This window comes from Pseudomonas sp. EL_65y_Pfl2_R96 (assembly GCF_963970905.1).
Lineage (GTDB): Bacteria > Pseudomonadota > Gammaproteobacteria > Pseudomonadales > Pseudomonadaceae > Aquipseudomonas.
In genome coordinates, this window is sequence record NZ_CAXAQH010000010.1 from 1 (window position 1) to 55528 (window position 55528).

Annotated in this window: 55 protein-coding genes and 3 pseudogenes (1 of these 58 cut by a window edge); 23 read left to right on the forward strand and 35 right to left on the reverse strand. The window is 59.7% G+C overall.

Features of this window, described 5'->3' with window-relative positions:
* Positions 1–231: 231 nt before the first annotated feature.
* Positions 232–582, forward strand: a complete 351-nt coding sequence (locus AACY49_RS12610) for a BON domain-containing protein (RefSeq protein ID WP_258696182.1) — start codon at positions 232–234, stop codon at positions 580–582.
* A gap of 4 nt (positions 583–586) precedes the next feature.
* On the opposite strand, the gene AACY49_RS12615 is transcribed toward AACY49_RS12610, so the two are convergent.
* Both AACY49_RS12615 and cynS read right to left on the reverse strand, forming a co-directional pair.
* Positions 587–1246 carry a carbonic anhydrase gene (locus AACY49_RS12615; protein WP_258696181.1) on the reverse strand — a complete coding sequence of 220 codons (660 nt, stop codon included), beginning with the start codon at positions 1244–1246 and terminating at the stop codon, positions 587–589.
* A gap of 173 nt (positions 1247–1419) precedes the next feature.
* On the reverse strand, positions 1420–1887 hold the full coding sequence (gene cynS, locus AACY49_RS12620) for a cyanase (protein WP_339524076.1): 468 nt from the start codon (positions 1885–1887) through the stop codon (positions 1420–1422).
* Between the two features lie 117 nt (positions 1888–2004).
* Between cynS and cynR the strand changes: the two genes are divergently transcribed.
* A complete protein-coding gene (cynR, locus tag AACY49_RS12625; protein WP_339524078.1) occupies positions 2005–2889 on the forward strand; it encodes a transcriptional regulator CynR in 885 nt (294 codons plus the stop codon).
* A gap of 1 nt (position 2890) precedes the next feature.
* On the opposite strand, the gene AACY49_RS12630 is transcribed toward cynR, so the two are convergent.
* The 4 genes from AACY49_RS12630 to AACY49_RS12645 form a co-directional block, all read right to left on the reverse strand.
* Complete coding sequence (locus AACY49_RS12630; protein ID WP_258696178.1) at positions 2891–3193, reverse strand: hypothetical protein; 303 nt, start codon at positions 3191–3193, stop codon at positions 2891–2893.
* A 152-nt stretch (positions 3194–3345) separates the two neighbouring features.
* On the reverse strand, positions 3346–3675 hold the full coding sequence (locus AACY49_RS12635; protein ID WP_258696177.1) for a hypothetical protein: 330 nt from the start codon (positions 3673–3675) through the stop codon (positions 3346–3348).
* Positions 3676–4246: 571 nt separating this feature from the next.
* Positions 4247–4786, reverse strand: coding sequence for a GNAT family N-acetyltransferase (locus tag AACY49_RS12640; protein ID WP_339524080.1), 540 nt, complete (start codon positions 4784–4786; stop codon positions 4247–4249).
* 233 nt (positions 4787–5019) lie between these two features.
* Positions 5020–6969, reverse strand: coding sequence for a DNA topoisomerase III (locus AACY49_RS12645; RefSeq protein ID WP_258696175.1), 1950 nt, complete (start codon positions 6967–6969; stop codon positions 5020–5022).
* 38 nt (positions 6970–7007) lie between these two features.
* On the opposite strand from AACY49_RS12645, the gene AACY49_RS12650 reads away from it, so the two are divergent.
* The 4 genes from AACY49_RS12650 (at position 7008) to AACY49_RS12665 (ending at position 9941) form a co-directional block, all read left to right on the forward strand.
* Complete coding sequence (locus AACY49_RS12650) at positions 7008–7193, forward strand: hypothetical protein (protein WP_258696174.1); 186 nt, start codon at positions 7008–7010, stop codon at positions 7191–7193.
* Positions 7193–8659, forward strand: coding sequence for an alkaline phosphatase D family protein (locus tag AACY49_RS12655; protein ID WP_339524083.1), 1467 nt, complete (start codon positions 7193–7195; stop codon positions 8657–8659). The genes AACY49_RS12650 and AACY49_RS12655 overlap by 1 nt, the downstream gene beginning before the upstream one ends.
* Before the next feature lie 24 nt (positions 8660–8683).
* The gene (locus tag AACY49_RS12660) at positions 8684–9445 is read left to right on the forward strand and encodes a hypothetical protein (protein ID WP_258696172.1); all 762 of its coding nucleotides are present in this window, start codon (positions 8684–8686) and stop codon (positions 9443–9445) included.
* Positions 9446–9578: 133 nt separating this feature from the next.
* Complete coding sequence (locus tag AACY49_RS12665; RefSeq protein ID WP_258696171.1) at positions 9579–9941, forward strand: DUF427 domain-containing protein; 363 nt, start codon at positions 9579–9581, stop codon at positions 9939–9941.
* Between the two features lie 131 nt (positions 9942–10072).
* Here AACY49_RS12665 and AACY49_RS12670 read toward each other — a convergent pair whose 3' ends face one another.
* Positions 10073–11695, reverse strand: a complete 1623-nt coding sequence (locus AACY49_RS12670; protein WP_339524086.1) for an MFS transporter — start codon at positions 11693–11695, stop codon at positions 10073–10075.
* A gap of 153 nt (positions 11696–11848) precedes the next feature.
* Positions 11849–13498 carry a GMC family oxidoreductase gene (locus tag AACY49_RS12675; protein ID WP_339524088.1) on the reverse strand — a complete coding sequence of 550 codons (1650 nt, stop codon included), beginning with the start codon at positions 13496–13498 and terminating at the stop codon, positions 11849–11851.
* Positions 13499–13631: 133 nt separating this feature from the next.
* On the opposite strand from AACY49_RS12675, the gene AACY49_RS12680 reads away from it, so the two are divergent.
* The 3 genes from AACY49_RS12680 to AACY49_RS12690 all read left to right on the forward strand — a co-directional run bounded on the left by AACY49_RS12680 (position 13632) and on the right by AACY49_RS12690 (position 15680).
* On the forward strand, positions 13632–14516 hold the full coding sequence (locus AACY49_RS12680; protein WP_339524090.1) for a LysR family transcriptional regulator: 885 nt from the start codon (positions 13632–13634) through the stop codon (positions 14514–14516).
* Positions 14517–14731: 215 nt separating this feature from the next.
* On the forward strand, positions 14732–14947 hold the full coding sequence (locus AACY49_RS12685; RefSeq protein WP_258696167.1) for a DUF4287 domain-containing protein: 216 nt from the start codon (positions 14732–14734) through the stop codon (positions 14945–14947).
* Positions 14948–15320: 373 nt separating this feature from the next.
* Positions 15321–15680, forward strand: a complete 360-nt coding sequence (locus AACY49_RS12690; protein ID WP_258696166.1) for a DUF6124 family protein — start codon at positions 15321–15323, stop codon at positions 15678–15680.
* A 144-nt stretch (positions 15681–15824) separates the two neighbouring features.
* Here AACY49_RS12690 and AACY49_RS12695 read toward each other — a convergent pair whose 3' ends face one another.
* The 7 genes from AACY49_RS12695 to AACY49_RS12725 are packed head-to-tail and all read right to left on the reverse strand — an operon-like array spanning position 15825 to position 22170.
* The gene (locus AACY49_RS12695) at positions 15825–17243 is read right to left on the reverse strand and encodes an ATP-binding protein (RefSeq protein ID WP_258696165.1); all 1419 of its coding nucleotides are present in this window, start codon (positions 17241–17243) and stop codon (positions 15825–15827) included.
* Positions 17240–17902 (reverse strand): response regulator, encoded by a 663-nt coding sequence (locus AACY49_RS12700; protein ID WP_258696164.1) that lies wholly within the window; start codon positions 17900–17902, stop codon positions 17240–17242. Before AACY49_RS12700 ends, AACY49_RS12695 begins: the two co-directional genes overlap by 4 nt.
* A gap of 11 nt (positions 17903–17913) precedes the next feature.
* Positions 17914–18558 carry a tetratricopeptide repeat protein gene (locus AACY49_RS12705; protein ID WP_339524093.1) on the reverse strand — a complete coding sequence of 215 codons (645 nt, stop codon included), beginning with the start codon at positions 18556–18558 and terminating at the stop codon, positions 17914–17916.
* On the reverse strand, positions 18555–19364 hold the full coding sequence (locus tag AACY49_RS12710) for an SDR family oxidoreductase (RefSeq protein WP_258696162.1): 810 nt from the start codon (positions 19362–19364) through the stop codon (positions 18555–18557). The genes AACY49_RS12705 and AACY49_RS12710 overlap by 4 nt, the downstream gene beginning before the upstream one ends.
* Complete coding sequence (locus tag AACY49_RS12715; protein ID WP_339524095.1) at positions 19351–20025, reverse strand: TenA family transcriptional regulator; 675 nt, start codon at positions 20023–20025, stop codon at positions 19351–19353. The genes AACY49_RS12710 and AACY49_RS12715 overlap by 14 nt, the downstream gene beginning before the upstream one ends.
* Positions 20022–21503, reverse strand: a complete 1482-nt coding sequence (locus tag AACY49_RS12720; RefSeq protein WP_339524097.1) for an AMP-binding protein — start codon at positions 21501–21503, stop codon at positions 20022–20024. The genes AACY49_RS12715 and AACY49_RS12720 overlap by 4 nt, the downstream gene beginning before the upstream one ends.
* Positions 21493–22170 (reverse strand): thermostable hemolysin, encoded by a 678-nt coding sequence (locus AACY49_RS12725; protein ID WP_339524349.1) that lies wholly within the window; start codon positions 22168–22170, stop codon positions 21493–21495. The genes AACY49_RS12720 and AACY49_RS12725 overlap by 11 nt, the downstream gene beginning before the upstream one ends.
* A 186-nt stretch (positions 22171–22356) precedes the next feature.
* On the opposite strand from AACY49_RS12725, the gene AACY49_RS12730 reads away from it, so the two are divergent.
* On the forward strand, positions 22357–22929 hold the full coding sequence (locus tag AACY49_RS12730) for a cytochrome b (RefSeq protein ID WP_339524098.1): 573 nt from the start codon (positions 22357–22359) through the stop codon (positions 22927–22929).
* On the opposite strand, the gene AACY49_RS12735 is transcribed toward AACY49_RS12730, so the two are convergent.
* From AACY49_RS12735 to AACY49_RS12745, 3 genes are all read right to left on the reverse strand, one after another.
* Positions 22910–24016, reverse strand: a complete 1107-nt coding sequence (locus AACY49_RS12735) for a DNA alkylation repair protein (protein ID WP_339524100.1) — start codon at positions 24014–24016, stop codon at positions 22910–22912. The two genes, AACY49_RS12730 and AACY49_RS12735, sit on opposite strands and share 20 nt — an antisense overlap.
* Before the next feature lie 135 nt (positions 24017–24151).
* Positions 24152–25960 (reverse strand): monovalent cation:proton antiporter-2 (CPA2) family protein, encoded by a 1809-nt coding sequence (locus tag AACY49_RS12740; RefSeq protein WP_339524102.1) that lies wholly within the window; start codon positions 25958–25960, stop codon positions 24152–24154.
* A gap of 117 nt (positions 25961–26077) precedes the next feature.
* Positions 26078–26968 carry a LysR family transcriptional regulator gene (locus AACY49_RS12745; protein WP_007895093.1) on the reverse strand — a complete coding sequence of 297 codons (891 nt, stop codon included), beginning with the start codon at positions 26966–26968 and terminating at the stop codon, positions 26078–26080.
* 167 nt (positions 26969–27135) lie between these two features.
* Here AACY49_RS12745 and AACY49_RS12750 point away from each other — a divergent pair, with 167 nt between their 5' ends.
* From AACY49_RS12750 to AACY49_RS31815, 6 genes and pseudogenes are all read left to right on the forward strand, one after another.
* Complete coding sequence (locus tag AACY49_RS12750) at positions 27136–28218, forward strand: 4-oxalomesaconate tautomerase (RefSeq protein WP_258696155.1); 1083 nt, start codon at positions 27136–27138, stop codon at positions 28216–28218.
* A gap of 48 nt (positions 28219–28266) precedes the next feature.
* Positions 28267–29586: a dicarboxylate/amino acid:cation symporter gene (locus AACY49_RS12755; protein WP_339524104.1), complete on the forward strand. Its 1320-nt coding sequence runs from the start codon at positions 28267–28269 to the stop codon at positions 29584–29586.
* Positions 29587–29723: 137 nt separating this feature from the next.
* Positions 29724–31028: a CitMHS family transporter gene (locus tag AACY49_RS12760; protein ID WP_258696153.1), complete on the forward strand. Its 1305-nt coding sequence runs from the start codon at positions 29724–29726 to the stop codon at positions 31026–31028.
* 94 nt (positions 31029–31122) lie between these two features.
* A complete protein-coding gene (locus AACY49_RS12765) occupies positions 31123–32376 on the forward strand; it encodes an OprD family porin (protein ID WP_339524107.1) in 1254 nt (417 codons plus the stop codon).
* A 78-nt stretch (positions 32377–32454) separates the two neighbouring features.
* Positions 32455–33270, forward strand: a pseudogene (locus AACY49_RS31810) (cache domain-containing protein); the annotation flags it as partial.
* A gap of 261 nt (positions 33271–33531) precedes the next feature.
* Positions 33532–34128: pseudogene (locus tag AACY49_RS31815) on the forward strand (methyl-accepting chemotaxis protein); the annotation flags it as partial.
* A 10-nt stretch (positions 34129–34138) separates the two neighbouring features.
* On the opposite strand, the gene AACY49_RS12775 reads toward AACY49_RS31815, so the two are convergent.
* Entirely contained in the window at positions 34139–35203 is a 1065-nt protein-coding gene (locus AACY49_RS12775) for a sensor domain-containing diguanylate cyclase (RefSeq protein ID WP_258696150.1), read from the reverse strand.
* 215 nt (positions 35204–35418) lie between these two features.
* Positions 35419–35880, reverse strand: coding sequence for a hypothetical protein (locus AACY49_RS12780; protein WP_258700740.1), 462 nt, complete (start codon positions 35878–35880; stop codon positions 35419–35421).
* Between the two features lie 273 nt (positions 35881–36153).
* On the opposite strand from AACY49_RS12780, the gene AACY49_RS12785 reads away from it, so the two are divergent.
* Complete coding sequence (locus tag AACY49_RS12785) at positions 36154–36492, forward strand: FKBP-type peptidyl-prolyl cis-trans isomerase (protein ID WP_339524112.1); 339 nt, start codon at positions 36154–36156, stop codon at positions 36490–36492.
* Positions 36493–36637: 145 nt separating this feature from the next.
* On the opposite strand, the gene AACY49_RS12790 is transcribed toward AACY49_RS12785, so the two are convergent.
* From AACY49_RS12790 to AACY49_RS12805, 4 genes are all read right to left on the reverse strand, one after another.
* Entirely contained in the window at positions 36638–36973 is a 336-nt protein-coding gene (locus tag AACY49_RS12790; RefSeq protein WP_320390896.1) for a hypothetical protein, read from the reverse strand.
* Between the two features lie 25 nt (positions 36974–36998).
* Positions 36999–37238 (reverse strand): pyocin S6 family toxin immunity protein, encoded by a 240-nt coding sequence (locus AACY49_RS12795; protein WP_320390895.1) that lies wholly within the window; start codon positions 37236–37238, stop codon positions 36999–37001.
* 15 nt (positions 37239–37253) lie between these two features.
* Entirely contained in the window at positions 37254–38474 is a 1221-nt protein-coding gene (locus tag AACY49_RS12800; protein WP_339524116.1) for an S-type pyocin domain-containing protein, read from the reverse strand.
* A 373-nt stretch (positions 38475–38847) separates the two neighbouring features.
* Positions 38848–39969: a cytochrome P450 gene (locus tag AACY49_RS12805; protein ID WP_339524118.1), complete on the reverse strand. Its 1122-nt coding sequence runs from the start codon at positions 39967–39969 to the stop codon at positions 38848–38850.
* An 81-nt stretch (positions 39970–40050) separates the two neighbouring features.
* Here AACY49_RS12805 and AACY49_RS12810 point away from each other — a divergent pair, with 81 nt between their 5' ends.
* Positions 40051–40815: an ArsR/SmtB family transcription factor gene (locus tag AACY49_RS12810; protein ID WP_339524120.1), complete on the forward strand. Its 765-nt coding sequence runs from the start codon at positions 40051–40053 to the stop codon at positions 40813–40815.
* Here the strand turns inward: AACY49_RS12810 and AACY49_RS12815 are convergent.
* Positions 40812–41420 carry a LysE family translocator gene (locus AACY49_RS12815; RefSeq protein ID WP_258696134.1) on the reverse strand — a complete coding sequence of 203 codons (609 nt, stop codon included), beginning with the start codon at positions 41418–41420 and terminating at the stop codon, positions 40812–40814. The genes AACY49_RS12810 and AACY49_RS12815 overlap by 4 nt on opposite strands.
* Before the next feature lie 105 nt (positions 41421–41525).
* On the opposite strand from AACY49_RS12815, the gene AACY49_RS12820 reads away from it, so the two are divergent.
* Complete coding sequence (locus tag AACY49_RS12820; protein ID WP_339524123.1) at positions 41526–42452, forward strand: LysR substrate-binding domain-containing protein; 927 nt, start codon at positions 41526–41528, stop codon at positions 42450–42452.
* Here the strand turns inward: AACY49_RS12820 and AACY49_RS12825 are convergent.
* The 6 genes from AACY49_RS12825 to AACY49_RS12850 all read right to left on the reverse strand — a co-directional run bounded on the left by AACY49_RS12825 (position 42442) and on the right by AACY49_RS12850 (position 49073).
* Positions 42442–42783: a hypothetical protein gene (locus AACY49_RS12825; RefSeq protein ID WP_258696132.1), complete on the reverse strand. Its 342-nt coding sequence runs from the start codon at positions 42781–42783 to the stop codon at positions 42442–42444. The two genes, AACY49_RS12820 and AACY49_RS12825, sit on opposite strands and share 11 nt — an antisense overlap.
* 135 nt (positions 42784–42918) lie before the next feature.
* Entirely contained in the window at positions 42919–43938 is a 1020-nt protein-coding gene (locus AACY49_RS12830; RefSeq protein WP_339524125.1) for a branched-chain amino acid aminotransferase, read from the reverse strand.
* Positions 43939–44105: 167 nt separating this feature from the next.
* A complete protein-coding gene (gene lpdA / locus AACY49_RS12835; protein WP_339524127.1) occupies positions 44106–45488 on the reverse strand; it encodes a dihydrolipoyl dehydrogenase in 1383 nt (460 codons plus the stop codon).
* Positions 45489–45505: 17 nt separating this feature from the next.
* Entirely contained in the window at positions 45506–46777 is a 1272-nt protein-coding gene (locus tag AACY49_RS12840; protein WP_339524129.1) for a dihydrolipoamide acetyltransferase family protein, read from the reverse strand.
* Entirely contained in the window at positions 46778–47836 is a 1059-nt protein-coding gene (locus tag AACY49_RS12845) for an alpha-ketoacid dehydrogenase subunit beta (RefSeq protein WP_258696128.1), read from the reverse strand.
* A 1-nt stretch (position 47837) separates the two neighbouring features.
* A complete protein-coding gene (locus AACY49_RS12850) occupies positions 47838–49073 on the reverse strand; it encodes a 3-methyl-2-oxobutanoate dehydrogenase (2-methylpropanoyl-transferring) subunit alpha (RefSeq protein ID WP_339524132.1) in 1236 nt (411 codons plus the stop codon).
* 185 nt (positions 49074–49258) lie between these two features.
* On the opposite strand from AACY49_RS12850, the gene bkdR reads away from it, so the two are divergent.
* Complete coding sequence (gene bkdR / locus AACY49_RS12855) at positions 49259–49747, forward strand: Bkd operon transcriptional regulator BkdR (RefSeq protein WP_017339472.1); 489 nt, start codon at positions 49259–49261, stop codon at positions 49745–49747.
* Between the two features lie 119 nt (positions 49748–49866).
* On the opposite strand, the gene AACY49_RS12860 is transcribed toward bkdR, so the two are convergent.
* Complete coding sequence (locus AACY49_RS12860) at positions 49867–50730, reverse strand: MBL fold metallo-hydrolase (protein WP_339524134.1); 864 nt, start codon at positions 50728–50730, stop codon at positions 49867–49869.
* 159 nt (positions 50731–50889) lie between these two features.
* Between AACY49_RS12860 and AACY49_RS12865 the strand changes: the two genes are divergently transcribed.
* Together AACY49_RS12865 and AACY49_RS12870 are read left to right on the forward strand one after the other, a co-directional pair.
* Positions 50890–51696 (forward strand): sulfite exporter TauE/SafE family protein, encoded by an 807-nt coding sequence (locus AACY49_RS12865; RefSeq protein WP_339524136.1) that lies wholly within the window; start codon positions 50890–50892, stop codon positions 51694–51696.
* 209 nt (positions 51697–51905) lie between these two features.
* A pseudogene (locus tag AACY49_RS12870) lies at positions 51906–52536 on the forward strand (porin); the annotation flags it as partial.
* 91 nt (positions 52537–52627) lie between these two features.
* Here the strand turns inward: AACY49_RS12870 and copD are convergent.
* Positions 52628–53488 carry a copper homeostasis membrane protein CopD gene (gene copD / locus AACY49_RS12875; RefSeq protein ID WP_339524138.1) on the reverse strand — a complete coding sequence of 287 codons (861 nt, stop codon included), beginning with the start codon at positions 53486–53488 and terminating at the stop codon, positions 52628–52630.
* Between the two features lie 3 nt (positions 53489–53491).
* On the reverse strand, positions 53492–53857 hold the full coding sequence (gene copC / locus AACY49_RS12880; protein WP_258696124.1) for a copper homeostasis periplasmic binding protein CopC: 366 nt from the start codon (positions 53855–53857) through the stop codon (positions 53492–53494).
* 139 nt (positions 53858–53996) lie between these two features.
* Here copC and AACY49_RS12885 point away from each other — a divergent pair, with 139 nt between their 5' ends.
* The gene (locus tag AACY49_RS12885) at positions 53997–54617 is read left to right on the forward strand and encodes a TetR/AcrR family transcriptional regulator (protein ID WP_258696123.1); all 621 of its coding nucleotides are present in this window, start codon (positions 53997–53999) and stop codon (positions 54615–54617) included.
* A gap of 140 nt (positions 54618–54757) precedes the next feature.
* Here the strand turns inward: AACY49_RS12885 and preA are convergent, their stop codons facing one another.
* Positions 54758–55528, reverse strand: partial view of an NAD-dependent dihydropyrimidine dehydrogenase subunit PreA gene (preA, locus tag AACY49_RS12890; RefSeq protein WP_258696122.1) — the 3' portion only. Its footprint extends 504 nt past the window's final position; only the last 771 of its 1275 coding nucleotides appear in the window; the start codon falls outside the window, past its right edge — the gene reads right to left on this strand; it ends in the stop codon at positions 54758–54760.

Genomic DNA, 55528 nt, shown 5'->3' on the forward strand with positions numbered 1-55528 from the left:
AAACCTGTGGGAGCGTGGCTTGCCCGCGAAGAACGATGACGCGTAATACCTGAAAAACCGCGGTGCATTCTTCGCGGGCAAGCCACGCTCCCACAGGATTTCCGTCGCTCTTATTAACTTACCGGCATTAGGGGCTGCCCCCTCGACTGCAACGTCCGCCTATACTTAATGTATGTCCGTGTCTGCGTGGGGACGGGCAGTGCCTCTGATTACGTGAGGGAGGGTTGCGCCATGAAACTTCATTCCTTTCAACATTACTCTCATGACCTGGAAACGGTCGTTCACGACACGTGGATTACCGCCAGGGTGAAGTCGGCCCTGGCATTGGCTGAATCCACCCTTGGCCTGAATGTCCATGTCAAAACCCATGCGGGCAGGGTGGCATTGAACGGTCGCGTCAACACCCATCGGCAGTGTGAGCAGGCTGTTGCTCTGGCTCGCTCGGTGCCAGGTGTCGTCGACATCGATGCCAGCGAATTGCTTACTCATGTGTTCACACCAGGACATTTTCCAGAAGCGCCCAATGCCGAAGACACTCCTGAGCGTCGGCCACAATCGTCAGCCAAGACGGACGACAAATGACCCTTCAGGCGGCTTCGACCGCTTTGCCATAAACGGCGCAGGTGCCCGGGTGCTCGGCCAGCGACACGAACGTGCGGCTGTCGGCATCCAGGGCATCGACCGAACCGGTCTCGATGTCATAGACCCAGCCATGCAGGTTCAGCAGGCCTTTTTCCTGGGCCAGGCGCACGCTCGGGTGGGTCTGGATGTTCGCCAGTTGGGCGATCACGTTTTCCCGCACCATCGAACTCACTTTGGCCGCGTCGCTGGCATGAGGGCGGGATTCGTTGATCACCTTGGCCGACTCGGCGTGCTGCAGCCAACCGCTGACGGCGGGCAGGTGATCCATGCATTTGCACTGGGCAATGGCGGTCATGGCGCCACAGTCCGAATGCCCGCAAATCACGATGTCCGTCACGCCCAATACCGCGACTGCATATTCGACCGTGGCCGACACACCGCCGGGATGCGGGCTGTAGGAGGGCACGATATTGCCGGCATTGCGCACCACGAACAGTTCGCCGGGCTCTTGCTGGGTCAGCAGTTCCGGCACCACGCGGCTGTCGGAACAGGTGATGAACAGGGTGCCGGGATGCTGGGTGGTGGCCAAGTGTCTGAACAGGTCGGTACGTTGTGGGAAGGCTTCGTTCTGGAACTTCAATAAACCTTCGATGAGCGCTTTCATGGCGGACTTCCTTGCAATGAGTGAGGGGGGCTGATGCCTAATCGCTGATCAGTCAAGTGCAATCCATGTGGGCTCGCTCGCGAAAACGGTGTGTCAGGCGACATCAGTGTTGACTGACACTCCCTCTTCGCGAGCAAGCCCGCAGGTTCCGCACCTGAATTGACTGGGTTGTTTCAGAAGGGACGCAGCGGCAGGAACTTGCCGTCCAGAGTAATCACCGCGCGGGAACCGCCTTCCGGATCTTCGACCTTTTTCAGGTCCAGCTTGAAGTTGATCGCACTGATAATGCCGTCGCCGAATTGCTCGTGAACCAGCGCTTTGAGGGTGGTGCCGTAGATCTGGATCATCTCGTGGAAGCGGTAGATGGTCGGGTCGGTCGGAACACCGGAGAGGCTGCCGCGCAGCGGGATGATCTGCAAACGGGCCACGGTGTCGGCGTCCAGCTCGAGTTTCTCGCCGACCACTTTGGCGGCGGCTTCCGGCAGCGGATGCTGGCCGAGCAGGGCGGCGGTGACGTAGGCCAGGCCCAGGCCGGTGCCGTCGGTCAGATCCTGCCAGGACAGATGTTTGCGCGCCTTGGCATCGAGGATCGACGTGGTCAGGGCCAGACTTGGGTCCTGGTAAGCGTGGGACTGTTGCATGGTGTGACTCCTATCGGTTGTGGCTGGAAAGTGGAGCCATCTTCGGTCGATTTATTCATAGCGTCCAAGATCGATATACAATGCTTTGCATAAGTTCTGCCTATAGATGGTGTGCCCATGCTGCTCCGACATTTGCGCTACTTGCTGGCGGTCGCCGACCACGGCGGTTTCACCCGTGCCGCTGAGGCGTTACACGTCTCTCAACCGACGCTGTCCCAGCAGATCCGGCAACTGGAGGACACCCTGGGCGTCAGCCTGTTCGACCGCACCTCGCGCACGGTCAAGCCGACCGATGCGGGGCAGGCCTACATCGAATGCGCTCGTCGGGTGTTGGTGGAGCTTGAAGCGGGGAAACGCGCGCTGCATGACGTGAAGGACTTGTCTCGCGGCACCTTGCGACTGGCCATGACGCCAACCTTCATGGCGTATCTGGTGGGGCCGCTGGTGCGCGACTACGTGGCGAAGTTTGCGAACATCCATCTGCAGATTTTCGAGCTATCGATGGACGACATCGAGGCCGGGCTGCTCGACGACTCGCTGGACATCGCCATTGCCTTTACCCCGGTGAGGAGCCCCGACATCGAGTGCCTGCCGGCGTTTGTCGAGACCCTGGGCGTAATGGTCGGGAACGGTCATCCGTTGTACGAGCGCCAGAGCCCGCTGCTGCCAAAGGAGATGGCGCAGCTGGAGTTCGCGTTGCTGACACCGGACTTCATCACCCGATCTTCCATCGACGAATATTTTCGGCAACAGAACATCACGCCCAAGGTGGCGATCGAGGTGAACTCGGTGAGTACGTTGCTGGAGGTCATTCGTCACACGCCGATGGCCACCATCCTTCCAGAGCCCATCGCTACCGCGGAACGGGCATTGCGCCGGATTGAATTACAGGGCGAAGCCCCCCGGCGCGACGCGGCATTGCTGCGCAGGAAGAACAACTATCACAGTGCCGCGTCAGTGGCGTTCGCGAACCTGGTGATGTCTGGCAGCGCCACTGAGTAGATCAATCATCCACTGACTGGCAGATGCCATTGCCGCCTTTCTTGCTGGTGTAGGTCACGGCGACCGAGTCGTCATCGGCGATGCTGATCGAGATCGTCACGTCCGGCCCCTTGGCCTCGAAAAGGCGATCGTTGATCATTTTGGTCTGGGCTTCTTTGCTGTTGATCATCACCGGGCCATCCTGGTCGGCGTGGACCATGATTTTCCCGGGGCAGTCCACATCGAAGGCGGGAACGCCGGGGACGCTGTTCGCATGGGCCGCACTCGCCAATGCCAGTAGCATGAATGTCAGGGTTCTTTTCATCGCAGACCTCCAGCGGATAAACCGATGTCCAGCGCTGTGTTAACCATAGCTGTGTTCTTTTGACTCAGCGTGAGGTTAGAGGTGCATGCGCCACAAACAAAAAAAGGCCCCGCTCGATAAAACGAGCGGGGCCTTCTTGTGTTTGGGAGAGATCAGTACAACCGATCAATCACCCGTACTTCGTTCTGGTTCTGCATCGAAGCCCACGCCTGTTTCAGCGTTTGCAGCACATTGCCGATGAAGTCCTTGTCGGCCGCGGCTTTCTTGCCGACATAACCTTGGCCGCGACGGTACATCTTCAGTCGGGCGAGCAGGTTCTGGTTGTTCTGGTCGAACGCTTCTTCGTGGGCATGGGGCGACAGGCAGTCGATATGAACCTGGCCCGATTTGCTGATCCACAGAATATGGCTGTCTTGGCTGTCTTTTTGCGCAGCGAACAAGCGGGCCAGTTCTTCGACAGTAGGTTGATTGTTCAGATTCATTGTAAGCCCCTTGACCATTTGGTGATCTTTCAAAGTTGATTCGCTAATACAGGTAGCCCATCGGTTAGTTGATCCCTGGCACCGAAACCAGGACGTCAGCGGTCGACCGTCAATACGACGGGGTCGCGCGTCTGTTGCATGTAGTCGTGTTGAATAACTGCTACGCAATAGCGTCACAACGAAGAGAAGCAGCGAAAACCTGGAGGCCACTGCCGACGTTTTCAGGGTCGGCCACAAGCTTCATGAGGATTGATCGCCAGCGCTTCTCGTCCTTGTACTGGACGTTCAGGCCAGGTCAGCTTCTTCAATCTGCCTTGTGGGCAGCGTGTATCCGGGAAAAACAGCTCGGCGGTCAGACGAGCTTGCTCAAACGTGTTGCCTGTACTCCCGATCGGGGAGACGTCTGCATCATGCAAGGGCAAATCGGAGGCGTCAACGGTTTTGTAGTGATTATTTTTGTTCACTACATATTGTCGGACAAAGTGGTTTTGGCATTAGAAAATCGGCATGGCTAGCGCTTGGAGGGCTGTGGCGTCGCTGGAATCGTCAAGATCGCAGCCTTCGGCAGCTCCTACGGGGCCGGGGTAGGCGTAGCCGAAGGCTGCGATCTTTCAAAGCGGTAAACGGTGCAGGGATAACCGTCCACCAGCAGCTGATGCAGGGTGAACTCGGCACTCGTGAGGTCGGGTATCACCCTGGCCCAGAACAGCCGCGCAGGTTGGTTGGCATCGATGTGGAAAATTTGCCATTGACCGGGGAACCGGCTCAAGAGGGCAGAGACGACAAACTTCGCGACGCCTTGGCCACGAAAGCGGCGACTGAGAAAAAAGTAGCCGATGTTGTGCTCGGCGCCGACGATATGGGTCTCGTTATCCACGGTCACGAACCCTGCCAACTCGCCGTCGACCCTGATCAGAAACGGCCTGGTTGCCGGGTTGCGCCAGTAGTCCGGTTTGGGCTGGATGTTGAAGAAACCATGCTCCCCGAGTTTCAGCGGCAGCCATTCGCTGAAGTCGTACATGTAGAACTGCATCAGGTTTTCAATGGTTTCCAGTTCGTCGCGCTGGGCGGCATGCAGTTCTATCGAGGGCTGGCTCCTGATTGTCGTCATGGTTGTACCTTTGCAGAAAGCAGGGCTGTTGCCTGATGCCTGTCAGTTAGGGTGCGGAACCTGTGGGAGCGAGCCTGCTCGCGATAGCGGTGTGTCAGTCGACATCAATATTGACTGTGCCGCCGCCTTCGCGAGCAGGCTCGCTCCCACATGGATTGGGCTTGACTGACTGCCATGGGGGCTATTGCCGGACATGAAGAACACTAGACCATTCAGGTTCGCTCGAACTGTCCTCAAGCCTTGCTTGCCGGTTTTGCCGCGCGTTTGGTGCCGGTCGAGGGCTTGCGCTTGGCGGGCTTGCGCTTGTTTTTCCAGGGGGTGGCGCCACGCCCGGCCGGGCTTGCCGGCCCGCTGATGGTCAGGTTCAGACCGGCGCAACGTGCCACCTGCTTGCTCATCCACGCAGCCTGTTTGGTGACGAACTCTTCCAGGCTCATTTCACCGCTCTGCACCATGTCCAGCGCCTGTTCCCAGATCGCCGTGGTTCCGGGGTCGGCAATCGCTCGCGGCACGGCATCGATCAGGCTGAACGCCGCCGGCGTCGCGGCCAGCGCCTTGCCATTCTTCACCAGATAACCGCGGTCGAGCAGGCCCTGAATGATCGACGCGCGGGTGGCTTCGGTGCCGATGCCGGTGGTGTCCTTGAGCTTTTGCTTGAGCAGCGGATCTTCCACCAGTTTGGCGACGTTTTTCATCGCCTTGATCAGATCGCCCTCGGTGAACGGCTTGGGCGGCTGGGTCCAGAGGTCCTTGAGCTTCACGTCGGCCACCGCGCAGTCACACCCTTCGGCCAGTGCCGGGAGTGTCTGCGGCGCGGGTACTTCGCGGCCCTTGGCAGGCGCGAGGGCTTCGGGCAGGGCGCGTTTCCAGCCGGGTTCGACAATCTGCTTGCCCACGGCGCGCAAGGCTTCACCGGCACAGTCGAAGTCGGCCTGGGTCCGGTCATATTCATGGTTGGGCAGAAACTGCGCCAGGTAACGCGCACGAATCAGGGTGTAGACCGCCCGTTGCTTGCCCACCAGACGGTCGAGGTTTTTCGCCGCGGCCGTTGGAATGATGCCGTGGTGAGCACTGACCTTGGCGTCGTTCCAGGCCCGTGAGCGGCGTTGGGGCTCCAGGTGGTCGTGCAGGGCGTTCAGGGTTGGGTCCGCTTGCCGGAGCGCCGCCAGAATGCCCGGGGCTTCGCTGTGCTGACTCAGGGGCAGGTAGCCGCAGTCGCTACGTGGGTAGGTGATGACTTTGTGGGTTTCGTACAGCGCCTGGGCGATATCGAGGGTTTCCTGAGCGCCGAGCCCAAGCTTCTTCGAGCAGACTTCCTGCAAGGTGCCCAGGTCGAACGGCAAAGGCGCGACTTCGCGCATGCGTTCGGTGCGCAGTTTGATCACCCGAGCGCTCGCCGCGCTGCCAATGGCCGCAGCCGCTGTCTGGGCCAGCGCCTGATTCAGGCAGCGGTCCTGATCGTCGCAAGCATCGGAGGCCGCCCGCCATTGAGCCGTGAACGTGGTGCCGTCGTGCAGCAGTTGCACCTCGATGGCCCAGTAGGGCACCGGGACGAAATCGGCAATGCTGCGGTCGCGATCCACCACCAGACGCAAGGTCGGTGTCTGTACTCGACCGACCGGCAACACACCCTGATAGCCGGACTGACGCCCCAGCAGGGTGAACAACCGACTCATGTTCATCCCGATCAACCAGTCGGCCCGGGATCGCCCCAGCGCCGAATGATAAAGGCTGAACGTCTCGGCCCCGGGCTTGAGCGCCGCCAGCGCCTTGCGGATCGACGCATCGTCCAGCGCCGATAGCCACAGCCGCCGGATCGGCCCGCGATACCGGCAATGCTCCACCAGTTCCCGGGCGATCATCTCGCCTTCGCGGTCGGCGTCGGTGGCAATCACCAGTTCACTCGCCTCGCCGAGCAAGCGTTTGACCGCCTTGTACTGGCTGGCCGTGCGCGGTTTGACGGTCATCTTCCATTTCTCGGGAATGATCGGCAGATCCGCCAGCACCCAACGCTTGTAACGCGCGTCATAGGCATCCGGCGGCGCGGTTTCCAGCAGATGGCCAATGCACCAGGTCACCGTGACGTCCGTTCCCAGCCAGCAGCCGTCGCCCCGGCGTCTGGCGCCGAGCACGGCCGCGATGTCTTTGGCCTGGGAAGGTTTTTCACAGAGGTACAGCCGCATAACCACCATCGTCGTTCAAGGACCGAGAGGTGCACAGAATGGCGGTTGATGAGCGTTGGAGCAATCTTTATCTGTATGGATGTACAGCTTATGCGTTGCGATTGATTGCGCGCTCATTCTGGAAGGCTGGCCGCGTTGTGTTCCTGCCGGTCTTTGCTTTAATCAACGGCAAGCAGCGAGATCGGACTTCTCTGCATTCGAGCCTCTGGCCCAAGGAGCGGTAATGGCATATCTGATGGCTCGCCCAGTGCTTGGCGCCCTCGACGAGATCAAATTGTGGGTCGGGGTGTTTGGCGTGGCCCAACCGCCAGCCGTCGAATTTACCGTGGATGGCGCGTCGTGTTTGCCGGTCACGATGGATGGACTTCACCCCATCCGAGACCGAACGCCGGACAAGGGGTATCTCAACTATCAGGGGCTCTTTACCTTCGAAACCAGGGGCGCTGGTTGCGAGCATCAGATTGTGGTCCGCGCGGGTGCTGGTTTCGAACCCTGCGCTCTGCGGGTTTTTTCCTTGCCGGCCAAGGTGCCGCAAAAAATGGAAGGGAGCTTCAAGATTCTGCTCTCTTCCTGTTATTGCGTTGAAACCGACAAAGCGAATGTAGGGCGGTTCATCCAGAGCCTGCCCGTCAGGCCCGATATTTCATTGTTCGCGGGTGATCAGGTCTACCTCGATCAACTGCCCTTCGAGACCCTGCCGACAACGGAAGATGAACTGCGGCAGGTTATTTCCAAAAAATATCAACGCAACTGGACATCTACGTTCAAGGAGGTGGCGGGTCTTCAGTCTGCACTGGCCAAAGCGCCCGCCGTCTGCCTCCCGGATGATCATGAGTTCTGGAATAACTACCCTTGGCCTCAGTTCTGGAAAAGGGGTACCCAGACAGCCCCGACCCCCGGTGGCGGTGTGAACATCTGGGCCGATGCGGCGCTCGAGATGTTCCAGGACTACCAGGTGGGAGGCTCTGCGCAGAAGCCTTGGCTGCGCGTGGACATCGAGCCGTTGTTCATGCTGTTTCTCGATACCCGAAGTCATCGCAAGCAAGACTTCAACGACCCTTTCGGCCTGATGCCAGAGGAGGCCGAACAGGCGTTGAAGCAGTGGGCAAGCGAACTGATCGATTGTCAGAACCAGGGGATACCGCGAATCGGCGTGCTGTCGACCGGGCAGGCGCTACTGGTCAAAACGCCGTTCTTTGATGAGATGGGCGATGCCGAACTGTCCAATTACAAGGGACAGTTCAAAGTGATTATCGAAACGCTCGAGCGGCTGGGACAGCACGGCATTCAGGTGGTTTTTCTGACCGGGGACGTGCACTGGAGCCGTGTCGCACAGGCCAACTGTGTCAAGCGCGGGCAAATCACCCTGACCGAAGTCATCTGTTCGCCAACGAGTCTGCTGGTCACTCCGGGTTCCGATCAGGTGGCGCGACTCAAGGATTATCTGAAAAGTATTTTCGGCGAACGAAAACGTTGGCCTCTTCATCCTGAAGCCGAGCGGGCTCCGCCCTACATCGGTGTGAAGTCGTTTTGCCCGGTCAAGCAGCAAGACGGGAGTGGAAACCAGGTGGCGATTCTTGAGTTTTCCTGCCTGGGGCTTGGTGTGGAATTGAACGTCACGTACCACCCCATCACCGCACCCGCTTCGCCTGCCACTCGAGTCGGTCCATTTACGTTGCTCAATACCTGAAGCCATCGCTGCTGGAGAAGAGTCATGTCCGCCAAATATACAACCGTATCCAGATCCAACCCCGAGATACAAAAACTACGGCGCAAGGGTAAAGAAGACAACGTTGAATGGATTGGCAGGGCGATCACCGAACTGGTCGACAAAAAAAACACCGATCAATCCTATGTGTTGCTGCTGGGGGCCACCGATACGCTGGGGTGGCGTCTGAGAATCGGTCAGTCGCACCTGCGCTTCGACATGTTGCCGTCTTATTGGTCCACCTCGGCGTTTCTCAAGGTTTCCCCTAAAGGCATTGCACAGTCCAGCATTCTCCACGTGCCCTTGTTCCAGCCGGAAACCGGTATGTTTGCGTCCGAGCGCAACGGCGTGGTCGAGACGCCTCTCCAGCACCTGGAAGACCCCGACCACTGGAAAAACATTGCAGTCATTGCGTTACCCAAATCGCAGAAAGAAGTATTGAGCAAACTCGACCAGTTCGAGAAAGGACGCGCCTACGTGGATGCGCTGGAGCACGTATTACGCTGGCTCGCGTTCTCCTGGGGCGTGGCGCGCACCCCGAACCCGATACATGACGGGATTGGGTTGCCGTCGGCCTGCATGCTGGAAACCCTCTACGCCAGCGCAGGGCTGGATTTGACCCCAGGGCTCGAAACCCGGGCGTCGAGCCCGGAAGCCATCTGGGCGACGGCGATGTTTTGGTACGACTACTACACCAAAAACAACGTGCAGCCCCCAAAGGGCAGGTATTGGACGCCGCACGAATACAAAATCGAGGATGGCAAGTAGCGGGCGCCCAGGGCGTTGGCGCGTGTGGCGAAGGCGTTGCTGCCGTTTGGCTGTGTAACCGCCTTGATTCCGGAACATGAGGTATACCTGATGGATCGCGGTTACCGCGAAACAGCAAGGGAGGAACCCTTTCATGAAAGCCCCCGGACCCGGTAAGCCCATCGCTATCACCCCGCAACCCGGCTGTGTGGTGGTGAAATTCCATGGCATTCAAGTCGCGTCCTCCGATCGGACGCTGGTCATGCATGAGGCCAATTATCCTCCGGTGTACTACCTCCCGCGGGAGGACATCGCCGAACAGTATTTCGCCCGCACCGACCACACCAGCTATTGCCCGTACAAGGGCGATGCCAGTTATTTCAGTCTGCAAATTCCCGGGCATGAAGGCGCCAATGCGGTGTGGAGTTATGAGGACCCCAAGGTGTCGGTCGCGCAGATTCGCGGGTATGTGGCGTTCTATCCTGAAGAAGTGACGTTTGAGGTGCTCGATACCTGATTTGCAGAGAACATTGTGGTGTCGCAATCCCTGCGGGCTTGCTCGCGAAAGCGGTGTGTCAGGCGACATCAATGTTGACTGTGCTACCGCCTTCGCGAGCAAACCCGCTCCCACAGGTTCCGCTACTCAGATCAGTTTTTATCGAGGTCCACGTTTTTCGTCTCACGCAAACACATCATCCCCACCACCAGGCTCACCCCGGTAATCACCACCGGGTACCACAGCCCGTAGAAAATATCCCCGGTGTACACCACCAGGGCAAACGACACCGTCGGCAGGAAACCACCGAACCAGCCGTTGCCGATGTGGTAGGGCAGGGACATCGAGGTGTAACGGATGCGGGTCGGGAACAGTTCGACCATCAGCGCCGCCAGCGGGCCGTAGCACATGGCGGAGATGATGATCAGCGCGACGATCAGCGCCACGATCATCGGCTTGTTGATCAGCTGGGTGTCGGCTTGCGACGGATAGCCGGCCAGGGTCACTGCGCCGCGCAGGGCCGCTTCATCGTAGCCGTCTATTTTCACCTCGCCGACGCTCACCTGCACGGCGCTGCCGGCCGGGGCTGCTTCGCTGTTGTAGGGCAGGCCCTGTTTGACCAGGAAGGTTTTGACCTTGTCGCACGGGCTATCAAATTTCGCCTTCCCCACCGGGTCGAACTGGAACGTGCAGGTGGCCGGGTCGGCCAGTACAGTGATCGGTGCCTGGCGGCTGGCCTGGTCGATGGCCGGGTTGGCGTAATGGGCCAGGGTCTTGAAGATCGGGAAGTACAGCGCGGTGGCCAGCAACAGGCCGATCATCAGCACCGGTTTGCGCCCGACCTTGTCCGACAGCCAGCCAAAAAAGATGAAGAACGGCGCGCCGATGATCACGCTGACAATCAGCAAACTGTTGGCCAGGGCCGGGTCCATTTTCAGGAACTGGGTGAGGAAGAACAGCACGTAGAACTGCGCCGCGTAGAAGGTCACCGCTTGCCCGGCATTGATGCTGAACAGGGCAATCAGCACCACTTTGAGGTTGTCCCATTTGCCGAAGGAATCGCGCAGCGGTGACTTGCAGAGTTTGCCTTCCTCTTTCATTTTCACGAACGCAGGCGACTCATGCAGGCTCAAGCGAATCCAGGTCGAGATGCCCAGCAGCACGATTGAAAACAGAAACGGAATGCGCCAGCCCCAGACTTCGAACTGGTCGCCGGTGAAGTAGCGACAGCCGAGTACCACCAGCAGCGACAGCAGCAGACCGAGGGTGGCGGTGGACTGAATCCAGCTGGTGTGGAAACCACGTTTGCCCATCGGCGCGTGTTCCGCCACGTAAGTGGCAGCGCCGCCGTACTCACCGCCCAACGCCAGGCCCTGAAGCATGCGCAGCACCACGAGGATGATCGGCGCGGCAATGCCGATGCTCGCGTAAGTCGGCAGCAAGCCGACGCAGAACGTCGCCAGACCCATGAGGACGATGGTCGCGAGGAACGTGTATTTACGCCCGATCATGTCCCCCAACCGTCCGAACACCAGCGCACCGAACGGCCGCACAATGAAGCCGGCGGCAAAGGCCATGAGCGCGAAGATGAACGCCGTGGTGTCGTTGACCCCGGCAAAGAACTGTTTACTGATGACCGCCGCGAGGGCGCCGTAGAGAAAAAAGTCGTACCACTCGAACACGGTCCCCAGGGACGAGGCGAAGATGACTTTCTGGGTTTCCTGACTGGTGCCGGCGCTGCGGACGGCTTCTAAAGACTGAACATGTTCTGACATATCGGTATCCCTCACAGTGATTATTTTTGTTGTTCCACTGGTGTTGCGTGTTCCTTGTAGGGGTAATGCTCGATGTCCGTGAATCTAATGCAATCCCTGTGCGAGTGGGCTTGCCCGCGATGGCGGCGGTTCAGTCAACAGTAATGTTGAATGTCACACCGCTATCGCGGGCAATCCCGCTCCCACAGGGTTGGTGTTTACAACAGGGTTGAGGATCAATTGCGCGGCTTTTTCGGCAATCATCAACGTCGGCGAGCAGGTGTTGCCCGAGGTGATGCGCGGCATGATCGAGGCGTCGGCGATGCGCAGGCCGGGGATGCCGTGCACGCGCAACTCGGCGTCGACCACCGCGTCCGCATCGTTGCCCATCCGGCAGGTGCCCACCGGATGGAAAATCGTCGTGCCGATCCGCGCGGCGGCTTCGTGCAATTGCTCTTCGCTCTGCAAGCTGTCGCCGGGCAGGTACTCGACCGGTTTGAACGCTTGCAAGGCGGGCGCGGAGACGATGCGGCGGGTCAGGCGGATGGCGTCCGCTGCCACTCGCAAGTCTTCGGGATGGCTCAGGTAGTTGGGCTGAATCAGCGGCGCTTCCCGCGGGTCGGCGGAGCGAATGTCTATTCGGCCACGGCTTTGCGGGCGCAGATCACAGACCGACGCGGTGAAGGCGGGGAAGGCGTGCAGCGGTTCGCCGAAACGCTCAAGCGACAACGGTTGCACGTGATATTCGAGGTTCGCCGAGGTCTGCTCCGGCCCCGAACGGGCGAAGGCGCCGAGTTGGCTTGGGGCCATGGACAGCGGGCCGCTGCGGTCATACAGATAACGCAGGCCCATGCCCATCTTGCCCCACAGCGTGCCGGCGATCTGGTTCAGGGTGCGGGCGTTTTCCAGTTTGTAGATCAGCCGCAGTTGCAGGTGGTCCTGCAAGTTGCCGCCCACGCCGGGCAGTTCATGGGCAACACCGATGCCCAGCTTTTGCAGGAGCGGGCGAGGGCCGATGCCGGAGCGCTGCAGGATGCCCGGTGAACCGACGGAGCCGGCACACAGAACGATTTCCTTACGTGCCTTGAAGGTTTTTGCCTGGCCTTGCCAACGTGCGTTGACCGCCGAGGCACGGCCGTTTTCCAGCGATACGCGGTCCACTTCGACATCGGTCAGCACTGTCAGATTGGCGCGCTGGCGGATCGGTTTGAGAAACGCCTTGGCCGCGTTCCAGCGGATCCCGGCTTTCTGATTGACCTGGAAATAGCCGCAGCCTTCGTTGTCGCCCTGATTGAAGTCATCGATGCTGGCGATGCCGCTTTGCTCAGCCGCCATGCGAAACGCATCGAGAATCGGCCACGACAGCCGCTGGCGCTCGATCCGCCATTCGCCGGCGGCGCCGTGAAATTCCGAATCGCCGGCAAAATGGTTTTCACTGTGTTTGAACAGGGGCAGCACGTCTTGCCAGCTCCAGCCGGCATTGCCCTCGGCCGCCCAGCCGTCGTAGTCCTGGGCCTGGCCGCGCATGTAGATCATGCCGTTGATCGAGGAACAGCCACCGAGCACCTTGCCGCGTGGGTAGCTCAGGGCGCGGCCTTGCAGGCCCGGCTGCGTTTCAGTCTTGAAGCACCAGTCGGTGCGCGGGTTGCCGATGCAGAACAGGTAGCCCACCGGGATGTGAATCCATGGGTAATTGTCGCGGCCGCCGGCTTCGAGCAGCAGCACCCGGTGTTGCGGGTTGGCCGACAGTCGATTGGCCAGCAAACAACCGGCCGGCCCGGCGCCGACCACGATGTAGTCGAACTCATCAAGGGAAGTCTGCATCCCTGACCTCGTATTGTTGTTCTTGTTGTCGGTCATCCTAGTTGTTAGCTTTCGTTAAAAGAATGTTAGTTTTTGCGCAGCTGCTGTGCGTTTTTAAACAGCGTCGTTAACGGCATAACGTCAAGGATGGTTCATGTTCGACTGGAATGACCTGCGGTTTTTTCTCGAATTGCAGCGCAGCGGCCGCTTGCTGACCGCCGCTCGCCGTTTGAACACGACCCACGCCACCGTGGCCCGGCACATCGAAGCCATCGAAAAAAGCCTCGGCACCGCGCTGTTCGTCCAGCATGCCCAAGGCTACGAATTGACCCCGGCCGGCGAAGCGCTGCTCAAGCACGCCGAGGCCATGGAAAACGTCGCGCTGCTGGCTCAGGAAGAAATTACCCAGTCATCCGCGCCGCTGGGCAAGATCCGCGTCGGGGTGACGGAAGGGCTGGGCATCATGTTCCTCGCCAGCCGTATGAATGGGCTGTTCGAACGCTATCCAGGACTGGAGGTGGAATTGGTCGCGGTGCCGCGCTTCGTCAGCATTCTCAACCGTGAAGCGGAAATCAGCATTCACCTGGAACGCCCGGCCGCCGACATGCTGGTCACCCGAAAACTCACCGATTACCGACTGGCGCTCTACGCAAGCCAGGCCTATCTGGACCGCTCGCCACCACTGCGCAGCCGCGAAGACCTCGGTCGTCATGCGTGGATCGGCTACGTCGACGACTTGCTGTTCAGCCAGGAACTGATGTTCCTCAACAGCTTCTGCCGCAACCCCCAGGTGGTGTTTCACAGCACCAGCGTCATCGCCCAGCAACAGGCCGCGCGCTCGGGCCTGGGGATCGCCGTGCTGCCGAGCTACATGGCCAGCGCCGATCCCGAACTGGTGCCGTTGCTGCCGGATGAAAGCATCCAGCGCAGTTATTGGATCAGTACGAGGCGTGAGCTGCACAAGTCCGTGAGGTTGCGGGTGTTGTGGGATTACGTGGTGGAGTTGTGTGAGCGCGAGCAGGGGTTGTTGATGGGATAAAGATCAAAAGATCGCAGCCTTCGGCAGCTCCTACAGGGATAGGTGGAGCTGCCGAAGGCTGCGATCTTTTGATCTTGGGAGAGTGTCAGATTCATTTCCCAAATGCTCTGCGAGCTTGTTCCCGCTGGACAGCGCAGCCGTCCTGGCCTTCAATTCGTGGGATGAAGACAAGGAGCGTCCACCGATACTCCGCCGCGAACAAGGGAGCTTGCAGCATGACCGAAGATACAAAAGTGAAAGGCCCGGCGTCGTACTTCCCGTCAATCGAGAAAAAATATGGCCAGCCCATCAGCCACTGGCTGGATCTGCTCGGAACAGTGAGCGCTAAGAAACATATGGAAATGGTGGCTTGGCTGAAGGCTGAACACGGTATGGGGCATGGGCATGCTAATGCTTTGGTTGCATATTATTTGGCGAGTTCGCCAACCTAGCCCACAGTCAATTTAAACAAGAAAAATCGCGATCGTTTAAATGAAGCTTGCCGTTACCACCTAAGGGCTACAACGCCTTGCGCCATCCCCTACAAGTAAGACAGAATCCGCCGGCTTGTGCGTCTAGGGGCCGCTCGGTAACTTGATTCCTGTCACTGCTCATCAGTGATCGGGTCTGCAAGCCCGCCGGAATACCAGTCGCATAGCCCTGTCAGCGGACGCTCGTTTGTGTCCGCGAAATGGCGGCTTTGTGCGGGAGATCTTCGGATCTGCCGGGTTCCTGGTTTCCCGGTCTTGCAGACCCGCACATAGCTGCCACCCATCATCTGCAAGTGATGTCGGTAGCTCCTAATGAACAATCAGGAGTTTCACCATGATCAAACCTACGCCCAATCCGCCGGACACCGATCCGGTGTCTCCGTACGAACCCGATTCAAAGAAGCTCAATGAGGCCGCCGAGCGGGCTCTGAACTTCCACTTCCCGTCGAATGCCGACATCAAAGCCGCCGCACGCACGCCCAGCACCCTATTTTCCGTGAACTCGCAGGCTACTAACGAAACCCTGATGGTTTTTTTGGTCGAGACGCTGGCCTCGGTCGATGTGATGGTCCATCAGTTGGTGGATCATCTGGAAGGTGGGTCGCGCTACGCCCTGCTGGGCATTTCAAACAGCATCATGGTGGCGGAGATCACGGCGAACCGGGTGCTGGATAAGATTGATCTGCCCAAGTAGGTGCGGGCTGCTGGGGTGAGTGGATAACTGACGTTGGGCTGTGCAGCGGTCCCTTTTTTGGGGCCGCTTCGCGCCCCAGCGGGAGCAAGCTCCCTCGCCACAGATTGTTCACGGCCACGAGCAGAATTGTGTTTCGGTGGCCATTCAGCCATTGGGCGGCAGCTCTCGGGTGGTCCGTTGCAGGGGGCTGTGGTTCTGGCCGGCGGGAATCGACAGGGTCGCCCGCAGCCCGCCTTCCGGTGGATTGACCAGGGTAATCCGCCCACCCAGCCGCGTCGCGATGGTGTTGACGATGGCCAGCCCCAAGCCCGCGCCTCCGGTATTTCCACGGCTGTAAAAGCGTTCGAACAACCGTGCGCGATCCGCTTCGTCGATGCCCGGCCCCTGGTCCTGGACGCTCAAGTTGTAGAACCCGTCGTCCTGGCTCAGTTGCACGGTGATGACGCCATGCTCCGGCGAAAAATTCGCCGCGTTGGTGACCAGGTTATTCAGGGCGATATCGATGGCGCCGGCATCGGCGAGGACTTTGAAAGGCCGGTCTTCGGCGTCGAAAGCCAGTTCCAGGTTCCTGCTCAGTAGCCAGGGTGTGAGCTGGGCCAGGCTGGCGCGTACGGTTTCACTCAAGTCGATGCTGTGCAGCAACGGCGCCACGGCCTTGGGTTCGAGACGCGCCATGGTCAGCAACTGATTGACCAGACGGCTGGCGCGGTCGACCCCGGCAATCAGAAACGCGAGGGACTCACGACGTTCCTGTTCTGTGCCAGCCTCCTGCAGGTTTTGTGCATGCACCCGCAACACGGCCAGCGGCGTGCGTAATTCGTGGGCGGCGTCGGCGATGAAGCGCCGCTCACGGCCAAGCACCTCTTGAATTTGCGCGAGCATGCGATTGAGCGCTGCTTGCATCGGTTCCAGTTCGCTGGGCAACGGGGTCAGTTGCAACGGCTCCAGAGAGCCGCTGTGCCGTGCCCGCAACGTTGCTGCCATATCGGCCAGGGGTTTGAGCCCCCAGCCGATGGCCAGCCAGACCATGGCCGCCAGTATCAGGCTGCCCAGCACATTGGGCCACAGGGTATGGCGCACGATCCGGTCTACCAGGTCCGCACGCACATCGTCCCGTTCACCGACCCAGATGCGCAGATCATTCTGTTTGTCTTCGAGCATGAACACCCGCCAATGGCGGTTGTGCAGATCCACCACATCGCTGAAACCGGATTTCGTCGGCGGTGCCGTGAAGGGGGGCGCACTGGCGGTGTGCACCAGCACTTCGCCCTTGCGATTCCACACCTGAAAGGCAATTTTGCTTTCATAGGGATGACCATCGACTCTCGGCACCGCTTCACTCAAGGCCTTGTTGAACGCTTGATACAGTTCGGCGTGTTCACTGCTGGCCAGCGGCATGCGCATCACACCCTGCAGCAGTCGGGCGTTCTGTGCCAGTTGGGCGTCGTAGACTTCGGCAATTTCGTGATTGCTGTCGTGCAGGTTGAACACGCTGATGATCGCCAGGCCTGTCAGCATCAGGCCGATGATCAGCGTCAGGGTGCGACGCCGGATTGAAGTCATCGACGCTCCTCCACCAGATAACCCACCCCGCGGATGGTGCGGATCAGGTCGGTGGAGAACTTCTTGCGCAGGTGATGGATATGCACTTCCAGGGTGTTGCTTTCGGCTTCTTCGTTCCAGCCGTAAAGCAGTTGCATCAGGTGATCGCGGGTCATGACCCGGCCCGGAGGCGAGAGCAATTCATGGAGCAGTTGATATTCCTTGGGCGTCAGCGCCACCGGCTCACCCTGATAACTGACTTGCTGGGTGCCGGGGTTCAGTCTGATGCCGGCGTGTTCGATCAGCACTTGGGCGCGACCGGCACTACGGCGCAACAAGGCCCGTAGGCGAGCCTTGAGTTCGGCCAGGTCGAAGGGCTTGATCAGGTAATCGTCGGCGCCGGCATCCAGCCCGGCGATGCGGTCTTCGGTGGCATCCCGGGCGGTGAGGATCAGTACCGGCAGGTTCGAGCCGCTGGCCCGCAAGCGGCGCAACACTTCCAGACCGTCCATGCGCGGCAGGCCGAGGTCGAGCACGGCCACATCAAACGTTTCGCTGAGCAGTGAATGCAAGGCGTTGCTACCGTCCTGCAGCCAGTCGACGGTGTAACCCTCACGACCCAGGGCCTGATGAATGCCCTCGCCAAGGGCTACGTCATCCTCTATCAGTAATAAGCGCACACGGACTCCTGTCAGTCGAGTTTCTTGTTCACGTCCACCAGTAACGCTTCGATCTCTTTGCGGCGCCCGGCATCGGCGCTTTCCCGACCAGGACGCGGTGCAGCTTGCAGGGCTTTTTGCAGTGCTTCCCTGGCTTCACCATAGCGCTTTTGACGGTAAAGATGATCGCCCCAGAAGTACAGGCTGTCGATGCCGGTCGGGTTCAGCTGCAAAGCCTGCTTTAACAGTTGTTCGGCCTTGTCGGCATCGCCGAAACCAATGGGCCAGCCGGGCACGCGATCATACAACGCCGCAAGGCTGGTGTAGGCCGAGCCTTGCAGGGCCTTGGGGTCGATGGTGAGGGCTTTCTCCAGATCGACTTTGGCGGCCTTGGCTTTGCTCAGGGCGCCGAGGCCACCCTGGGCTCCGGCCCAACTGCTGGTGACAATGCCGGACCAGATCCACGCTTCGGCCAGGGATTGGCGTTCCTGGGTGAACGCCGAGGCCTGGGTCGCGAGTTTTTCGAAGGCCGCAGTGCGCTGTTCGGCGGGCAATTCATATTGAATGTGCGCCCAACTTTGCTGAATGCCATTGAGGCGCTGCTGATCGGCTGCGTCCAGCGCCCAGACGCTTTGGCTCAACGCCGCGAGCAGCAAGCAAGTGACGATTCTTTTCATGGTTTGAGGCTCTCGTTATCGGGCTTCTGACTGAGGCGACGGATCAGCGGCAACTGCTTGCGCAAGCCACGGTCCACCAGATGCGGCAACAGACTGTTCAGGCGCACGAAAAAGCGTTCCGGCCAGCCCAGGTACAAATCGCGCCGGTCACCGGCAATCGCGTGGATGACCGCCGTGGCAACGGTTTGCGGGTCGTCGACATTGGCTTTGAGCGCATCGTTCAGCGCCTGGGCCGCCGGACTGTTCATGCTGGTGTGGGTCGCCCGAGGGGCAACGTAAAGCACGCTGATCCGGGTGTCGGCCAGTTCCCGGCGCAGGGCTTCGGAGAAACCGCGCAGGGCAAACTTGGTGGCGCAATAGCTGGCGTAACCGGGGTAGCCGATGGAACCGTAGGTCGAGCCGACGTTCACCACCATGGCACTCTCGGCCTGCTTGAGCAGCGGCAGCAACAGCCTGGTCAGGCAGATCGGCGCGCTGACGTTCACTGCCAGCATGGCGTTGATCTCGCTGTCATCGAGCTGCTCGAGCATGGCGAAATGGTTGACGCCCGCGGCATTGATCAGCAGGTTGATACCGCCGATGGCCTCGGCCGCGGCCAGCACTTTGCGCCGGTCGTCGGGCAAGGTCAGGTCCGCATCGACCCAACGCAACTGCTCCGGGTAGCGTTCGAGCAAGGGTTCCAGCGACTCCCGGTTCCGGGCCACGGCCAATACTTGCGCATTACTGGCACACAGGGTGCTGGCGATGGCCAGACCGATGCCGCCGCTGGCTCCGGTCAACACCACGCGAGCCTCAGACGGGCGCATGCAGATTCTCCCCATCGCGGGGCAGGCCGCGGAACATGTCGGTGTAGAGCTTGTACACGACCTTCGAGGCATGAATCACCGCGGCTTGGTCCGCCGGGTCTTCGAGTGTGTTCATCAGCCGACGGTAGGTCTGCATGTGTTCGATATCCAGCGAGCCGTGGGAGCTCAGGTAGCTGAAGGCGGTTTCTGGCAGCGCCAGGCGTTCGCGGATGCTGCCGGCCGCGTGGGTGGCCAGGGCAATGCTGGTGCCTTCCAGCACGTTGACCATGCCGAACAGGCCGACCGGGTTGTCTCGGGCAATCAGGTCGTAGAGGAAGCTGACCATCAACTCGATCGGCAGCGATGGACGACCGTCACGCACCGCCTCTTTGTCGCCGCCACAGGCCTCGATGTCGTCGAGTACCCATTGCTCGTGGCCGTATTCCTCGTCGATGTACTCGCACACCGCTTTGCGCAGCCATTCCAGCCGCTGCGGCAGACGTGCGCCGCACGCCATCATCAACGGCACGGTATGGCGTACGTGGTAGTAGGCCTGGGCGAGGAAGGCACGGTAGCTGTCCAGGCTGACCTTACCCTCAAGGGCATCGCGGATGATCGGCAGGTTGAACAACTCGTGGCGTTCTTGCAGGGTGGCTTCTTGCAGGGTGTCGAAAAAACTCATGATGCGGATTCCTCGGAAAAAACGGATTCAGTGAGCTGCGCCCGGTAACGTTCGACGATGGCGTCGCGGCGCGGTCGGCCATTGGCGGTCAGCAAGCCGTTGGCGGCGGTGAACGGCTGATCGAGACGGGTCCAGTGATGAACCTGGGCGTAATCGGGCAAGGCCTCGTTGGCCTGGGCCACGGCGGCGGTCAGTTCGTCGTCGGTGCAGTCCGGCCGATGGGGCCAGAGCAGGGCGTGGTTGGTTGGCATCGCTTCGCCGTAGACGAACGCCTGAGCGATGTGGCGACGCTGGGTGAGTTCGGCCTCGACCCATTCCGGGTTGACGTTGCGGCCGAAACTGGTGATGAACTGATGTTTCTTGCGCCCGTTGAGGTAGAGAAAACCTTCCGGGTCGAACTCACCGAGATCGCCGGTCGGCCACCATTCATCGTGGTAGGGCGCTTGCCCCAGATAGCCGAGCAGGGTCGAGCCCTTGACCAGCACTTCGCCGTCGTCGGCCAGGCGAATCCCGACATGGGGCAGGGGCCTACCGACACTGCCGGGGCGGTGTGCTCCCGGGCGATTGAGGCACACCACCGACGCGCATTCCGACAACCCGTAACCCTCGTATACCGGCATGCCGATGCGTTGCGCACGATGCAGCAGTTCTTCGCAAACCCGCGCACCGCCCACAGCGGCAAATCGCAGCGATTGGGGGTTGAACGCTTTTTGCTCGGCGGCGCTGACCAACATCAGCAGCAACTGTGGCACCAGGATCAAACTCTCGGGCGCGCGGGAGGCCAGACACCCCAGCAACCGCGGCACATCGACACCGCTGGCACCCTGAATGCCCAGGTTTTTCTGGCTTGGCACGCTCAGGGTCGCACCGGCATACAACGCGGCATAACAACCGAGGTTTTCCAGCAGAATCGCCAGGGGCAGCAGCGCCAGGTGATGCCGTGGATTGGTGGGTTTGCTTGCCTGATCCAGTTCACGGGCCACCCGCAAAAGGCTCTCGGCGCTCAGGCACACGCCTTTTGGCGTACCGGTGGTGCCTGAGGTGAAGGTCAGTTTGGCGGTGCCTGCGGGTATCCGGTTCGGACCGCTGAAGGTGCGACGCCAGAATTCGCCGGTCTTCTCGTAGCCGGCCGCCTGCAGTTCGGCTTCCAGTTCCGGTTCGGCAATCACCCGTTCGGCCTGGCTCTGTTCCAGGCAATGACTGCGTTGTGCCGGGCTGAAGAAGGGCGGCAACGTCAGGCAGGTCAGGCCTTCGAACAGTACGGCCAGGTCCCAGAGCATCGCCTCGGTGCCGTTGTCCAGGGCCAGCGCGACCACTTTGACGTGCTCATCGCGCAGACGCTGTTGGCGATACATGACCTCGGCGTACAGCGTGGCGTAGTCCAGTTTCAACTGATCGCCCCACAAGGCAATCGTGCTGCTTTTGTGTTCGGCGTGATGGCGCAGGGTTTGTTTGAAACGCTCCATTTCAGGCGACATGGCTGGGCTCCTCAAGGGACGCCGGCAACCCCAGGCGATTGAACAGACCGATGTTGCGCAAATGGATGAAACCGGCGCGGATGTTGCCGACATGCACCCATGGCTGACTCTCGTAATAACTGCCCCAGTGGTGACGGTCGTCGCCCAGCCGCGCAGGATCGGCGGCGCAGAGTGTCACCGGCTTCAAGCCCAGGCGATGAAAACTGTTCACCAGCCCGATGTTGCCGGTGAACGCCACCCATTCCAGCCCGCCCATGGCCAACAGGTAGGTGATGGCGATGATGCTCAGACGAGCGCTGCCGGTATCGCTGGCGGCAAGGTTCCCGACCTCGACAATACCGGCCCGGTCCACGGGTTGGCCGGCAGCGTCGCTGATCAGCGGATCGATTGCCTCGTCCAGATAACGCTCCAGAAACAAGGAGTCGGCACCGGCCAGTCGTACGCCAGCCACCGCACACAGCGTGCCTGACGCATCGCTCATGCCGAACAGCTGCGGCATGAATTGGCGGATGTCGGCGCCGTGGGCCTTTCGAAAACGCTGCTGGATAAAAGCTTCGAAGACCGGACGCTGGGGGTCGTCCGGCAAGGCTCTGGCCAGACTCATCTGCGGGGTTTCGGCTTGGCCGAAGTGCAGGGGCAGAGGGATGTTCCAGTCGAAATCGGGCATGGGCAAGAACGCCTCCCTGAGTAAGTTTGGGAGGAGTATCAAAGGCAATTCTTAACGGAGTCTGAAGGTGGACCTTCAGATTGTCTTAAGACTGGACGGGCAGGGTGGCGCCGGTCGGTTCGACGAAACCGGATCCGGGCTGCACGACTGAGTCGGCAGCCGCCACTGATCTCCACGAGGCACTGTATGACCCGAGATTCAGCAGTACATCGGTATGGAAAACTCTCGATTACCTTGCACTGGTTGATGCTGGCGCTGTTCGTCGGCGTTTATGGTTGCATCGAGATCAAAGGATTGCTGCCCCGTGGGCATGCCTTGAAGGGCCTGTTTCTGGGGCTGCACGGCGTATTCGGGTTGAGCATTTTTGCGCTGGTCTGGGTTCGCTTGCTCGGGCGCCTCACCCCTCGGCCCCCGATTACACCGGCCCCGCCCACCTGGCAGACCGGCGTCTCGCACCTCATGCACTTGGCGTTGTATGTACTGATGATCGCAACGCCGCTATTGGCCTGGTTGATGCTGGCCGCCGGTGGCAAGCCGATGCCGTATTTCGAGTTTTTCCTGCCGGCGCCCGTGGCGGTTGATCCGGTGCTGGCCAAGCAACTCAAGCATTGGCATGAATTGCTCGGCAGCACCGGCTATTGGTTGATTGGTTTGCATGCAGCGGCGGGTTTGCTCCATCACTATTGGGTCCGCGACAACACGCTCACGCGCATGCTGCCGGGGGGCTCTGGTGTGGGGGTCAATGAGCGTCAGCGATAATTCGGAATTGGGTGCTGGCCAAGCGTTCGCCATTTACCAGAATGTGCACCGCGTGCTGGCCGGCATAGTGCCTGCGGGTGGTCAGTTCCTTGATGTGCTGACTGCGGCTAATGGCTTCGCTGGCATTGTCGGACAGTGTGAGGGCTTTAAGTTTGAACACCTTTGCCGAGGTGCTGCCGTTGGCTTTGACATAATCGATAGCGTAATCGATCACCAATCGCTGACTGTCCGGGACCGTGGACTTCACTCTGAAAGACAGGGTGATTTTCTCACCCAGGCGAATCACCGCCGGTTCGACCTTCACGTCAATGATTTCAATCTCGGGCGTGCCGCCCGCGCCAATGATTGCCAGCGCCCGCTTGTTACCCTGTTTGATCAAACTGCGCAGGGCGTGTCTGGCGATCCACGCTGTGTGCTTGTTTTCCAGTGACCAACCCTCGATCAGCGCCAGCACCCACTCGGGATGATCCTTGGTGATGTCGTTGAGGTGATTGGCCACGGATTTGCGCACGTAGAGGCTGTCGTCGGCCTTGAGGTTGTCGAGGATCGCAGCCGCCAGTGTCGGGTCGGCCTGGACCGGCTCAAGGCGGAACGACCATGGCAGGCGTGGTCGGCTGCCTTCGCTGGCCAGGCGCCGGACGTGTTCGTTTTCATCCAGCGACCAATCGTGCATCAGCGCCAACGAGCGTTCGATATCGCTGCGCAGGAAGTGCCGGATGGCGAATTCCGATGAGCCGAAGGCTGTGAAATATTTGAGCGCATTCATCGACAGATCGAACGTATGAGCGCCGTAGGTCGCGACGTAATGCGGCAAAAACATGCTGACGAAGGCGCTGTTCAGGCGCGGGGCGAGGGCGCGCAGAACGTCCAGGGATTCTTCATAACCGAGCGGCAACACCGCGTGCAGGCATTCACTGACGCGGGCCATGCGTTGCATGACTGACAACTCCGCCAGACCGGTTTTGGCCAGTTTCAGGAAGGCCTTGGCATCGAATTCGGGGTAGACCGCCGTCATCTCGGTGGCGATGTGCGCGAGGCGTTCGGCGTTGAAGATTTCCTTCAGGGCGGGGGAGGTTTGGTCAGCCATTGTGGGGTCCTTGCCAAGTGATCGTTCCCACGCTCTGCGTGGGAATGCATCCCGTGACGCTCTGCGTCACATTTCAAGAGCGGACGCAGAGCGTCCATGGCGGCATTCCCACGCAGAGCGTGGGAACGATCCGGTTCAAACCTTACCCGCTTCCTCCTCCAACTGATCCGACTCAAACAGTTTTGCCAGTTCCGCCCGCGCTTCCTGAGCGGTCTGCATCAGCTTGGCCGCATCGTCATACACCGCGTGCTGGGCTTCCAGCACCTGTTCATCGTGATGGGTGAAACGCTTGATCCGCGCATCTGCCTGGGCCTGGGTCAACCCTAGTCCAACCAGGGTCCGCCGGGTCATTTCCAGGCTGGAGTAATAGGTTTCCCGCACCGCTTCAGCCCCGACATCCACCAACCGGTGCACATGCTGACGGTTACGGGCGCGGGCGATGATTTTGATGTGCGGATAGAGCTTGTGCACCAGCTCGGCCGTCTTGATGTTGGTCTCTGGATCATCGGTGGCGATCACGAAAAACTCCGCTTGCCCGACCTTGGCCGCGCTGAGAATTTCCGCACGCATCGGGTCGCCGTAGAACACCGGCACGCCACCGAAGCTGCGGGACAGTTCGATGGTTTCCACCGATGTGTCGAGGGCGACGAACTTGATGTTCTGCGCCCGCAGAATCCGCGCCACGATCTGCCCCATACGGCCCATGCCGGCGATCACCACGCGTGGCGTGTCGGTGTCGATTTCGCGAAACTTCTGCGGCACCTCTACCGGTTGAACCTTGGGTTTGACCAGGCGTGCGCAGGCCAGCAACAACAGCGGTGTCAGTGCCATCGACAGGGTGATGGTCAGCACCAGCAAGTCGTACAGGCGCGGCTCGAACAAGCCCTGATCCCGGCCGATCTTGAACACCACAAAGGCAAACTCACCACCGGCCGCCAGCACAATCCCCAAACGAATCGCATTGACTTTGCCCAAACCTCCGGCCAATCGACCGACCACAAACAGCAGCGGCAACTTGAGGGCGATCAGCAGCACGGTCAGCCCCAACACCGCGACTGGCGCGCTCAACAGCAGACTCAAATTGGCACCCATGCCGACGCTGATGAAAAACAGCCCCAGCAGCAGGCCCTTGAACGGCTCGATCTGCGCTTCCAGTTCGTGGCGGTATTCGGAGTCCGCCAGCAGCAAACCGGCGAGGAACGCGCCGAGTGCCATGGACACGCCGACCAGGTCCATCAACCACGCCGTACCGATCACCACCAGCAATGCGGTGGCGGTGGACACCTCCGGCAAGCCAGTCTTGGCCACCACGCGAAACACCGGGCGCAACAGATAACGCCCGCCGATCACCACCACCGCAATGCTGCCCAGAACCCGCAAACCATGGTTCAAATCTTCGGCGCCACTGGTGGTGTGATCGCCGCCGGCCAGTAGCGGCACCATCGCGATCAGCGGGATCGCGGCGATGTCCTGGAACAGCAAAATCGCGAACGCCAACCGCCCATGAGGGCTGGTCAGTTCCTTGCGCTCGGCCAGGCTTTGCAAACCAAATGCAGTAGACGACAACGCCAGGCCCAGGCCCAATACGATGGCACTGTTCAGGGATTGGCCGAACACGAACAACGCCAGTACGCCAATCACCGAACCGGTCAACAGCACCTGCGCAAGGCCCACGCCGAACACCGACTTGCGCATCACCCACAAACGTCGCGGCGACAGCTCAAGACCGATGATGAACAGCAACAACACCACCCCGAGTTCGGAGATGTGGCTGACGCTTTGCGGGTTGCCGATCAAGCCCAGCACCGACGGCCCGATGATCACCCCGGCAAACAGATAGCCGAGCACCGCCCCCAATTGCAGGCGTTTGGCCAAGGGCACGGTGAGCACCGCCGCGAACAAAAAGACGACAGCGGCTTGCAACAGGTTGCCTTCGTGGGGCATGGCGAAACTCCAGGGTGTGGCAGGCGAGAGCGGCGCTCGCCCGATTTTCAGCGGGGCGTCAGGATAAAGGCTGGCGTCCTTTCAGTCAGCAAGGAGGTTGCTGATCGAGCTCACGGCTCAGTGGGGCCATTGTTCGAGCAGGATCGAAACGAACTTCTCCGCCGCCGGCGATAACGATGCGCCCCGACGGTACACCAGGCCGAGTGTCCGGTTCACCACAGGATCGGTGAGCGGAATGCTCACCAGCGTCGGGTGATCCGCCGCCGGCATCGCAAGGCTCGGCATCGCAGAAACCCCCAGACCGGCTTCGACCATGCCCAGCGAGGTGGACAAATGCTGTACCTCATAAAACCACTGCGGACGCCAGCTCAGGCCCGACAGGGCGTGGTCCAGCAACATGCGGTTGCCGCTCAGGCGTCCGACGCCAATCAACCGGTAATCGCTCAGTTCTGACCAGGTCACGGACGTCCGCTGGGCCAGTTCATGGTCACGACGGCAGGCCAGGACGAAGGGTTCGTTGACCAGTGAAACGAATTCGATGTCCGGGTGCTGGCCGCTCATCATGTTGATGCCGAAGTCGGCCTCCCCCCGCAACACCGCTTCGAGCCCTTCATTGGCGCTGAGGTCGAGCAGACGGATGCGGATTTTCGGGTAACGCTCGTTATAAAGACGAATCACTGACGGCAGAAAGTAAAACGCAGCGGTTGGAATGCAGGCCAGGGTCACCTGACCGATTTGCCGTTCGGCCAGCTCACGGATGTTCAGGATCGAGTCGTCGAAGTCATCCAGCAATCGGCGAGCCTTGGGCAGGAAATCGCGGCCGACGCTGGTCAGGCTGACCTTGCGCGTGGTTCGGTCGAGCAACGTAGTCCCCAAACCCTCCTCAAGTTTTTTTATCCGTCGGCTCAAGGCCGGTTGTGACAGATGCAGTGCGTCGGCAGCCTCGTGAAAACTCCCCAGTTCGGCGATTTTCACGAAAGATCGGATGTCCTGGAGCTCGTATTCCATGTTTTATCTCGTCGGGAAGTGCGTTGAACTGCGTTCTGAACGTTAAAACTTTCTTTTGTGAAGCGCAATAATTGCTCCGATCTTTGCATTGGAAACACAATTACATCCCTGTCACTCTTGTTTGCAAGACATCAATTACCCCGATTGATTAACAAGAGCTAGTGGCCATGCAACGAATTCCTTGTGTCCTGATGCGCGGTGGTACCTCAAAGGGACCGGTATTTCTCGCCTGGGATCTACCTGTTTCGATTGAAGAGCGCGATGAAATATTGCTCTCGGTGATGGGCTCCGGTCACGAACTGGAGATCGACGGCATCGGCGGCGGCAGCCCGCAGACCAGCAAGGTCGCCATCGTCAGCCCGTCGTTGCATCCCGACGCTGATGTTGATTACCTGTTCGTTCAGGTCATGGTGTCCCAGCGTCGGGTGGATACCGCCCCGAACTGCGGCAACATGCTCTGTGCGGTTGGGCCGTTTGCCATCGAGCAGGGCCTGGTCAAGGCGACCGATGAACTGACTCGCGTGCGGATTCGCAATCTCAACACCGGCACCTTCGTCACCTCTGATGTGCAGACACCAAACGGCAAAGTCAGCTATGAAGGCGACACCGCCATCGATGGCGTGCCTGGCAGCGCGGCACCGGTTCAACTGACATTCCTTGACGCGGCGGGCAGCAAGACCGGCAAGCTGTTTCCAACCGGCAGCACCCAGGACTGGTTTGACGACATTCCGGTGACCTGCATCGACATGGCCATGCCGATGCTGATCATCGAGGCGCGTCACTTGGGCAAACGCGGCGATGAAACTCCGGCCGAGCTGGACGCCGACAAAGACTTTCTGCAGCGCCTCGAAGCCCTGCGTTTGCGGGCCGGCATGGCTATGGGGCTGGGCGATGTCAGCGACAAGGTCATCCCCAAGCCGGTGCTGGTATCGAAGGCCAAGGCCGGCGGCACGATTCAGGTTCGCTACTTCATGCCGCACAACTGTCACCGTGCGCTGGCCATTACCGGCTCCATCGGTCTGGCCACGGCCTGTGTCAGCGAAGGCAGTGTGGTCGCGCAGATGCTCGGCAATACTGGCGGGCCGCGTCTGCAACAGGTGCGAATCGAGCATCCGAGCGGCGGCATCGATGTCGTCTTGTCCTACACCGGTGAGAACGGTGAGACAATCCGCGCCTCTGTTGTTCGTACCGCCCGAAGGCTGTTTTCCGGCTTTGTATATGCCCCGGTTTCCCAACGGCTCGCCGGGTAGTCTTCCCGCGCAGTCACTGCAGTTTTTGCATCAGAACAATTCTAAAAAATGGGTGATGCCATGAAAATTGTTAAATCGCTCTATTTCCAGATCCTCTGCGCCGTGCTGCTGGGTGTTGTGGTCGGGCACTTCTGGGCCCAGCAGGCCATTGCCCTCAAGCCGCTGGGTGATGCCTTCATCAAACTGATCAAAATGATGATTGCGCCGGTCGTGTTCTGCACCATCGTCATCGGCATCGCCGGGATGAGCGACAAACGCTCCCTCGGTCGCTTGCTGAGCAAAACCATGCTGCTGTTTCTCGGTCTGACGGTGGTCAGCCTGATCATCGGCCTGGTCGCGGTCTACGTGTTCAAACCAGGCGTGGGCATGAACATCGATCCGAGCCAATTGAGCACAGCGGGCTTGTCTCAATACACCGAGTCCGCAGCGAAGCTTGGGGTGGTCGAGTTTTTCATGCACATCATCCCTGACACCTTTATCGGTGCATTCAGTAAAGGCGAAGTGCTGCCGGTGTTGTTTATCGCGGTGCTGTGCGGTTTCGCCCTGTCTTCCCTGGGCGAACGCGGCAAGCCAGTGCTGGATGTACTGGAAGCGGCGTCGCAGATGGTCTTCAAGATCTTTTCTTATCTGATGCGATTCGCGCCGATCGGTGCCTTCGGGGCACTGGCGTTCACCGTCGGACAGTACGGCATCACCTCGCTGGGTTCGCTGGCGAAGTTGATCATGACCTTGTACATCGCCTGCGCTTTCTTCGTCTTCGTGGTGCTCGGCAGCATTTGCCGCGCCCACGGCTTCAGCCTTTGGAAGCTGTTGCGTTATCTGCGCGAAGAGTTCCTGGTGGTGCTGGGCACGTCCTCCACCGAACCGGTCATGCCACGCATGCTGGAAAAACTCCAGGCGCTGGGTTGCAGCAAGGGTGTGGTGGGGCTGGTGTTGCCAACGGGGTACTCGTTCAACCTCGACGGTACGGCAATCTACCTGTCGCTGGCGGCGATTTTCATTGCCCAGGCCTGCAACATTGATCTGACCTTGAGCCAAACCTTGACCATGCTGGCGATCATGTTGCTGTCGTCCAAGGGCGCGGCAGGGGTGACGGGCAGCGGTTTCGTGGCCCTCGCTTCCACGCTCACGGTGATGCACGACATTCCACTGGCAGGCTTGGCGCTGTTGATCGGGATCGACCGGTTCATGTCTGAGGCGCGAGCCCTGACCAGCCTGGCGAGCAATGCCGTGGCGACGGTGGTGATCTCAATCTCCGAGAACGCCTGCGACCGTCAGGTCCTGCTCGATATCCTGGACGGTAAAAAACCGGCTGCCCCGGGTGAGGATCAAACCTGGGACCGCATCGGGACCACCGGTCACCTCTAGCATCGCGCAGCCGCTTCCACAACCTAACCTTTTTACTACCTCCCACCGGGCGTCGCTGATCGCGTCGCCTGGCGGGCTCGGGGTCGTTCGCCTGCGCATCGGCCACGCACTTCATAACAACAAGAGAGAGTTGCCCTATGCTCGCCTTACTCGGCTTGGCCATGGTGGTTGTGTTCACCTTCCTGATCATGACCAAACGTCTGTCACCCATCGTTGCGTTGACCGTTGTTCCGATTGTCTTTGCAGTGATCGGTGGCTTTGGTGGGACCACCGGCAAAATGATGCTCGACGGCCTGAAGATGGTCGCACCGTCGGCGGCACTGCTGCTGTTCGCGATTCTGTTTTTCGGTTTGATGATCGACTCGGGGTTGTTCGATCCGCTGATCCGCAAGATTCTCAAGCGGGTCAACGGCGACCCGATGAAAATTGCGGTCGGCACTGCGCTGCTGTCGCTGACGGTCGCCCTGGACGGTGACGGCACCACCACTTACATGATCACCTGCGCGGCAATGTTGCCGTTGTACAAGCGCATCGGTATGAACCCGATGATTCTGGCGACCATTTCAATGCTGGCGTTGAGCATCATGAGCGGCATGACCCCTTGGGGCGGCCCGGCGACCCGGGCGATTGCCGCGTTGGGGCTGGATGCCGGGGCGTACTTTGTTCCGTTGTTGCCGACCATGATCGGTGGTGCCGCGTGGGTGGTGTTCACTGCGTTCCTGCTGGGCCGCGCCGAGCGTAAACGCATCGGTAATACCCAACTGCAGAGCGGTGGCGGCGATTGCTACATCAAGGCGATTCTTGAGGATACGCCGCACAAGCGCCCGAAACTGGCCTACGTCAACCTGTTGCTGGTGACTGCGGTGATGGTCGCGCTGGTGATGGGGCTCATGCACTCGGCAATCCTGTTTCTGATTGGCTTCGTGCTGGCGCTGATGATCAACTACCCGCAACTGGACATTCAAAAAGAACGCATCCTCGCGCACTCCGGCAACGCCATGACCGTGGTGCTGCTGGTATTCGCGGCCGGTATCTTCGCCGGGATTTTCTCCGGAACCAAAATGGTCGACGCTCTGGCGCAAACCCTGGTGGACTGGATTCCACCGTCCTGGGGGCACCTGTTCCCGTTGGTGGTGGCGATCACCAGCATGCCATTGACCTTCGTGCTGTCCAATGATGCTTATTACTTCGGCGTGGTGCCGATCCTCGCTAACGCGGCGGCAGCCTATGGGATCGACCCGGTGGAAATCGCCCGGGCGTCGATTCTTGGCCAACCGGTGCACTTGATGAGCCCGCTGGTGGCCTCGACCCTGTTGCTGGTGGGGATGGTCGATCGCGACCTCGGCGACTTCCAGCGCGCCACCGTCAAATGGGCGGTGCTCACTTCCTTGGTAATCACAGCTTTAGCCCTGCTGACGGGCGCCTTGACGCTGTTCTCCTGATTCATCCCTGACTCGCCACTTGACAGAGCTTCACGTGTCGATGGCGGAGGCGCGGTCTCGTGCATCCTTAAAACAACAATATGAGTAGTTCGACATGACCCACTTTCTGACTCGCAGGGCTCTTCTTCCGCTTCTGGGTGTGTTGCCGATGGCCACTGCCGGTGCGAGTGATTTCATCGACGACAGCAAGTTGAAGCTGCAACTGCGCAACGTCTATTTCAACGAAAACTTTCGCGATGAACATGGCTTGAGCGCGCGCTCCGCCAGAACCGCCAAAAGTGAGCGCACCGAGTGGGCCCAGGGTTTCCTGCTGGATTTCCAGTCGGGGTTCACCCCCGGCACTATCGGTTTCGGGGTCGACGCATTGGGCCTGCTGGGTGTCAAACTCGATTCCGGGCGTGGCCGCAGTGGCACCGGTCTGTTGCCGGTACACAATGACGGTCGCGCCGCCGACGAGTTCGCCAGTGCCGGGGCTGCGGCCAAGGTCAAACTGGCCAAGACCACCCTCAAATACGGCACCCTGCTGCCCAAAACTCCGGTGCTGATCTATAACGATGCGCGTTTGCTGCCGCAAACCTATGAGGGAGGACAAGTCAGCAGCACCGACATCGAAAACCTGACCCTGACTGGCGGTCATCTGGACCGATTCAAACTGCGCGATTCGACCGACAGCGTGTCGATCGTTCCTGACGGTTATTCAGGCGACAAAGGTGGCGATTTCACCTACGCCGGTGGTGATTACAAACTCGGCAAGAACACCCGTCTGAGTTACTTCTACGGTGAACTGGAGAATTTCTATCGCCAGAACTTCGCCGGCATCCAGCACGATCTGCCATTGGGCCCCGGGGTGTTGACCGGCGACTTGCGTTATTTCAACAGCAATGACGCGGGCCGTGCCTACGCCTCGAAAATCGATAACGACATGCTCAGCGGTCAGCTGTCCTACGCGGTGGCGGGGCACACCTTTGGTGGCGGTTATCAACAACTCAGCGGTGACGCCGGGCTGCCGTACGTCAGCGGTGCGACGGTGTACTCGTTCAGCAACGTCGGCATCGGCAAGTTCATCGAAGAGGACGAGAAGACCTGGATGCTCAGTTACGGTTACGACTTTGCACCGGTGGGCGTGCCTGGGTTGACGTTCATGACCCGTTATCTCAAAGGCAACGATGGCAAGTCCGACACCAATATCAAAGAGTCCGAACGCGACACAGAACTGGCCTATGTGGTCCAGAGCGGCACATTCAAGGGGCTTGGCGTGAAACTGCGCAACTATGTCTACCGTTCGGACTTCGCGCGCGGACGTGACAGCAATCGGATCTATTTCACCTACGACATTGCTCTCTGGTAATGGCACCGAGGCGCTCGCAGCAGGCAGCGAGCGCCTTTTCAGTTAGCCGTGCAGATCGCTTGGCGAAGGAACCCGGATATGTCATTTAAACGAAAAATACTGCTGCTCACGTTACTGCCCGTGGTGTTGTTCGCAGTGGTACTGAGTATCACCACCAGCAAGATTCTACTGTCATTGGCGGATCGGGAAGTCACGCAAACCCGCGATCGGTTGCTGGCCGAGAGTCGGGCCAGGCTCGAAGATTATGCAAGCATCGCTCGAAGCTCCATAGCAGGATTGTATAACAACGCAAACAGTGGCGACCTGCAAAGTCGGGCCCTGGCTATCAGCCAACTGTCGAAAATGAAGTATGGCGATGACGGCTACTTCATCGGCTACGACAGTCAAGTCGTGCGCCTGTTTCGCGGTGAAAGCAGCGATGGGGTGGGCACCAACATGAGCGATCGCAAGGACCGCGATGGGGTTTATCTGAACCGCGAGATGGTCGCGGCAGCAAAGAATGACTCTCACTACGTCAACTACGCCGGGTCCTTGGTCAATACCGACAAAGTAGTGCCGAAACTGGCCTACAGTTTTTTCCTGCCCAAATGGGACATGGTAGTGGTCACTGCCGTCAATCTGGACAGCATTGAAATCCAGGTGGCGCAGGTTCGTGCGGACATTGACCGGCGGGTGAGCAGTATTGTTTACGGGATCGTCATTGTGGCCGTGGTGTTGCTGGCAGTTATTGGCGTATTGGCGCTGCTATTGGTCAATGCCAGCCTGCGACCGCTGACATTGATCCGCGACAGTCTTAACGAGATTGCTGCCGGTGAGGGGGATTTGACCCGACGCTTACCCGTCGGTAGCCAGGATGAGTTCGGCCAGTTGGCCGGTTCATTCAACGCTTTTATAAGCAAAATTCACGGGTTGGTCAGTCAAATAGCGGCAATGACTGGGCAATTGAGCAACGCTGTCGGGCAAGTGGCCAATCAGACCCGGCACATGGACCTGGCCATGGAGCAGCAGCGTCAGGAGACAGATCAAGTAGCGGCGGCGATCAATCAAATGTCGTCGGCGGCGCAGGAAGTGGCGGTCAGTGCTCAGAGTGCATCGGACGCAGCCATCGAAACCGATCAGCAGACGCGACGCGCCCGACAAGTGGTCGATGGCAGCATTGCGCGTATTCAGGGGCTGACGTCGGACCTGGGACGCAGCGGCGTGTCTCTGGACAGCCTGCAAAGCGACGTTTCGGCGATTGTCACGGTGCTTGATGTCATTCGTTCGATTGCCGAACAGACTAATCTCCTGGCTCTGAATGCGGCCATCGAGGCCGCCCGTGCCGGTGACGCCGGGCGAGGTTTTGCGGTGGTTGCCGACGAGGTGCGTGCCCTTGCCAGTCGCACCCAGCAAAGCACCCAGGAAATCCAGGCGATGATCGAGCGCCTCAAGCGAGCCACCAGCACCGTCGTGACCTCGATGCGTCAATCCAGTGAAGCCGGGGAGGGCGCCAGCACTCAAGCTCATCAGGCCGGTGAGTGGCTGGGCAACATCGTCGAATTAATCGCCACTATCAACAGCATGAACGCGCACATCGCCAGTGCTGCGGAGGAGCAAACTTCGGTGGCGGAGGAGATCAACCGCAGCGTGCATCAAATCGCCCGGGCAATCGACAGTGTTGCCGATGAAACCCAGCGTGGCGTGCAGACGGTCAATGACCTCCACGGCATTGGGCGCGGCCTCGAAGTCCTGGTCAAACAGTTCAAGATCTGAGGCGCCTGCATCAGACCCGGCTCACCGTCTGACCGCCCAACCGATACTGATTATTGCCGCTGCGCTTAGCCTCATACATCGCCAGGTCGGCAATGTGAATCAAGCGGTCCATGCTCGGCGCATGGTCCGGGAACACCGCCACGCCGAGGCTGCTGCCGATGTGGCGCTGGTCGTTGCCGATGGTCACCGGTGGTGCGAGTTCGACGAAGATTTTCTGGCAGATGCTGCGGGCTTCGTCTTGCAGGCTGTTGCCTTGGGGAAGACCCTGGAGGATCACCACGAACTCATCACCACCGATTCGTGCGACGGTGTCGGTCGAGCGCAGAATCTTCTTCAAGCGTGTCGCGGTGGTGATCAGCACGCGGTCGCCGGCCGCATGGCCATAGTGGTCGTTGATTGCCTTGAAACCATTAAGGTCGACAAACACCAAGGCAACTCGCGTGGCGCTGATGCGGGCCTGTTCCAGCGCATCGGACAGGCGTTCTTCAAGCACCAGGCGATTGGGCAAACCGGTCAACGGGTCGTAATGGGCCAGGTGTTGCAGGTAACTGGCGGAAGCTTTTTCTTCGGTGATGTCGCGTACGACGCCCATCATCTTGATCGTTGCGTCATGGGCATTCTTGACCACGTTGCCGGTTTCCCGCAGCCAGCGGATGCTGCCGTCCGGCCAGACCACGCGGTATTCCTCGTCATGGTTCTCGCCGGTCTCCAGGCAACGCAGTTCTCCGGCGCGGACCTTCACCCGGTCGTCCGGGTGCACGCAGGCGCAGAACAGTGCGTAGGTGGGCGTCACCTCGCCGATCTTGAACCCGAACATGCCGTAGATCGCGTCCGACCAATAAAGCTTGTCGGTATCGACCTCCCAATCCCAGGTGCCGATGCGGGCGAAGTATTGGCTGCGTTTGAAGCGTTCGGCGTCGCCTTCCTGATGGATGCTTTGTCCCTCGGTGAGGCTGTCGATCAGCGCACGGCACTCGGCCAACTGCTTTTGCAGCGAACGATCGCGCCAGATCAGCGCGATGATCAGCGCAAAGGTCAGTGAGCCGATCGTGATATCGATCCAGAGCTGGCTCATTGAGGAATTGCGCTCATGGCGTATCGAACCGTGGGGGAGGTGGCCGGTATATTAAGGCTTTGTACGAAAACTGCCTGCGTGTCAATCATGCTGCGTTAGAAACAGGCTCGGAGTGCTCATTTACAACCCGTAAACTCCGCTTCTTCGCCTGTTTTTGCCTTGCCTGATCGCCACTCGGCGACTTTTCGTACAGACCCTGGCAAGCAGGAGGTGGGTCAGTGCGCCACTGACGGTTGGGTAGCGACCGAGACGGTGAAGGTCACGACAAACAGCACGACGAGTACCCAGAACATCACCATGACTGTCAGCATGACGACCTTCAGGCTTTGATAAAGCCAGCGCAACCAATGGCCTTCGGGTTTTGCTTCTGAGCGGGTTCTGAGTACGCCTTTCAAATAGAAGCCGAGGAGGGCCAGCAGTGCGCCATCAATCAACAGTGCAGGCAGGCCGGCTACGGGGAAAATGCTCTCCCACCGATAGAATGACGACCGGCTCAGGAACACCACATAACAAATGAGGCTTCCGTAGGGGATGGCTCTCCACCATTTACCGGCCAGCGCTCCGACCATCAGGCTCATAATCACCATGAACGGGTTGAGGAGAATATTGATCATCCACTCCAGTACGTTGGGGAAGTAGCCCGGGGAATGGACGCTGCGCCAGATGTGTTCAAACAGTTCAAACATTGTTCAGGATCCTGCCTTCTATGGAGTAAGTGGTGCTTCCGTGCCGCTGCACGGTATCGGCGTATTGTCGGGTTACATAAGTCCTGTTGTGTAAATTAGGGGCTGTACGAAAAGTCGCCGAGTGGTGATCAGGCAGTTTTCGTACAGAGCCTGGTTCACGACCACTGCCGGATACAGAGCGAAACGGTTGCCAATAGCCCGCATTTCTGGGAAAACGGCGCCCATCAAGCCCGCTCGGGCAAGCGCACAGATAGAGTGAATGTAATGAATGATGAATTGCAGGTAATCGACCTTGAAGTGGGCGACGGCAAAGCCGCCGTCAAAGGCGCGCTGATCACCACCCAATATCGCGGTTGGCTGGAAGACGGCACCGAATTCGATTCTTCCTACAACCGGGGTAAACCTTTCCAGTGCGTGATTGGCACGGGGCGGGTGATCAAGGGCTGGGACCAGGGAATCATGGGCATGCAGGTCGGCGGTAAACGCAAGCTGCTGGTGCCGGCGAATCTGGCCTATGGCGAGCGGTCTATGGGGGCGATTACGCCGAATTCGAATCTGATTTTCGAGATTGAATTGCTGGAAGTGTTGACGCGGGATGATTGATGGTTGTGTGAGCTGAGACGACAAAACCCGCTGTCTCTGTGAGGAGGCAGCGGGTTTTTTACGCTGAAGACCTGATCGGCTATTACTGCGGATCGGTGTTGTCCAGCGCCCGGTTCACGGTCAGTTCCCTTTGCTGATGGGCAAGTCAGGTGAATGTCTCAATATCATCAAGGGTGTCCGTCACAGTTCCTTCCAGGGAGGGGAATTTTTCCTTCACCTTCTCAAGGGCCGGGATTACGGCACCCATGTCCAGGTCAGCATGTCTGCGGGCTATGTGGCCGAGCGCGGTGATGGCAGATGCTGCAACCGATTCGGGCTCACTCTCGAGGTACTTCAGGCAGGTGCTCTGAGCCCAGGCCTTGTCTTGCTCATTCAGGCCGATAGAAATCAATGCGGCGACAACGTTGGTTTCTACGTCGCTAGCTAGAAGCCTCGTCGCTTCCTCATGGCTCATTGTTGGATCTTGGTAGAGAAGGCTCACTTTTTAACTTCCATCTCAGTTGTACCTACTCTCGCACCCCTATGAAGAGATCCAGTTCGGTCGGTAACTGCTCATTGAGAGCTATAGCGATTTGTTGGATTTGCTCGCCGGTTAGTAACCATTCTCCATCCGCGCTTTCTTCAAGACTTTTCCACCCAAGAACCCCCATTACCGCGACTTCAAACTCAGGTCGAACTGTAAAGTCGTATTTTAAGGAGTCATCTTCGTCATCACCTTTTAAAAACCCACTAATCCATAAAAACATAAGTAGCCTCTTAATTTATTTTGGGGTGGTTCTGCCGGGTTTTGCGGGGTCTATCCGTTCACCTGTTTCGTGGTTGAACTCGCCAAGATGCTTACCTTGACTGTCATACTTCTCTATTGCGCCTGTCTTACTGTCCCATTCATATATTCGCCCCTTTCTGTCTTTCCACCGGCTGCGCTTACTCCCCCCGCCCTGAACACTGCTTTTTGATTTAACAGGAAGGGCATCTGGAAATGCAGGCAATGCCAACGGCGGCCGATGGTACTTTATATCACCGCCGCCAGCAGATCTTGAAACCACAACATACAGCGGCTGCACACCGGAATCAGCCGGGAAAACAAGAATGAAGTCCTTGTACTCAGGCGGGTAGATCGGGTTGACGATGATGTTATCGGCCTGCTCGGTAGGCGGATAAATCCAGATCTGAGGCGCTTGTGGTGCCGCCTCTAGCGGGGGAATCCCTGAGGTGCTGGAGGGGTTAACAGATGGCGTCCATATCAGCGTTATTCCATCGCCAAAGTCAGCCACTTGGCGAGAACCCTGACTCTTGAACCGGACGACAGGAATCATTTCCCAGTCGCGGCGCTTCTGGGTGTTGTAGCCATAACCCTTCAAGGTGCCATCAGCTTGTTGCTCGACATGCAGTCGAACCCGTGTTCGGCCTACCTTGAGCGATTTGAGCTGTTCTTCTGTGTACAGGGAGCTGTCGCTCAAGCTCGACGGCCACAGCAATGCAACCATTCCGGCCAAGGCACCAGCTGCAACACCAGCCGTCACTATGCCTGCGCCAGCAGCACCCGTCCCGGTACCAGCAGTACCAACTCCGCCCAGAAATAGCGTTCCCAGTGCAGCAGGTAACGCGCTGCCACTGATTTTTTTGAGTGGGATGTTTCCCGCCGCATCCCTTTCGCGGCCACCCAGCAGGGAGAATTTTCCGTAGTCGGTCAGTTTCTCGACAGGCACGAACCCGGCTGGGCTGTCGTGGTTGATTACGCCGTCGGGGAGGTTGCAGCTTTTGGCGAACACGCAACCCTTGACGCTGGATTGACCTAGCTGTTGAGGCTGCCTGACAAAACGGTCTTCATATGCCTGCTGCCGGGCCAACATGTCGTCATGGGATTTTTGTCTGGCTTCGCGCTCTGCCAGTTCAGTGGCGGTCATGTAGCGGCTGGTGATGTGGTGCCCGTCGCCTGACGGTGGGTTTTGAACCCGAGGTATGTCTGTTTTGCGAGCCATGAGCGTCCTTGTTCCATCTTTGAAAGCGATGCGGACGCTATATCAAAGGGCATTGGATAGATGTAGGACTGGTCTGAAACTCTGGTCGTTGTTACAAATGCTGCTTGTCGCTATGCACTTAGCTCAGACGGAAAAAACCGTCATCTCTTCTTACAGATATGGCGTTTTTTTTGGTTTTGTGGCGAGGGGGCTCATGGCAACAACTGTTTTTGCTGGAAGGCCTGATCCGCTGTTACCGCGATACAAGGCGATGTGGCCTGTTGCGCAGGCCAGAAATGATGCGTTGATTGTCAGGCCGTCATCGTGGGCAAGCCCACCCCTCAAGTCTAAACATACAAGCGGGCTTGCTCGCGAAGAACCATGACGCGGTCTGTCAGGCGTTCGGCAGATCAGTGAACAAAGGAATGCGCCCATTCAGGGAAGTGCGGTAGTGCCAGGTCAACCGGCCCAAATCAGGTTTCATCGCCAGGATCTCAACCAGCGTCGCGCGGGCAATGCTCAAGGCCAACACCTGCCCCGGACATTGATGACGGCCCGTGCCGAAAGTGAAGCTGCGACGGTTCGGACGGTCGAGCAGAAACGCATCGGGATCGTCATTAAGCTGCGGATCGCGATTGGCCGAGGCCAGCAGCACCAGAATAACGTCGCCGGGGTTCAGGCCTATGCCGTCGATTTCGCACGGTGCGGCGACGAAGCGGCGGGTGTTTTGCACCGACGGTTCGAAGCGCTGCACTTCGGCGATCAGGTCGTCAACGTGAGTCGAATCGAACGGTGGGTTTCGTCTAAACGCCAATAATGCATTACCGATCAGCCCGGCGGTGGCTTCATAGGTCTGGGAGAACAAACCGATCAGGTTGGCGATCAAGGTTTCAGGGTCGGTCGATGTCGTCGCGAAGCGCTGCCGGATACCGGCGAGCAGGGCGCTTCGGTTGCTCGGGTCGCCCAGAAGCTCGATGACATAACCCTTCAGCTGTTCCGCCGCGACATGGGCGGCTTCCAGTTGCGCCTGATCGCTGAGGGGCGACAGGCAGGCGACGAAGTCCGCTGTCAGCTCGCTGATGGCCCGGCCCTGAGCCGGAGAAAACCCCAGCAACGCCGCCACCACACAGACCGGCCCGCGAAACATCGCTGCGTACAACCCGTCGGCGCCGGGGGTGATCAAGCGAGCGCCGACCAATGCGTTAACCTCGTTCACATCAATCAACGCCAGCCCTGGCTCAATCGCCGCCCTCGGGCAACGCTGCCGCTCGCCTTCATTCATCCGCATCAACTGACTGAACACTTTTCCGGCCATACCTTGAGCAATCAATCGGGGCACCGGCTCATGGGCCGGCCGCACATGACAGTCCGGATGCGCCAGCACGGCGGCAACGGCTCGGGCGCTGCTGGCCACCCACAGTTTCAGTCCTTGATGAAAAACCAATCCACCCTCGGTACGCAATTGTGCGTAGTAGGGGTAGGGATCGGCATGAGTCGCAGCGATGATCGGGTCCATGGGTCGCAGCCTTATCGGTGGTTGGAAAGTGTTGCTACTATCTCCAGTCCGAGAGGGCCTTGATTCGTCCGGGAGCGAAATATGAACGCAGAACAACACGACATCGGCGTCTCTCAAGTGGCCGCAGCGATTGCCGAGCCTGCGCGGACGAAAATCCTCTGCTCGCTGATGGACGGTCACGCCCGCACCAGCACCGAGCTGGCGGCGGTTGCCGAAGTCAGCGCCTCGACTGCCAGCGCGCACTTGGCAAAACTCAAGGAGTTGGCGTTGGTGCGTTTGCACGTTCAGGGTCGTCACCGCTATTACAGCCTCGCGGACAAACGTGTGGCCCAGGCACTCGAAGCACTGATGGTGATCGGCCAGAACGCCGCGCCAACATTCAACCCGCGCACCCCGGACCGTCTGCAATTCGCCCGCACCTGCTACGACCACATGGCCGGTACGTTGGCAGTGGTGCTGCATGACCGGATGATCGACGCGGGGTGGTTACTGCAAACCGATGAGCAGGTTTATCGACTGAGCGACAGCGGTGAAGCGTTGTTTGACGGGTTGGGCATCGACGTCAAAGACCTCGGCACTTTGCGCCGCCGCTTCGCCTGCCCGTGCCTGGACTGGAGCATGCGCCGACCGCACCTGGGCGGTGCCTTGGGCGCGGCGTTGCTGCAAACGGCGATCAAGCGCAAATGGGTGACGCAGGACCTGGACAGTCGGGCACTGGCGTTAACTGCGGTGGGGCGCAAGGAACTCAGTGGCCGGTTCGCCGTTGAGTTGCCGGATCAGGTGACGACCGCAGAACCCGTGCCCACCGAGAACAGGCGCCGCGCGATAGCAAGGCCCGTGGCTTAGCGACTGGCCGAGGCCATGAGCACGCCAAAGCCTGCGAAGGTCACGCCCGAAACTTTCGCGGCCAGCCAGGAACCCTTGGGGCTCGACAACCAGCCTTTGGCGGCATTGGCGAGCAAGGCATAGCTGCCATGCACCAGGATCACCAGAATGGCGTAAGAGGCGACCAGTTTGAAGAACTGGGTGTAGAAATGCGCCGAAGTGTCGATGAATTGCGGGAACACCGCGAGAAAGAAAAACACCGCCTTGGGGTTCAGAAACTGTAACGAAGCCGCTTCAAGGAAGCGATAGCCGGGGCTTGAGGGCCGCGTTTCAAGCAGCGCGCTGAAGCGATCCGAGCGCCAGCTTTTGTAGCCCAGGTACAACAAATAGGCGGCTCCTGCGTATTTCAATGCGGTAAAGGCGTTCGCGGAGGTGCTGAGTATCAGGCCGACACTGGTGGCGCTGACGGCGGCGACGACAAACGCCCCCGACGCAATCCCCAGAATCCCCGGCACCGCTCCCGTCCAACCGTGGCGCACCGCGTTGGACAGGGTCAGGACCACGCCAGGCCCCGGGCTCAAAATGGTCAGGGTGGCGAAAAGTATAAAGAGTCCGTAGCTATTCATGTCTTGCTCCGTCAGGTGCCGTTGGCTGCGTGCTGGCAGATTGGCGGGACGACGGTGGCGTGACAAACGCTTTAATTAAAGCGCATAGGTGACTAAATTAGACGCATGATAAATCAACTACCGCCGCTTAATGCTGTTCGCGCCTTCGCCGTTGCTGCTCGTCATCAGAGCTTCAGCCTGGCGGCCGAAGAGCTGCATGTCAGCCACAGTGCTGTCAGCCGGCACATCAAATTGCTCGAGGAGTACCTGGGTGTGCTGCTATTCGAGCGGCGTATCCGTCAATCGGTGCTGACGCCGGCCGGCCAGCGTTTTTATGAGCAGGTCAGCGCCGGGTTGTCGCAGATCGCCAACGCCGCCGCTGCGCTCAAGCAACATGCCTCGCTGCCTACCGTGAAGATCAATGTCCGTCCATCCTTTGCCATGCTTTGGCTGACGCCCAGGCTGGCGGATTTCGTTGCGCAGCACCCAGACATCAAGCCGCAGGTGATCACCCAAACCCAGGCACCCGATCAGGCACGCGACGGGTTCGATATCGTCATTCGCCGTGGTCGTGACGACTGGGAACCGGCGATTGAGGCGCGAGCGCTCTTCGAAGACGAACTAGTGCTGGTCGCGGCGCCATCGCTGATCGAGCGCCTGCCACTTGAAGACCTCACATCTCTGAGCCGGCACACGTTACTGACTGTCAAGGCGCGTCGCGAAGACTGGCACAATTGGGCCATGCACTTTGGTCAAAGCCAGCCAGCCGCTCAGAAAACCCGGCAGTTTGATCACATGCACCTGGCGCTTCAGGCCGCCGTGGATGGACAGGGCATCGCACTGTGCCCGACCTCTTTGCTGGGCACCCACATTTCGAGCGGACGCCTGATCTGCCCGTTGCCCGAGTTGCGTATGCCGTTGCCGCGTTATTACTACGGTGTTGCGCCGGACGTGACGGCGCAGACACAGGTGTTCGTGGAGTGGTTGTTTGCCCATATTGCTCAGGACGAGCTGCGTTGGCAAACACCTCGTGCCGTGACTGCTACGCCCTGAAATCCCAGACGATCTCCACCACCCGCACCGCCAGCACCAGGTAAACCAGACACAGGATGATCTGGAACGCCGTGTGATACGGCAACCTGGACAGCCGGCGCAGGCCGTCGCTGATGTTGAGCAGCATCAGCAGTGCCGACGTTGCAATCAACCCCCAGCCGGCGAGGCTTGAGGCGAGCAATCCCATAAACAGCTGATGGCCGCTTTGCAACGCGTTGGTGCCCGCCGCGAACAGCAGGGCGCACACCAGCAGGTTCTTGATGTTGTCGAACACTTGCGTGGTGAAGTCGGTGTCCAGCAAGGCCAGATACTTCCGCCAGAGTTTGCCCATGGTTGTGGTGGCACCTGTTGATGGCTGTTGCACGTGGCAAGTCTAGTGACGTTTTGTGCGAAACGCGGACGAAAAAAAGCCCGACCTTCAACGTGAAGGCCGGGCTTTTGTGTTCACACGGACAGTCGCGTCAAATCAAACCTTGACGATCCAGCCCGCTGGCGCTTCGACGTCGCCGGTCTGTACACCGGTCAGCTCTTTGTAGAGCTTCTGGGTGACTGGGCCGACTTCGGTTTCGCTGTGGAAAACGTGCAGTTTGTCGTTGTAGCTGATGCCGCCGATCGGGGTGATCACCGCAGCGGTACCGCAAGCGCCGGCTTCCTTGAAGTCGGACAGCTTGTCGATGAACACGTCACCTTCAACCACTTCCAGGCCCAGACGGGTTTTGGCCAGCTCGATCAACGACAGACGGGTGATGCCCGGCAACACCGAAGGGGAATTCGGGGTGACGAACTTGTTGTCGTGGGTGATCCCGAAGAAGTTGGCCGAGCCGACTTCTTCGATTTTGGTGTGGGTCAGCGGGTCCAGGTAGATGCAGTCGGCGAAATGCGCCTTCTTGGCCTGGGAGCCCGGCATCAGGCTGGCGGCGTAGTTGCCACCGACCTTGGCCGCGCCGGTGCCTTGTGGGGCGGCGCGGTCGTAGCTGGAGATCAGGAAGTTGTGCGGGGTCAGGCCGCCCTTGAAGTAGGCGCCGACCGGGATGGCGAAGATCGAGAAGATGAACTCGGGTGCGGTACGCACGCCGATGTTGTCACCCACGCCGATCACGAACGGGCGCAGGTACAGCGCGCCGCCGGTGCCGTAAGGCGGGATGAAACGCTCGTTGGCGCGCACCACTTCCTTGCACGCTTCGACGAACTGCTCGGTGGACACCTGCGGCATCAGCAGGCGCGCGCAGCTGCGTTGCATGCGCGCGGCGTTCTGGTCCGGGCGGAACAGGTTGATCGAACCGTCCTTGCAGCGGTAGGCCTTCAGGCCTTCGAAGCACTGCTGGCCATAGTGAAGGGCAGTGGAGCCTTCGCTGATGTGCAGCACGTTGTCTTCAGTCAGGGTGCCTTTGTCCCACTCGCCATTACGCCAGTGCGACAGATAGCGCTTGTCTGTCTTGATGTAGTCAAAACCCAGCTTGTCCCAATTGATGCTTTCGTTACCCATGACACCCTCTATCACTTAACAACCGTCGAAACGGTTCAAGGCTTCTGACATTTTTCTGGATGGGGACAACAATACTTCATTCCGGACCCATTTCGCAGCCCGGAATGCGATCTCTCTCGCACTGATCGTTCCCACGCAGAGCGTGGGAACGATCACTCAGGTCCAGGTTACAGATGCAGCGCGTGACCAAGAGCACGCAACGCCGCTTCCTGCACCGCTTCGCCGAGCGTCGGATGTGCGTGGATGGTGCCGGCGATGTCTTCCAGCCGGGCGCCCATTTCCAGGCTTTGACCGAACGCCGTCGACAGCTCCGAAACACCCACACCCACCGCTTGCCAGCCAACAATCACATGATTGTCTCGCCGCGCTACAACGCGCACGAAGCCGCTTTTCGACTCCAGCGTCATCGCCCGGCCATTGGCGGCGAACGGGAAGCTGGACACGATGCAGTCCAGCCCCGCAGCCTTGGCCTCATCCGGGGTCTTGCCGACCACCACCAGTTCCGGGTCGGTGAAGCACACGGCGGCGATGGCGGTCGGGTTGAATTCGCGGTGTTTGCCGCTGATCAGTTCGGCAACCATCTCACCCTGAGCCATGGCCCGGTGGGCGAGCATCGGTTCGCCGCTCAGGTCGCCGATGGCGTAGACGTTGCGCATACTGGTCTGGCAGCGGTTGTCGATCTTGATCGCCGAACCGTCCATGTCCAGGTTCAAGGCCTCGAGATTCCAGCCCTGAGTGTTGGGTTTGCGACCGACGGCCACCAGCACCTGATCGGTTGCAAGACTCAGGATGTCACCGCTCGGATCACGAACTTGCAGAGTATTTTTTTGTGAATCAAAGCCTTCAACGCTGTGCTTCAAGTAAAGCTTCACGTCGAGTTGCTTGAGTGCTTCGTGCACCGGATGGGTCAGTTCGGCATCGTAAGCCGGCAGAATACGATCCTGCGCCTCGACCACGCTGACCTCGGCGCCGAGCTTACGATAAGCAATCCCCAGCTCCAGACCGATGTAACCGCCACCGACCACGACCAGTCGTTTCGGCACGCTTTTCGGCGCCAGGGCTTCGGTGGAGGAGATGATCGGCCCGCCAATCGGCAGCATCGGCAGGTTCACGCTTTTTGAACCGGTGGCCAGCACCAGGTGCTCGCACTGAATGCGCGTATCGCCCACTTCGACGGTTTTGCCGTCGATCACCTTGGCCCAGCCTTGAATGACCTGGACCTTGTGCTTCTTTAATAGCGCCGAGACGCCGGTGGTCAGGCGATCAACAATGCCGTCCTTCCACTCGACGCTCTTGCCGATGTCCAGGGTTGGCGCCGACACGCTGATGCCCAGCGCCGAGTATTGGCTGTGGTGCTGTGTCTGATGGAACTGTTCGGCGACGTGAATCAATGCCTTCGACGGAATGCAGCCGATGTTCAGGCAGGTGCCACCCAACGATTCGCCTTCCACAAGAATGGTTGAAATGCCCAGTTGACCGGCACGGATCGCCGTTACATAGCCACCAGGGCCGCCGCCGATGATCAGCAGCGTGGTGTTCAAATTCTGCATGTCTGCTCCATTAATAATCAGTCCACAAACAAGGTTGCGGGTTGTTCGAGCAGGCTGCGCACGGCCTGGATGAATTGCGCCGCGTCCATGCCATCGACCACGCGGTGATCGAAGGAGCTGGAGAGGTTCATCATCTTGCGGATCACGATCTGGCCTTTGACGACCATCGGCCGTTCGACGATTTTGTTCACGCCGACGATCGCCACTTCCGGCAGGTTCAGCACTGGGGTGCTGACGATGCCGCCCAAGGCGCCGAGGCTGGTCAGGGTGATGGTCGAACCGGACAGCTCATCGCGGCTGGCCTTGCCAGTGCGCGCGGCGGTTGCCAAACGGGAGATTTCCGCAGCGCTGTCCCACAGGCTGCGGGTTTCGGCATGACGCACAACCGGCACCATCAAACCAATGTCGGCTTGCGTGGCGACGCCCACATGCACCGCGCCGAGGCGGGTGATGACTTGTGCTTCGTCGTCGTAACGGGCGTTGATCTGTGGGAAGTCGCGCAGGGCCACTACCAGCGCGCGGACCAGAAACGGCAGCAAGGTCAGCTTGCCGCGGGTCGCACCGTGTTTTTCGTTCAGGTGTGCGCGCAGTTCTTCTACGGCAGTGACGTCGATTTCTTCGACGTAGCTGAAGTGGGCGGCCCGCTGGGTGGCGTCCTGCATGCGCTGAGCGATCTTGCGGCGCATGCCGATCACCGGGATTTGCTCTTCGTCGTTGCGCTGGGCGTAAGCGGCGGTGGCGGTCGATGCGTTCGACTGACCCTGAGCCAGATAAGCTTCGAGGTCTTCGTGCAGAATCCGCCCGGCGGGGCCGGTGCCACGCACCAGACGCAATTGAATGCCGAGGTCCAGTGCATGCTTGCGCACCGCCGGGGAGGCCAGCGGACGCTCATCGGCCGCGCGGGCAACCATCGGGCTTTGGCAAGTGGCCGGGCGCGGCGCGGCGGCAGCGACGGGTTTGCTTTCAACCACGGCGTCAACTTTAGGCGCCGCTACCGGAGCTTCTTTAGCTGCGACAGGCTGAGTCGACTCTTTAACGTTGCCCGCGCCTTCGACTTCAATGCTGATCAGCACACTGCCGACCGCCATGACTTCGCCCGGCTGGCCGCCCAGCGCAATGACTTTGCCATGCACCGGCGAAGGGATGTCGACCATCGCCTTGTCGGTCATGACATCGGCCAGCACCTGATCTTCGACGACCATGTCGCCGACCTTGACGTGCCACACCGACAGTTCAACTTCTGCAATGCCTTCGCCAATGTCCGGCATCTTGATAACGTGCGTGCCCATTCAGACCTCCATAACCCGATGCAAAGCCGCGCCCACACGGGACGGGCCAGGGAAATACGCCCACTCCTGCGCGTGCGGGTAGGGAGTGTCCCAACCGGTGACGCGCTCGATCGGCGCTTCCAGGTAGTGGAAGCAATGCTCTTGCACCAAAGCGACCAGTTCGGCGCCAAAGCCGCAGGTACGGGTCGCTTCGTGAACAACCACGCAACGTCCGGTTTTCTTCACCGATTTGACGATGGTGTCCAGGTCCAGCGGCCACAGGCTGCGCAGGTCGATGACTTCTGCATCGATACCGGTTTCTTCAGCGGCGACTTGTGACACATAAACCGTGGTGCCGTAGGTCAGGATGGTCACGTCCTTGCCCGGACGCGCGATGGCGGCGACGTCCAGCGGCACGGTGTAGTAGCCGTCCGGCACTTGTGCGGCCGGATGTTTCGACCACGGGGTTACCGGACGGTCGTGGTGGCCATCGAACGGGCCGTTGTACAGGCGTTTTGGCTCGAGGAAGATCACCGGGTCATCGTTTTCGATGGAGGCGATCAGCAGGCCTTTGGCGTCGTAAGGGTTGGACGGCATGACGGTACGCAAACCGCAGACCTGGGTGAACATCGCCTCGATGCTCTGGCTGTGGGTCTGGCCACCGTAGATGCCGCCGCCGCATGGCATGCGCAGGGTCATCGGCGCGGTGAATTCGCCGGCCGAGCGATAACGCAGGCGGGCGGCTTCGGAAATGATCTGGTCCGACGCCGGGTAGACGTAATCGGCGAACTGAATCTCGGCCACCGGCCGCAAACCGTAAGCGCCCATGCCCACGGCGACGCCGACGATCCCGCTTTCGGAGATTGGCGCGTCGAATACGCGGGAGGTGCCGTACTTGTTCTGCAGGCCTTCGGTGCAACGGAACACGCCGCCGAAATAGCCCACGTCCTGGCCGAACACCACGACGTTGTCGTCACGCTCAAGCATCACATCCATGGCCGAGCGCAGGGCCTGGATCATGGTCATGGTGGTCGTGGTCATGGCGGTTTCCAACTGAATATTATTGTTGTGATCGTTCATGTCAGATCCCCAACTCTTGACGCTGGCGCTTCAAGTGCTCCGGCATCTCTTTGTAGACGTCTTCGAACATGGTCGCGGCGCTCGGAATCTGACCGCCGGCGAGGGTGCCGTACTGCTCGGCTTCTTTCTGCGCGGCAATCACTTCGGCTTCCAGTTCGGCACTGACGGCGGCGTGTTGCTCTTCGGACCACTGACCGACTTTGATCAGGTGCTGCTTGAGGCGGGCAATCGGGTCGCCCAACGGGAAGTGGCTCCAGTCGTCGGCGGGACGGTATTTGGACGGATCATCGGACGTCGAGTGCGGGCCGGCGCGGTAGGTGACCCATTCGATCATGGTCGGGCCGAGGTTGCGGCGCGCACGTTCGGCAGCCCAGGCAGAGGCGGCGTAAACCGCAATGAAATCGTTGCCATCGACCCGCAGGGAAGCGATGCCGCAACCGACGCCGCGTCCGGCGAAGGTCGTGGCTTCACCGCCGGCAATCGCCTGGAAGGTCGAGATTGCCCACTGGTTGTTGACCACGTTGAGGATCACCGGCGCACGGTATACATGGGCGAAGGTGAGGGCGGTGTGGAAGTCCGACTCAGCGGTGGCACCGTCGCCGATCCACGCCGAGGCGATTTTGGTGTCGCCCTTGATCGCCGAGGCCATGCCCCAGCCCACGCCCTGAACGAATTGGGTGGCGAGGTTGCCGGAAATGGTGAAGAAGCCGGCATCCTTGACCGAGTACATGATCGGCAGCTGACGGCCCTTGAGCGGATCGCGCTCGTTGGACAGCAGTTGGCAGATCAGGTCCACCAGCGGTACTTCGCGGGCCATCAGGATGCTTTGTTGACGGTAGGTGGGGAAGCACATGTCGTCGATATTCAAGGCCAGGGCCTGAGCGCTGCCGATGGCTTCTTCGCCAAGGCTCTGCATGTAGAACGACATTTTTTTCTGACGCTGGGCGACCACCATGCGGTTGTCGAAAATCCGCGTCTTGAGCATGGCGCGCATGCCTTTACGCAGGATCTCGACGGGTACGCCCTCAGCCCACGGGCCGAGGGCATTGCCCTGGTCGTCGAGCACGCGAATCAGGCCCTTGGCCAGGTCGGCGGTGTCGGCCGGTTCAACGTCGATTGGGGGTTTGCGCACCAGGCCTGCATCGGTCAGATGCAGGTAGGAGAAGTCGGTTTTGCAGCCGGGGCGGCCCGATGGTTCGGGAACGTGCAGGCGCAGCGGTTCGTACGCTTGGTTCATGGCTTCTACGCTCGATCTTGTGAATTTCTTGTAGTGAGCTGGCAGTCATTCTTCGGTAAAAGAAATCTTGTCCTACAACAATCATAGGCCGGGCCAAGAAGAATATTTCTCTGTGTTTCGTTGCGCTGGAGATCATTTGAGGATAAAAAATCTGCATAAACATAAAAAACAGGTGGTTTTGTCTCATGCGCAAACTGGACCGTACCGACATCGGCATTCTCAACAGCCTTCAGGAGAACGCGCGCATCACCAACGCCGACCTCGCGCGCTCGGTGAACCTGTCGCCGACGCCGTGCTTCAATCGGGTCAAGGCGATGGAAGAATTAGGGCTGATTCGTGAGCAAGTGACCCTGCTGGATGCCGACCTGCTGGGGCTGCATGTGAATGTGTTCATTCACGTCAGCCTGGAGAAACAGGTGGAGGAGGCGTTGCAGCATTTCGAAGAGGCGATTTCGGATCGCCCGGAAGTGATGGAGTGCTATTTGATGGCCGGCGACCCGGACTATCTGATCCGCGTGCTGGTGCCGACCATTCAGTCGCTGGAGCGGTTCATGATGGACTTTCTGACCAAGGTGCCGGGGGTGGCGAACATTCGTTCGAGCTTTGCGCTCAAGCAGGTGCGGTATAAGACGGCGTTGCCGTTGCCGGCGAATGGGTTGACGTTGGCCAACTGAATGATCGTTCCCACGCTCCGCGTGGGAATGCCGCCAGGGACGCTCCGCGTTCCGCTTCCGGATGTGACGCAGAGCGTCACGGGATGCATTCCCACGCAGCGCGTGGGAACGATCGAGGGTCAGAGTTGATTCAGGGGGATCTTCAGGTACGTCACGCCATTGTCTTCCGCCGGCGGCAGATTCCCCGCCCGCACATTCACTTGAATCGCCGGTAACAACAACGTCGGCATGCCCAACCCGGCATCGCGTCGGGTGCGCATGGCGACGAAGGTGGCTTTGTCGATACCATCGTGAATATGAATGTTGCTTTTGCGCTGTTCACCCACCGTGCTCTGGCATTGTGGAGCGCGGCCCGTCGGTGGGTAATCGTGGCACACGTAAAGCCGCACGCTGGCGGGGAAGGCCAGCAGTTTGCGGATCGAGGCAAACATCTGGTTGGCGTTGCCACCAGGAAAGTCGCAGCGCGCAGTGCCGACGTCCGGCATGAACAACGTATCGCCCACCAGAATCACATCGCCGTCGATCAAATAAGCCATGTCCGCCGGGGTATGACCGGGAACGTGCAGGGCCGTGGCCTTGAGGTTGCCAATGCGAAATGACTCGTCCGGCGCGAACAGGTGATCGAACTGCGAACCATCGACCCTGAATCCCGGTTCAAGATTGAACAGCGTCTTGAACACCCCCTGAACCTTGCTGATCGACTGACCAATCGCAATCTTGCCCCCCAGTTCCCGACGCAGATACGGCGCGGCCGACAGGTGGTCGGCATGGGCGTGGGTCTCCAGCAGCCATTGCACGTCAAGCTGGTGTTCGCGCACGAAGGCGATGATCTTGTCGGCCTGCACAGTCGCGGTGCGCCCGGCGGCGGGGTCGTAATCCAGCACCGGATCGACAATCGCGCAGTGCCCGCCAGCGTGCTCGTAGATTACGTAGCTGTAGGTCGACGAGACGGGGTCGAGGAAGGCTTCAATCAACGCAGGCATGGTGGCCGTTTCTTCTTGGATAAGTCTTGAGGGTAGTTTCATTTTCCCTGGGTTGACCAGTCCCGCATCAATTCAAGTAATGAAAAAAACTGTGTGGGCTCTATCCTGTCACTCAATCGATACCGGGCGTTCCCGGCTTTTTTGGATCACGAGTGTTCTATGTTGCTGGCAAGTTTTTTTGGCCTGGTCATGGGCCTGGTGCTCGGCTTGACCGGTGCCGGTGGCGGCATTCTTGCGGTGCCGGCCCTCGTACTCGGGCTGGGTTTGACCATGACTCAGGCAGCGCCGGTGGCGCTGTTTGCGGTGGGCAGTGCGGCGGCGATCGGTGCGATCGACGGTTTGCGCCATGGCCTGGTGCGCTATCGCGCGGCGTTGTTGATTGCTTTGCTCGGCGCGGTATTTTCGCCGGTGGGCATCTACTTCGCCCATCAGTTGCCGGAAAAGAGCCTGATGGTTTTGTTCAGTCTGCTGATGGTCATGGTGGCCTGGCGGATGCTGCGCCGGGAAAAGCACGACGACGGCCCGAGCGATCACGGCCACGCCAACTGGGGCCAGAAGAACTGCATGCTCGATCAGCAGACCGGGCGCTTTTCCTGGACCGCCAAATGCACCGCCACCCTGGCGGCACTCGGCGCGGTGACCGGCGTGGTGTCGGGGCTACTTGGGGTCGGTGGCGGCTTTCTGATTGTGCCGGCGTTCAAGCAGCTGACCGATGTGCAGATGCGTGGGATTGTGGCCACGTCGTTGATGGTGATCAGTCTGATTTCGGTGATCGGCGTGATCGGCGCGTTTCACGCCGGGGTGCGGATCGATGGTTTGGGCGGGTCATTCATTGTCGCCAGCATCGTCGGGATGATCTTCGGTCGGAAGCTCTGCGCGCGGGTGCCGGCCCGAGGGTTGCAGATGGGCTTTGCCAGCGTCTGCGTGGTGATCGCCGTCTACATGCTGTTTAGAGCGGTGGCCTAGCAGACACCGGTTCCTGTGGACGCTAGTCTGCTTCACAGGCTTACACCCTAAGTTTCGGGCCTCGTCAACGGCCGGTCTTATACCGAATTTGCCGCGCGCCACCGGCCAACTCAAAGTACCTGACAACCGCCCCCAAGGCAGCGTATGACGCCGCCGGTCAGCTTTCGATAATCGCCTCCGACATCAAGTCCCCCGTTGCGGAGCGCGTCATGCACAACAATAAGAACTTCAAGCATCGTTTCTTGCCGGCCTTCATCGCCAGCCTGTCGTCCCTGGGCCTGAGCTCAATGGCCGAGGCCGAGATCATGCTGTACGACAAGGACCAGACCACGTTCTCCACGGATGGCTACATCAACGCCTTCTACGTGAACAGCGACGTGAACCGGGCTGGCGAGTAGTATGACCGGCGCCAGGCGCGGGTGAAGATGGGGTTTGTGCCCAACTACCTGGGCTTCAACATGGGCAAGCAGGTCGATGACCTCAAGCTCGGCGCCCGCGCCTCGTTCTGGGTGACCATCAACGACAGCGAAACCAACGGCACCGACACGGCCATCGACGTGCGGCAGTTCTACGGCACGGTGGCCAATCCAGAGTGGGGCGAGGTGCTGATCGGCAAGGACTTCGGCCTGTTTGCCCGCTTCAACATCCTGCTCGACACTGCTCGCCGGTTATGGTCAGGTCAGCGATACGTTGGGCCTGGTGGACGGCGGCGGGGTGTCGTTCGGCAACATCGGCAGCGGTTATCCGTACCCGTTCCCGACGTCGCAGATTACCTATCGCACCCCGATGATGGACGGCTTGCGGGTGGCGGTGGGGATCATGGACCCGGTCGACACCAACGACAGCAGCGCGACCGGCAAGGCATACCGGAACATCATTGTTGACTGGAGGGCCGCTTTCGCGAGCAAGCCCGCACACATTGGATTTGTGTTCAGGCAGTGATCATCGGGGGCAGGGTGCCCAGTAGCGAAACCGCCGCCACCGCGCCAATCCCCAGCAACCACTCCAGCATGACGCTGGCACGCAACTGTCCCAGGCGCTGCTGGCAATCCTTGACCCGCAGCCAATTGAACAGCGCCAACCCCAGCATCCCGATCACCAGCACAACCTTGATCAACAGGATCAGCGCAAACCCGGACAGCAACGGCGTCGGCCAGAACACGCCGGTCAATACCCGCACGTTGATCAGCCCGGTCATCACCAGTCCCGCCACCAAGGCGTAACCGATCCCGCTGAAGCGTTGCAGGATTGCACTCAATGGATGAGTTGCCGGTTGGCGCAAGATCATCACCAGCAACATCAACCCACCGAGCCAGGCGCCGACGCAGGCCAGGTGAATAATTTGGTTGAGGATCAGCAATTGGCCTTGCAGGCCATCGAGCATGGCGCCATGACCGACCGGGGCAAGCGTCGCCAGCAGCAGGCTGGAAAGGCTGATGCGCCAAAGCGTACTGGAACGCCAAGGCGTCAGCAGCAGGGCCATGAGCAACAGATTGAGCAGCAGATGCCAACGCCAGACCTGACCGAAAAAGGTAGTGCTCAGCACCAGGCCTAGCGTCGCCGGATCGAATGCCGCATCCGCGGAGCCAGCCATGCTGGCGGTGATCAGCAGCAACCAGCCGACGCCACTGATTAACGCGATAGCGGTAAGCCCGCGAGTCACTCGCGCCAGAGACGGATCCAGCCACGCCGTTTCACGGCCCAACAGCAGAGGCCGGAACACCCAGGCCCCGAACAGCATCAGCACCACGGTGAAATGCAGAAAGCGGCACAGCACCAACGCATCGGTCATGAATTACTGACCGACCTTGAAGCGATAGGCGCCTTCACTCTTATGGGTGTCGACCGACACGGCATGCCATTCGACTTTGTAGTCGCCGGCGGCCAACGGCGCGGCCGGGGTGACGATCAGGGTTTTCTTGTCGCTGCCTTCGGTGGCGAGGTTTTTCACCGGCACGTCGGCGCCGTCCTTGCTGATCGTCACTTTGGTGAACGCCGCTTCAACCCCTTCGGAAAACTTCAGGCGCAGTTCTGCAGGCGCGCTGACGGTGCTGTCGGCCGCCGGGGTCTGGCTTTTCAGGTGTGCGTGGGCAAACACCGAAGAGGCAGCGAGCATCGAAGCGAGGAGGGCGGTGGCGGTCAGGGCGTTCTTGAGCAACATCGTGAAGACCTCAGGGGCAGGTTCAAAGAGGCGGCCAGTTTACCTGCCACAAGACCTGAGTACGAAGTTTCGTTTTCCCCTGTCGCCCCGATCCAGAGCGGATGCTAGTCTTGACCAACGCTGTTGTCAGGGAGCCCTCATGGGCAATCACAAGATCGAGATTCGTCGCAGTAACGTCGAAAAAATTCTGCTGGGGGCCGAAAAAGTCTTCGCCGAAAAAGGTTTCGGCGGCACCGCCATGGCCGACATCGCCGCCGAAGTGCAACTGCCGCGTTCCAATCTGCATTACTACTTCAGCACCAAGAGCGAGCTGTACAGCGCGGTGCTGCTGGGTTTGCTGGAGGTCTGGAAGCAGGACGCCCTGTGCTTCGAGATGTTCGACGACCCGCGAGTGGTGCTCAGCAGCTACATCCGCGCCAAGATGAACCATTCCCGCAGCCGGCCTTACGGTTCGAAAGTCTGGGCCAACGAAATCATCCACGGCGCGCCGACCCTGGGTGAGAAGCTGGACGCCAGCCTGTACGACTGGGCCAAGATGAAAGAAGCGAAAATTCGCCAATGGGTGGACGACAAACGCATCCTGCCGGTGGAGCCTTCCAGCCTGTTGTACATGATCTGGGCCTCGACCCAGCATTACGCCGACTTCGATCACCAGGTGAATATTCTTAACGATCACCAGCCGCTGTCGGACATGCAGTTCGAACGGGCGGTGCAGACGGTGACCAGTGTGATATTGCGTGGGATTGGGTTGGAGCCTTGAGTTGTGCGGTGCAGCGGCGAGCCCCATCGCGGGCAAGCCCGCTCCCACAGGGTTCTAGGTGTACACGGAAATTGTGTACGACATAAATCACTGTGGGAGCGGGCTCGCCCGCGATGGCGTCCGTTCAGGCGCCGCAGGGTTTAAAGGACAACATGATAGGGATTGCGCGGATCATGATTCCAATCCAGAAACGGCTTGCCGGTATCCATCGGCACCATCTCGATGCAATCCTGCACCGGGCAGGTAATCTGACACAGGTTGCAGCCCACGCACTCATCATCGATCACTTCATACTTATGCGTCCCGTCCGCCTGTTTGAGGCTCGCAATCGCCTGGTGCGAGGTATCTTCGCAAGCGATGTGGCAGCGACCGCAGCCGATACACGCCTCCTGATCGATCTTGGCAATCACCTGATAGTTGATGTCCAGGTACTTCCAGTCCGTGGTGTTGCCCACCGCACGCCCGGAAAACTCCGACACGCTGGCGTAGCCCTGACTGTCCATCCAGCGTGACAAACCGTCCTTCATCTCCTCGACAATCCGGAAACCATGCAGCATCGCCGCCGTGCACACCTGCACCGAGCCGCTGCCCAGGGCAATGAATTCAGCCGCATCGCGCCAACTGCCAATCCCGCCAATGCCACTGATCGGCAAGCCCTGGGTCTGCGGATCGCGAGCGATTTCGGCGACCATGTTCAACGCAATCGGCTTCACCGCCGAGCCGCAATAACCGCCATGGGTGCTTTGGCTGCCGACGGCGGGATTGGCGACCATGCGTTCCAGGTTGACGCTGGTGATCGAATTGATGGTGTTGATCAACGACACCGCATCGGCCCCGCCCCGGTAGGCGGCACGGGCGGCGACGCGGATGTCGGTGATGTTTGGCGTGAGCTTGACGATCACCGGCAGCGA

What these genes read in the sequence shown, in the direction of transcription:
- AACY49_RS12610 (WP_258696182.1), top strand. Translation starts at nt 232, where the DNA reads ATGAAACTTCATTCCTTTCAACATTACTCTCATGACCTGGAAACGGTC.
- AACY49_RS12615 (WP_258696181.1), bottom strand. Translation starts at nt 1,246, where the DNA reads ATGAAAGCGCTCATCGAAGGTTTATTGAAGTTCCAGAACGAAGCCTTC.
- cynS (WP_339524076.1), bottom strand. Translation starts at nt 1,887, where the DNA reads ATGCAACAGTCCCACGCTTACCAGGACCCAAGTCTGGCCCTGACCACG.
- cynR (WP_339524078.1), top strand. Translation starts at nt 2,005, where the DNA reads ATGCTGCTCCGACATTTGCGCTACTTGCTGGCGGTCGCCGACCACGGC.
- AACY49_RS12630 (WP_258696178.1), bottom strand. Translation starts at nt 3,193, where the DNA reads ATGAAAAGAACCCTGACATTCATGCTACTGGCATTGGCGAGTGCGGCC.
- AACY49_RS12635 (WP_258696177.1), bottom strand. Translation starts at nt 3,675, where the DNA reads ATGAATCTGAACAATCAACCTACTGTCGAAGAACTGGCCCGCTTGTTC.
- AACY49_RS12640 (WP_339524080.1), bottom strand. Translation starts at nt 4,786, where the DNA reads ATGACGACAATCAGGAGCCAGCCCTCGATAGAACTGCATGCCGCCCAG.
- AACY49_RS12645 (WP_258696175.1), bottom strand. Translation starts at nt 6,969, where the DNA reads ATGCGGCTGTACCTCTGTGAAAAACCTTCCCAGGCCAAAGACATCGCG.
- AACY49_RS12650 (WP_258696174.1), top strand. Translation starts at nt 7,008, where the DNA reads ATGGCGGTTGATGAGCGTTGGAGCAATCTTTATCTGTATGGATGTACA.
- AACY49_RS12655 (WP_339524083.1), top strand. Translation starts at nt 7,193, where the DNA reads ATGGCATATCTGATGGCTCGCCCAGTGCTTGGCGCCCTCGACGAGATC.
- AACY49_RS12660 (WP_258696172.1), top strand. Translation starts at nt 8,684, where the DNA reads ATGTCCGCCAAATATACAACCGTATCCAGATCCAACCCCGAGATACAA.
- AACY49_RS12665 (WP_258696171.1), top strand. Translation starts at nt 9,579, where the DNA reads ATGAAAGCCCCCGGACCCGGTAAGCCCATCGCTATCACCCCGCAACCC.
- AACY49_RS12670 (WP_339524086.1), bottom strand. Translation starts at nt 11,695, where the DNA reads ATGTCAGAACATGTTCAGTCTTTAGAAGCCGTCCGCAGCGCCGGCACC.
- AACY49_RS12675 (WP_339524088.1), bottom strand. Translation starts at nt 13,498, where the DNA reads ATGCAGACTTCCCTTGATGAGTTCGACTACATCGTGGTCGGCGCCGGG.
- AACY49_RS12680 (WP_339524090.1), top strand. Translation starts at nt 13,632, where the DNA reads ATGTTCGACTGGAATGACCTGCGGTTTTTTCTCGAATTGCAGCGCAGC.
- AACY49_RS12685 (WP_258696167.1), top strand. Translation starts at nt 14,732, where the DNA reads ATGACCGAAGATACAAAAGTGAAAGGCCCGGCGTCGTACTTCCCGTCA.
- AACY49_RS12690 (WP_258696166.1), top strand. Translation starts at nt 15,321, where the DNA reads ATGATCAAACCTACGCCCAATCCGCCGGACACCGATCCGGTGTCTCCG.
- AACY49_RS12695 (WP_258696165.1), bottom strand. Translation starts at nt 17,243, where the DNA reads ATGACTTCAATCCGGCGTCGCACCCTGACGCTGATCATCGGCCTGATG.
- AACY49_RS12705 (WP_339524093.1), bottom strand. Translation starts at nt 18,558, where the DNA reads ATGAAAAGAATCGTCACTTGCTTGCTGCTCGCGGCGTTGAGCCAAAGC.
- AACY49_RS12710 (WP_258696162.1), bottom strand. Translation starts at nt 19,364, where the DNA reads ATGCGCCCGTCTGAGGCTCGCGTGGTGTTGACCGGAGCCAGCGGCGGC.
- AACY49_RS12715 (WP_339524095.1), bottom strand. Translation starts at nt 20,025, where the DNA reads ATGAGTTTTTTCGACACCCTGCAAGAAGCCACCCTGCAAGAACGCCAC.
- AACY49_RS12720 (WP_339524097.1), bottom strand. Translation starts at nt 21,503, where the DNA reads ATGTCGCCTGAAATGGAGCGTTTCAAACAAACCCTGCGCCATCACGCC.
- AACY49_RS12725 (WP_339524349.1), bottom strand. Translation starts at nt 22,170, where the DNA reads ATGCCCGATTTCGACTGGAACATCCCTCTGCCCCTGCACTTCGGCCAA.
- AACY49_RS12730 (WP_339524098.1), top strand. Translation starts at nt 22,357, where the DNA reads ATGACCCGAGATTCAGCAGTACATCGGTATGGAAAACTCTCGATTACC.
- AACY49_RS12735 (WP_339524100.1), bottom strand. Translation starts at nt 24,016, where the DNA reads ATGGCTGACCAAACCTCCCCCGCCCTGAAGGAAATCTTCAACGCCGAA.
- AACY49_RS12740 (WP_339524102.1), bottom strand. Translation starts at nt 25,960, where the DNA reads ATGCCCCACGAAGGCAACCTGTTGCAAGCCGCTGTCGTCTTTTTGTTC.
- AACY49_RS12745 (WP_007895093.1), bottom strand. Translation starts at nt 26,968, where the DNA reads ATGGAATACGAGCTCCAGGACATCCGATCTTTCGTGAAAATCGCCGAA.
- AACY49_RS12750 (WP_258696155.1), top strand. Translation starts at nt 27,136, where the DNA reads ATGCAACGAATTCCTTGTGTCCTGATGCGCGGTGGTACCTCAAAGGGA.
- AACY49_RS12755 (WP_339524104.1), top strand. Translation starts at nt 28,267, where the DNA reads ATGGGTGATGCCATGAAAATTGTTAAATCGCTCTATTTCCAGATCCTC.
- AACY49_RS12760 (WP_258696153.1), top strand. Translation starts at nt 29,724, where the DNA reads ATGCTCGCCTTACTCGGCTTGGCCATGGTGGTTGTGTTCACCTTCCTG.
- AACY49_RS12765 (WP_339524107.1), top strand. Translation starts at nt 31,123, where the DNA reads ATGACCCACTTTCTGACTCGCAGGGCTCTTCTTCCGCTTCTGGGTGTG.
- AACY49_RS12775 (WP_258696150.1), bottom strand. Translation starts at nt 35,203, where the DNA reads ATGAGCCAGCTCTGGATCGATATCACGATCGGCTCACTGACCTTTGCG.
- AACY49_RS12785 (WP_339524112.1), top strand. Translation starts at nt 36,154, where the DNA reads ATGAATGATGAATTGCAGGTAATCGACCTTGAAGTGGGCGACGGCAAA.
- AACY49_RS12795 (WP_320390895.1), bottom strand. Translation starts at nt 37,238, where the DNA reads ATGTTTTTATGGATTAGTGGGTTTTTAAAAGGTGATGACGAAGATGAC.
- AACY49_RS12800 (WP_339524116.1), bottom strand. Translation starts at nt 38,474, where the DNA reads ATGGCTCGCAAAACAGACATACCTCGGGTTCAAAACCCACCGTCAGGC.
- AACY49_RS12805 (WP_339524118.1), bottom strand. Translation starts at nt 39,969, where the DNA reads ATGGACCCGATCATCGCTGCGACTCATGCCGATCCCTACCCCTACTAC.
- AACY49_RS12810 (WP_339524120.1), top strand. Translation starts at nt 40,051, where the DNA reads ATGAACGCAGAACAACACGACATCGGCGTCTCTCAAGTGGCCGCAGCG.
- AACY49_RS12815 (WP_258696134.1), bottom strand. Translation starts at nt 41,420, where the DNA reads ATGAATAGCTACGGACTCTTTATACTTTTCGCCACCCTGACCATTTTG.
- AACY49_RS12820 (WP_339524123.1), top strand. Translation starts at nt 41,526, where the DNA reads ATGATAAATCAACTACCGCCGCTTAATGCTGTTCGCGCCTTCGCCGTT.
- AACY49_RS12825 (WP_258696132.1), bottom strand. Translation starts at nt 42,783, where the DNA reads ATGGGCAAACTCTGGCGGAAGTATCTGGCCTTGCTGGACACCGACTTC.
- AACY49_RS12830 (WP_339524125.1), bottom strand. Translation starts at nt 43,938, where the DNA reads ATGGGTAACGAAAGCATCAATTGGGACAAGCTGGGTTTTGACTACATC.
- lpdA (WP_339524127.1), bottom strand. Translation starts at nt 45,488, where the DNA reads ATGCAGAATTTGAACACCACGCTGCTGATCATCGGCGGCGGCCCTGGT.
- AACY49_RS12840 (WP_339524129.1), bottom strand. Translation starts at nt 46,777, where the DNA reads ATGGGCACGCACGTTATCAAGATGCCGGACATTGGCGAAGGCATTGCA.
- AACY49_RS12845 (WP_258696128.1), bottom strand. Translation starts at nt 47,836, where the DNA reads ATGAACGATCACAACAATAATATTCAGTTGGAAACCGCCATGACCACG.
- AACY49_RS12850 (WP_339524132.1), bottom strand. Translation starts at nt 49,073, where the DNA reads ATGAACCAAGCGTACGAACCGCTGCGCCTGCACGTTCCCGAACCATCG.
- bkdR (WP_017339472.1), top strand. Translation starts at nt 49,259, where the DNA reads ATGCGCAAACTGGACCGTACCGACATCGGCATTCTCAACAGCCTTCAG.
- AACY49_RS12860 (WP_339524134.1), bottom strand. Translation starts at nt 50,730, where the DNA reads ATGCCTGCGTTGATTGAAGCCTTCCTCGACCCCGTCTCGTCGACCTAC.
- AACY49_RS12865 (WP_339524136.1), top strand. Translation starts at nt 50,890, where the DNA reads ATGTTGCTGGCAAGTTTTTTTGGCCTGGTCATGGGCCTGGTGCTCGGC.
- copD (WP_339524138.1), bottom strand. Translation starts at nt 53,488, where the DNA reads ATGACCGATGCGTTGGTGCTGTGCCGCTTTCTGCATTTCACCGTGGTG.
- copC (WP_258696124.1), bottom strand. Translation starts at nt 53,857, where the DNA reads ATGTTGCTCAAGAACGCCCTGACCGCCACCGCCCTCCTCGCTTCGATG.
- AACY49_RS12885 (WP_258696123.1), top strand. Translation starts at nt 53,997, where the DNA reads ATGGGCAATCACAAGATCGAGATTCGTCGCAGTAACGTCGAAAAAATT.